This is a genomic window from Pauljensenia sp. UMB1177 (assembly GCF_030217965.1).
In the GTDB taxonomy this organism is placed as follows: Bacteria; Actinomycetota; Actinomycetes; order Actinomycetales; family Actinomycetaceae; genus Pauljensenia; species Pauljensenia turicensis_A.
In genome coordinates this window covers 230,686-271,155 of sequence record NZ_JASOOV010000003.1, presented here as the reverse complement: position 1 = coordinate 271,155, position 40,470 = coordinate 230,686, and the positions used below count along the sequence as shown (strand labels likewise).

Here is a 40,470-nt window from a genome sequence, read left to right as displayed (position 1 = left end):
CCCTCAAGGTGGCCGCCACATGCATATACGAGTGGGGGGAATGAGCTAGCGTCGGGCTACCTGCGCAGTTGCAAGGAATACCGGGTAGTCACGCCCCGACTTCGAAATCGTCATCACCGTGGAGACGAGGATATTCTGGCAGCCACATTCGTGGAGCAACTGCTCAACGAGAGCACGTTCGGTGCCGTGATGAGCCGGAACAATATCTCCGTCAGCATGGTAGGAACCGTCGTCCGCATCCATATCCGCCAGAGCAACCCAGCCACCCGGCCGCGCTCGCTCCACAAGCGCACGGATCACCGAGCGCTGATCCTTCATATGATGCAGAGCCATCAGCGACACAATGACGTCATATTCCTGGGAGGGAACTTCGCTGACCCACTGCTCCGCGTCACAGAACAGGGCATCCATGCGATCATTCAGGCCGGCATCCGCAATGTTGCGGTGAGCAACTTCCAACATTCCCTGAGACGTATCACCCAGACTCACGTGATCGGCATGGGAGGACAGAGCCAGCCCCAGCAGCCCCGTCCCAGAACCGATATCGAGCCAGTGACCTCCCGAAGGGAGTCGTCGCATTATTTCTGAGGCGACGGTGCGTGCGCGTTCCCCGCGTACGGGAGAAGAATCCCACTGCTCCGCGTGGGCATCGAACGGAGAATTGGCCGTAGGAAAAGACGAAAGCATGGGAACAGTGTATAGGAGCCTGTCTAGGGCGTGCTGCCCGCTTGGGGCGTGAGGTGTGGAATGAAGAAGAGAAATGACGGCATCGAAAAGGAAAGGAGCGCGTGGGGAGGAATAGCGCAGGAGGATGTCCGCCTCGTCGGGGAAAGGATCCGCATGGCGGACGTTTCCGCGCACACAGACGCAGCTCAGCACACTGGATGTATGCGCACGATCAAATTGGCCGTGATTCCCGGCGACGGTATCGGTAAAGAGGTTGTTCCCGAAGGCCTGAAGGTTCTGACCAAGGTCCTTGAAGGTTCCGACCTGGAACTTGAAACGACTCAGTTCGATCTGGGCGCTGACCGCTGGCACCGCACCGGTGACACCCTGACCGACGAAGATCTTGAAGCAATCAGGGGAAACGACGTCATCCTTCTGGGTGCTGTTGGTGACCCGTCGGTTCCCTCCGGTGTCCTTGAGCGCGGTCTGTTGCTGAAGCTCCGCTTCGCTCTCGATCACTACGTGAACCTTCGTCCCTCGAAGTACTACGAAGGCGTTGCCTCGCCGCTACGCATTCCCGACAACACAGACTTCGTTGTTGTCCGTGAAGGCACGGAGGGCCTCTACTGTGGCAACGGCGGTGCCGTCCGCGTCGGCACCCCGCACGAGATCGCAACCGAGGTTTCAGTCAACACTGCTTTCGGTGTTGAGCGCGTTGTACGCTACGCGTTTGAAAAGGCCAACGCTCGGCCTCGTAAAAAACTTACTTTGGTGCACAAACACAATGTCCTCGTGAACGCCGGACACCTCTGGCGTCGCACAGTCGAAGCCGTCGGAGCCGAATACCCTGACGTCGCCGTCGACTACTGCCACGTTGACGCGGCCACGATCTACATGGTCACCGACCCGCAACGCTTTGACGTGATCGTCACCGACAACCTGTTCGGCGACATCCTCACCGACGAAGCGGGCGCAGTCACCGGTGGCATCGGCCTGGCCGCATCGGGCAATATCAACCCCGACGGCGCATTCCCGTCGATGTTTGAGCCCGTCCACGGCTCTGCGCCCGACATTGCAGGCCAGGGCAAGGCTGATCCGACTGCAACGATCTCCTCGGTCGCACTGCTGCTTGACCATATTGGCAAGCCGGAACTGGCAGCCAAGGTGGAAGCCGCCATCGAAAAGGACATGGCCGACCGCGCTGCCGCCGATAAGGCAGGCGCTCCGCTGGTTCGCTCCACCTCCGAAATCGGAGACGCGATCTGCGTGGCACTTGCCTGAGCGTATTCTCACCGACTGATGCTCGCCTAGGTTCACATGACGGAACCTTGGCGAGTATCGTCGTATCCACACATATCCTGGACGTAACGCCTACGAAGAGGAGAAATAATGGCGATCCAAGAGCATGTGCCTACTCAGCTGGAATCCTTGGCTGCTCAGCCGATTGGATCCGGTGACGAGCTTGCAGGTCGTTTCCCTCTTACCGTCAACCCGAATCCTGCGTCGCAGGCAGAATACGACGCGGTGATGAATGATCTGACCTTCGGCTGTCAGTTCACCGATCACATGGCCCACATGCGCTGGATCAAGGGTGAAGGTTGGACGGATCGTGGTGTGATTCCTTACGGTCCGCTGGATCTCACGCCGGGTGCTGCGGTTCTGCACTACTCGCAGTCCGTGTTTGAAGGCATCAAGGCGTACCGTCACGATGACGGGTCGATCTGGACCTTCCGCCCGACTTTCAATGCGGCGCGCATCAACCACTCGGCTCGTCGTCTGGCTCTGCCCGAGATGGATCGCGAAGACTTTGTCGCTTCCCTGGTTGACTACGTTCGCGCGGATTCAAAGTGGGTTCCCGAAGGCGATGGCACCAGCCTCTACCTTCGCCCGTTCATGTTCGCCTCCGAGGCATTCGTGGGTGTCCACGCCGCCCAGGTTGTCGACTACTACGTGATCGGCTCGCCGTCCGGCCCGTACTTCAAGTCCGGCCTCACCGGTGTTCCGATCTGGGTCGTGAAGGGCTATCACCGCGCTGGCCCGGGTGGCACGGGTGCCGCGAAGGCGGGTGGCAACTACGCTGCGTCCCTGATGCCGCAGGAAGTCGCTGCTGAAAAGGGCTTCTCGCAGGTCTGCTTCCTGGACACCTACGAGGAAAAGTATCTCGAAGAGCTCGGTGGCATGAACATGTTCGTCGTCATGGCTGACGGCACGATCCGTACGCCCGAACTGTCCGGTGTCATCCTTGAGGGTGGTACGCGTTCTGCAATCTGCCGTATGTTGCGCGAGCAGGGAACCGAGGTTCGTGAAGAAAAGATCGCTCTGGACGAACTGGTTGCGGGCATCCGCTCCGGCGCTGTTTCGGAGATCTTCGCGTGTGGCACGGCCGCCGTCATCACGCCGATTACTCGCCTTGCGAATGATGACTTCGATGTGGAGCTCCCCGTTGGTGAAAAGACGAAGGCTATCCACGCTGAGCTGACCGGTATCCAGATGGGTCACCGTCCGGATCCGTACAACTGGCTCTACCGTCTCGCTTGACTTTCACGTTTTTAACGTAGGGGCCTCGTTGATTTTTATCGACGAGGCCGCCTCCATATACAAGACTGGGCTGTGGGACTGAGTCCCACAGCCCTAAAGCCTTGTGAGGGGCGGAGTTGGATCACTGATCAGCCAGGCGTGCACCTTCAGTCAGTGATTCGAGCTTTGCCCATGCGATCGACGGGTAGACGCGGCCACCCAGGCCGCAGTCGGTCGATGCGACAACGCGTTCCTTGCCGACGATGTCGGTGAACTGGTGGATACGCTGGGCAACCAATTCGGGGTGCTCGACAACGTTTGTGGAGTGAGATACAACGCCCGGGATCAGGTACTTTCCTTCAGGAAGCTCGATGTCCTTCCAGATTGTCCACTCGTGAGCGTGGCGCGCATTCGCTGCCTCGAAGGTCAGGCCATTGGCGTTCACTGCAAGAGCGAGGTCGACGATGTCCTTGAACGGGATGTCCGTGGTGTGCGGGCCGTGCCAGGAACCCCAGCAGACGTGGAAACGGATGAGCTCGGGATCGATACCTGCAAGTGCGTGGTTCAGAGCATCGATACGGACTTGCTGGAAAGCGCGGTACTCCTCGAGTGAAGGGGCAACAGCGAACTGGTCCCAGCCCTCGGCAATATCCGGAGCATCGATCTGAACGGTCAGGCCTGAGTCGGTGATGCGCTTGTATTCCTCGCGAAGAACATCAGCGAGTGCCCACACGACGGCCTCGTCATCTTCATAGAAGGCGTTGGCGACGCGGGCGGCAGAGCCGGGGGAGATAGAGGCGATGAAGCCATCCTTCACGGACTTTCCAACAGCTTCGAGGGCTGCTTTCGTGCCGGCAATATCGGCGTTGACAGCGTCGGTGCCAATGTAGGTGAGTTCCGATGTGATCGTCGGGAAGACAACGGGATTCTTATTCGCAATGTGGATACCGGAATCCGGATCGGAGTAGGCGTCTTGGAAACGTTGCCAGTCTCGGCGCTCTGCGAAGGAAGAGTATGAAATGCGACCTTCGCGGCCTGCCGGAGGACGCACATCGAAACGAGCGGTCTCTTCAGCGGTCAGACCACCGAAACGGGAGAAGGAGTAGGTCCACCATGCGCCGTAGTCGACTGTGTCGAGCATCGCATGACCGTACTCGCCATCGTTAACGACCGAAATGCCGAGCTCAACCTGCTTGGCAATAACCTTGTTTGCTTCTTCCTGAAGAATCAGAGCAAACTCAGCGTCGGAGAGCTCACCCTTTGCGCGCTTCCAGTTCGCGTCGACAAGTTTGGGTGTGCGGGGGAGTGAACCCACATGGGTTGTACGGATAGTCACGTCGGTAATCCTTTCTAGCGACCGCGTCGTGAGTGAAAGATTACGTTTGGGTACGAGGCGTAGGCCGAGGCGTCCATTGGGTAGGCGAATGTGACAAACTGTCTGTTCACTCAATGACCTCGTCGGACGCGCGTCAACCAATCCTCTTAGGCTTAACGCATTACCTAATTACTGGGAGGACGCTCATGAGCAGGCAGCTTCGCTCCGCGACTTCAACGCAGGGCCGCAATATGGCTGGTGCCCGTGCGCTCTGGCGCGCGACGGGTATGAGAGATAGCGACTTCGGGAAGCCGATTATTGCCGTCGTTAACTCGTTCACCGAATTTGTGCCTGGACACGTCCACCTTCGTAACGTTGGCAAGCTTGTCGCTGACGCAATCGTTGAAGCTGGCGGCGTTGCCAAGGAAATGAACACGATTGCCGTCGATGATGGTATTGCGATGGGCCATGGTGGCATGCTCTACTCGCTCCCCAGCCGCGAGGTCATCTCCGACTCCGTTGAATACATGGTGAATGCCCACTGTGCGGACGCCATGGTCTGCATCTCCAACTGTGACAAGATCACGCCCGGCATGTTGATCGCTGCGATGCGCCTCAACATCCCCGTTGTTTTCGTCTCCGGCGGCCCAATGGAAGCTGGCAAGAACATCGATCCGTCCGTGATCATTGGCGACGCGAAGACCGGCCACGGCAACCTCATCACCGTTATGAATGCGACGGCGAACGACGAGGTTTCCGACGATGCGCTGCTCGCCATCGAGAAGCTTGCTTGCCCGACCTGTGGTTCCTGCTCTGGCATGTTCACCGCGAACTCGATGAACTGTCTGACCGAGGCCCTTGGCCTGTCGTTGCCCGGTAACGGTTCAACCCTCGCCACCCAGGTTGCTCGCCGCGACCTGTTCGTGCGCGCAGGCGAAATGATCGTTGACCTCTGCCACCGCTACTACGACGAGGAAGATGATTCCGTCCTGCCTCGCAACATCGCGAACAAGGATGCCTTCCACAACGCGATGACACTGGATATGGCGATGGGAGGATCCTCGAACACCGTCCTGCACCTGCTGGCAGTTGCGCACGAAGGCGGAATTGACTTCGACCTCGAAGACATCGCAGAACTGGGACGCACTGTCCCGTGCCTGTCCAAGGTTGCACCGAACCACAACGACTACCACATGGAAGATGTCCACCGAGCAGGCGGTATTCCGCGCATTCTTGGTGAACTTGACCGTGGTGGGTTCCTCACCCACACCGTCCACACCATCCACTCGCCGTCGCTGGACGAGTGGCTGGGAGCATGGGATCCGAAGTCGCCTACCGTCACCGACGAAGCGATCGAACTTTGGAAGGCTGCGCCTGGAAACGTGCGCACCACCGAACCGTTCTCTACCTCGAATAAGTGGGCTGAACTCGACCTCGATCAGGAAAATGGTTGCGTCCGCGATATCGAGCACGCCTACACCGCAAACGGTGGCCTGACCGTTCTCTTCGGCAACCTTGCCCCCGAAGGCGCCATCATCAAGGCAGCCGGTATTGACCCGTCTCTCTTCCACTTCGAAGGCCGAGCGCGCGTCATGGAATCCCAGGACGAAGCCATCGAAAAGATCCTCGACAAGACCGTCGAAGCTGGCGACGTTGTTGTCATTCGCTACGAGGGGCCCGCAGGGGGGCCGGGCATGCAGGAAATGCTCTACCCGACCTCCTTTATCAAGGGACGAGGCCTCGGTAAAGCCTGCGCCCTCATCACCGACGGTCGTTTCTCCGGCGGCACGTCTGGCATCTCCGTTGGACACATTTCGCCTGAGGCTGCTGACGGTGGTCTGATCGGCCTGATCGAAGACGGTGATCCGATCATCATCGACGTGAACGAGGGTCTTCTGCAGCTCGATGTCCCCGAAGAGGAAATCGAACGCCGTCGCGCCGCTCAGGAAGCACGCGAACACCCGTGGACTCCGCTGAACCGTGACCGCGTTGTCTCACCCGCACTGCAGCTCTACGCCGCAACGGCAATGAGCGCATCGAAGGGCGCAGCGCGCGACGTCTCGCGCGTCCTCCGTTGAACGTTGAATCAGTGGTCGCGGCCTCGTCGATTGTGATGAGGTCCCCCACCCATATCTGAACGGTCAGCCCAACACGACCTGACCAGACCAAAGCGCACACGCGCTGAACTCGAGGGAGCTGGCAATGAGCGAACACGTTGCCCTGTACGACACGACCTTGCGCGACGGAGCCCAACAGGAGGGCATTTCCCTGTCCGTCGCTGACAAGCTCGCAGCACTGCCCATTGTGGACGAGCTGGGCGTCGACTACATCGAAGGCGGATGGCCGGGCGCGATTCCGAAAGATACGCAGTTCTTCCAGCGTGCTCGCGGCATACAGTTGCATCACGCGCGCCTTACAGCCTTTGGTGCCACCACGAAAGCCGGCGTTCGGGCATCCGAGGATCGCCAGGTTGCTGGGCTTGCTGAATCAGGCGCATCGGTCGTCACGCTGGTTGCGAAGTCGGATCCTCGCCATGTGACGCGTGCGCTACGAACAACGCTCGAAGAAAACCTGCGCATGGTGCGTGACACCGTCGAATACCTGACGGGCGAAGGTATCGACGTCATGGTCGATCTGGAGCACTACTTCGACGGGCTCGCATTCGATCCTTCATATGGAATTGAAGTGATGCTCGAGGCCGCGCGCGCTGGAGCCGTCGCAGTTATTCCGTGCGACACGAACGGTGGAAACCTGCCGTCGACTATCGGTGCGCTGACAGCGCGTTCGCGTCAAGCTTTGGATGAGGTCGGGTGCGGTTTAACGGTGCTCGGCATTCACGCTCACAACGACACCGGGTGCGCGGTAGCGAACACCATTGCTGCCGTGGAAGCGGGGGCGCGTCAGGTCCAGGGTACAGTCAACGGCTACGGTGAACGCACCGGTAATGCGAACCTGCTAACGTGTGCGGCGAACCTGCAGATCAAGTGTGGTTTTGATGTGATCCCGGACGATGCGCTCTCGTCGCTGGACTCCGTGTCCCACCGCATTGCGGAGCTCGTGAACATCACGCCGTTCGCGCGCGACCCCTACGTTGGAACCTCGGCATTCGCACACAAGGCTGGCCTGCACGCATCCGCGATCCGCGTCGATCCCGATCTGTACCAGCACATCGATCCCGCCCTGGTAGGGAACGGCATGCGGATGCTGGTATCCGAAATGGCTGGAAAGTCCTCAATCGAGCTGAAGGCTGAGGAACTCGGCATCGACCTGACTGCTCTTCCGAATGCCGCGGGCGTGCTGGCGGCAAAGGTGAAAGAACGCGAAGCTGCCGGCTACACCTACGATGCTGCCGACGCTTCTTTCGAACTGCTGGCGCTGGGCGAACTTGGGCAGATGCCACGCTTCGTCCGCGTCGAGTCCTGGAAGGTGACGACTCAGGAAATCGCTGAAGTCAAGGGCGATCCCTTCGCCGAATCGGAAGCAACCGTCAAGATTCACACGGAACGCCGTCACATTCGAACGGCCGAAGGAAACGGCCCTGTGAATGCTCTCGACCGGGCACTCCGTCACGTGTTGACTCGCGACTATCCGGTGTGCGCGAGCTTCAAGCTCTCTGACTTCAAGGTGCGTATTTTGGACGAGGATCGTGCGGGCACCGACTCCACGATTCGCGTTCTGATTGAAACCACTGACGGACATCGCTCCTGGTCGACCGTTGGTATCGGTACGGATATTATCGAGGCCTCGTGGGAAGCGCTCTTCGACGCCTACATGTGGGGGCTGTTGCATTCGGGCGTGGCGCCACTGTTGCGTGAGTGAACTTCAGCTGAAAACGCTGGCACGATTCGCATTGCGGGGCGTGGCGGAGGACAATTAAGGCATGCATGGAGAGTACAAAGTTCCCGGTGGCAAGCTCGTCGTTGTTGACTGCGACGTGGAAAACGACTCGATAGTGAATGTGCGTCTCTCTGGCGACTTCTTCCTTGACCCCGATGATGCGCTACTGCGTATGACGGGCGCGCTTGAAGGTGCCCCCGCATCACTGTCGGGTGTTGAGATCGCATCGCGCGTTGAAGCTGGCCTGGATCCCGATGACGTTCTCATGGGTGTTACGCCCGCCGCTGTTGGCGTGGCCGTTCGTCGTGCTCTGGGACATGCGCTCTCTTGGGATGACATCGATTTCGAGGTCATTCACGGTCCCGTTGTCGACCCGATGATTAACGTTGCCATGGACGAGACACTGGTCGAAGATGTTGCGGCTGGTCGCCGTAAGCCGTTCATGCGACTCTGGGAATGGAACGGCCCGCAGGTTGTCATCGGTTCCTTCCAGTCCTACCAGAACGAGATCCAGCAGGATGGCGTCGAACGCTACGGCATTACCGTGTCCCGTCGCGTCACCGGCGGCGGCGCTATGTTCATGGAGCCCGGCAACTGCGTCACGTACTCGCTGGTCATTCCGACCGCTCTGGTTGAAGGAATGAGTTTCGAACAGTCATACCCTTTCCTGGACCAGTGGGTCATGGAAGTCCTGGCAAAGCTAGGCGTGAAGGCGAAGTACATTCCGCTGAATGACATTGCGTCCGAAGCGGGCAAGATCGGCGGTGCAGCACAAAAGCGCTGGTCAAACGGCTACATGGTTCACCACGTGACAATGGCCTACGACATCGACGCAGTGAAGATGAACGAGGTTCTGCGCATCGGCATGGAAAAGATCCGCGACAAAGGAACCCGTAGCGCTGTCAAGCGTGTTGACCCGATGCGCTCCCAGATCGGTCTGCCACGCGAGCAGATCCTCGACACCTTCTACGACCATTTCAAGACGAAGTACAACGCTACTGACGGTGAAATCACTGAAGCCGACATCCAGCGTGCGAAGGAACGGTGCGAAACGAAGTTCGCGACCTACGAGTGGGTGCACCGCATTCCGTGATTGGTCAGAGCTGTTCCCCGCGGCTTGTCTCAGTCGCGAGGATGTTGTCAAGAGCCAGTGATTATCGAGAGCTGAGAGACGTACTCAATCCCTCGCAGGAAACTCCGTTCTCCGCCGACTTCTCGAATCAGATCAAGGGTGAGATAGACAGGCGTCATGCTCATGTCCCAGTTTTGCACCTAGCCCAGGTGACGCGCCCCGAAAACGGCGGTGCCGACGCGGACGATTGTTGCGCCTTCAGCGATCGCCCAGTGAAGATCATTCGACATTCCCATCGACAGTTCCAGCTTGCTCATCGCGTACGAGACCTCGATTCGATCTCGGATCTCGCGAAGCAGTGCGTACGCGGAGCGAACATCAGCCTCGACAGGGGAATTCAGCCCAACTGTCATGAAGCCACTGAGCTTCAAGTGTTCTGACCTCACGACTGCCTCAACGACAGAATCAACGCCTGCCGGCTGGCACCCGTGTTTCGTGTCTTCACCGGACACGTTGACCTCGATGAAAACCGGCAGGGAAGTGGAAAGACGCTGGTCGATCTTCGCGGCGAGCGCTACAGAATCGAGGGATTCAATCAGATCGACGCACGCCAACGCTTGATTGATCTTGTTCGATTGCAGTGGTCCGATCAAGTGCACGTGAGAGCCGTCGACGCTACGGATAGCATCGACGGTATCTCGGGCTTCCTGAACGCGATTGTGGCCAAGCAAGATCGGCTGCCCAAGGTCTTTCAACAGCCGTGCCGCTTGCGCGCATTCCTCGGCGGATCGCGTCTTCACGGCAAGCTCGAGCGCAACTTTTTGCGATGCCCCATAGTGGGTGCGCGCAACCTCAATCCGTTCCAACGCGTGCTGAATTCCCGCCTGAATGTTCATAGGTGAATCGTACGGCAGTCCGGCCTCGTACCCCCTGAATAATCCCTGACTTGCTCTGAACAACTGGCTTTCGAAGAGCGCGCCCAACGCGCATGCGAGATAATTGATGCAGCTTCACCAACGACTTCAAGGAGACTTCGTGCGCACGCTGCTCAACATCATTTGGCTACTCTTCGGTGGCATCTGGCTTTGGCTGGGATACCTGCTGGCCGGCATCATCGCGTGCGTTTTCATTGTGACGATCCCGGCTGGCCTGGCGTGCTTCCGTATCGCACAGTACGTGCTCTGGCCGTTCGGACGTAGTGTTGTGCCTCTGCCACATGCGGGCGCGGGGTCGACTCTGATGAACGTCGTCTGGTTCCTGATCGCTGGACTCTGGCTCGCAATGGGGCACGTAGCAACAGCTGCTGCGCAAGCCGTAACGATCGTCGGTATTCCGGTGGCGCTTGCGAATCTGAAGATGATTCCGGTGACGTGCTTCCCGTTCGGAAAGACCGTGGTTTCTGATCCGCGCGCAGTAATCATCTGAGCAGGTGTATCCAAGTGGGGAAAAAGAAAGCGAATTCGAGTTCGCCGTCGGGTCCGACTCGTGCGATTGAAGCATTGAATAAGGCCGGGATTTCCTTCACCTTGCACGAATACGAGCATTCGCCCGAAGCCCGCACGTACGGTGGTGAAACGGTTGAGAAGCTCGGTGTTAATCCGGCGACTGCGTTTAAAACGCTGATGGTTAAACTGAATACCGGCGAGTTCGTTGTCGGGATTATCCCGGTTCTTCGTCATCTGTCGATGAAGCTGATCGCGAAGGCTGCAGGTGCGAAGAACGCTGAGATGGCGGATCCTGCTGTCGCGCAGCGTCGTACGGGATACGTGGTGGGCGGGATTTCTCCGCTGGGACAGACGACTTCGCACCGTTTATTTGTTGATGAGTCCTGTTTGGACCATGACACGATGATCGTGTCAGGTGGCAGGCGCGGCTATTCGGTGGAGTTGAGCCCGCTGGACTTTATCGATGTGTCAGGCGCCGAATGCGTTCCGCTGACTGCGATCGACTAGGTGAATACAGGCCCGGCGTCTGCTGAGCCGTTAGAGATGAAACCCTTGAAGCAGGCTTGCGATAGGAAACTCTCTCTTTTCTGCTGACCGAGCAAGCTTCAGATCATTCGTGCAGAAAGTGATCTGAGTAGTGGGACTTGTCAGGATCGAAGCTGTTGCAAGGTGAATCGTATCGAGGCTCTTGAGCTTGCCGGTGAACTTCTTAGTGCGGGCCTACGGACAGCAGGGTCAGCGCGACTCCGCCTTGGCGATCGGATTCAACAAGGTCGATCAGGGCGACGAGGCGCCAGTCGCCATCGCCATTCGGATCAAGCAGTGTCTGAGTCGCCAACCAATACGTGTGGTCACCGTCCGCCTCGGCGCCAGCAACCTCAAGATCTGCGGGGGAAGGGTGCTCATTCAATTCGCACAATGAGGCCGACCGGGCTTCCTGATCGATCCCGATCCAGTCATACTCCGCCCAGTAGCGCTCCAACACGTGATCCCAACGTTCTTCATCCCACCCGGAATCGGCGTCCTCGCGCGCCAGAGCTTCAACCGCGTCGCGGCTCATCAGTTCTACACGATGGAACATCGCCTTACGTACTGCCGTACGGAATGCATGCTTGTTCGTCGTAAACGCGATCGTTCCGTCCTCGTCAGCGCCGAACGCAACCTCGTTTCCAACCGTCTGTGTAGCAGAATTCGAGGCCTTGCCTTCAGCCAATGCCTCCCACTCGTCCAACAAGGAGGAGTCAACCGCACGAATCAGGCAAGCCAGCCAATCGATGATCGCCTCAACCTCGTCCGTCATCGCATCATCGGGAATAATCTGCTTCATGCCACGATATGCATCCGTCAAATAACGCAACAGCACGCCCTCGGAACGTCCCACGTCGTAACGAGAAATAAGCTCCGTGAATGTCATCGCGTTCTCAACCATCTCACGGACAACTGACTTCGGAGAAATCTCAAGATTCCCGATCCAAGGATTCGCCTTCACATAGGTTGCGAACGCCGACTCCAACAGATGAGCCAACGGCATCGGCCACGTTACCGATTCCAATGCTTCCATACGTTCGTCATACTCCATGCCCTCGGCCTTCATTGCGGCGACGGCCTCACCCTTGGCTACAGAACGCTGGGCAAAGAGCAGTGGACGAGGATCATCGAGAACCGATTCCACAACGGACAGAACATCAAGCGCATATGACGGCGAGTCAGGATCCAAGAGTTCAATCGCAGCAAGTGCAAACGGCGACAGTGGCTGATTCAATGCAAAATCATCGGGCAAATCAGTTGCCGCACGGAGCCTGGGACGATGTTCCTTCAACGCTTGAGCGGTAGAGACGTGCTCGACTACGCCCGCCTGCAACAACGAGGAGTAGATGTCGCCCAAGCGGCGAAGATGTGGGTTCGAGTCCTGGGGACGGTCATCGTTGCCCACGGCCAGCTCCACCAAATGGGCTCCAGGATCACGCCCTGCAACTTCCGCTCCGGCAAGAACATTCAAGACCATCGAGTGGGTCATTGAGAACTGTGAACGCAACTGTTCGGGCTGCTCTTGCGTCAAACGCGTGAACGTCGCCTTTGTCCACGAGATCGTTCCGTCGCCAGGACCCTTACTCTTCTTCGCATGCTTCTTCTGGGCGCGCTTCAACTCACGCACGTCGCGAGCCGCTTCCTGGGCCGCACTGAGCTTCGCGCGCTCGCGGGCAGCCTCAATCTCATGCTCAGGAGCAAGAACACGCACATAGCCGACGGTGTCGAAGCCAGCGCGACCTGCACGACCAGCAATTTGATGGAATTCACGTGCTGATAGGTGACGCATCTTGTTGCCATCGAACTTCACCAATGACGTCAACAACACCGTGCGAATGGGCACGTTGATACCAACACCAAGAGTGTCAGTTCCGCACACGATGGGGAGCAAGCCCTGCTGTGTGAGGCGCTCAACCAGTCGGCGATAGCGGGGGAGCATACCGGCATGGTGAATACCAATTCCCTGGGTGAGTAGAGACCGCAGAGTCTGACCGAATCCCTTCGCAAAGCTCACGGTTGCAAGCTCGGCGTTGATCTTCTTCTTTTGGTCATCGCTGATCAACGTGCGCTTATTAAATGATTGCGCAGTTGAAACGGCATCTTTCTGAGAAAAATGCACGATGTAGACCGGCCAGCGGCCCTCGTTGAACAGGCGCTCGACTGTGTCATCCAAACGATCGACAACATATTCAAATTCAAGAGGAACCGGGCGCTTCGCATTATCAATCAACGCGACCTCGCGTCCGGTGCGTTCCTGCCACGTACGACGGAAGAACGCGGTGTCACCAAGTGTCGCAGACATCGCGACAAACTGAGGTTTCGTGAGCTCCAGCAGGGGAATCTGCCATGCTGATCCTCGCTGCGGATCCCCGTAATAGTGGAACTCATCCATCACGATCATGTCCGCATCCAAGGATGGGCCTTCACGCAGAGACTGATTCGCCAAGATTTCAGCCGTGCAACAGATAATCGGCGCCAGAGGATTGAGGGACACGTCGCCCGTCACCATGCCAACGTTCTGCGCACCAAAAAGTGCGACCAGATCGAAGAACTTCTCTGAAACAAGAGCCTTCAGAGGCGCTGTGTAATACGAGCGCCCACCATTCGCCATCGACACGAAGTGCGCGGCCAACGCGATCATCGACTTGCCCGACCCCGTTGGGGTTGCAGCAATAATGTGCTTCCCGTCGAGGAGCTCAAGGAACGACTCTTCCTGATGCGGATACAATGGCCTGCCCGTTGAGGCCGCCCACGAAGTAAACGCTTCGTAGAGCGCATCAGGATCCTTCAACAGGCCATCGTCTTCCAACTGGTCCAGAAGTTCATTCAAGCTCGCTGTCATGGTCCCATTCTCCCAGAAAGACGACTGCCCCCAAACGCTCGTTATTAAATGTTTGGATAGAAGGGACAGGCGATGTGAGCCTGTGAATAACTGCCTGTTTAAGGAAACGCGTTCAACGATGAGCCTCGTACCCCGACAGCCAACTGGAAGTGCACCCAAGTGGTCACGTTGTGGATCGAAAAACGGGGAAAGCAGATCGTGTGCCATGCTTAGCGCGTCCCGTTAGCCGTAACCCACCACAGTGGTGGACAAGAAAGGAGTGCGACGTGGAAGACCTTGCAAATCAGATTCTGGCGGTCGCAGACTGGCTCACGTTACACGTGACAGTCTGGGTTCTCGTTGGCACCGGCCTTTTCCTGACCATCGTTTCTCGTGGTGTGCAACTGAGGCATTTCCCGTCGATGATTCGCGCTGTCACCGGCTCGCGTCAAGGCGCGAAGGGCGGCATCTCGTCCTTCCAGGCGTTCACGATTTCGCTCGCCGCCCGCGTCGGCGTCGGCAACGTGTTCGGCGTGGCAGCAGCTTTGCTGATGGGTGGTCCGGGCGCAATTTTCTGGATGTGGATCGTCGCCCTCGTCGGGATGGCGACCGCATTCTTCGAGGCAACGCTCGCGCAGGTCTTCAAAGTCCGCGTTGCTGACGGCACATTCCGTGGCGGTCCCGCGTACTACATTTCGCTCGGTATGAAGAACAAGGTACTTGCCTCAGTCTTCGCCGTTATCACCGTTGTCACCTGCGCATTCGTCATCACCTCCGTCCAGTCGAACGCCATCGCTGGAACCCTGCTCTCTGCACTTGGTGACGCCGGCTCTGAGCCCGTCATCGCTTCACTCACCCAGGCGCAGATCATCATCGGTGCCCTGCTGTTCGTCTTCTCCTCCATGGTCATCTTCGGCGGTATCCGCACAGTCGCCCGCGTGACCGAATGGATGGCCCCGATCATGGCCACGATCTACGTCATCATGGTCGCGGTCATCGTCATCGTGAACATCGGCCAGTTCGGAGCCGTCCTCGGCCAGATCTTCTCCTCCGCATTCGCGCCCCAGCCACTCGTTGGTGGCCTCGGTGGTGGCATTCTCGCCGCCCTGATCAACGGCACGAAGCGAGGCCTCTTCTCGAACGAAGCCGGCCAGGGCACTGCCCCGAACGCCGCTGCAACCGCGACTGTTGCGCACCCCGTGTCCCAGGGGCTCATTCAGTCCCTCGGCGTTTTCATCGATACGGTCATCGTGTGTACCGCCACCGCGTTCGTCATCCTGATCGCAGGCCCGGATGTCTGGGGAGCCGAGGGGATCAGTCCCGCAAACCTGACCTCCGTGGCCGTCGCGAACGAGCTCGGTCAATGGACCATCATGCCGATGGCCGTCCTCATCTTCGTCCTCGCGTACTCGTCGATCATCGCCGCCTACGTCTACTCCGAAACGAACATGACGTTCGTGACCGGCAAGAAGTGGGCAACCTGGACCGTTCGCGTTATCTCCGTCGGGTCCGTTGTCCTCGGTGCGCTGGTCTCGCTGGACCTGGTCTGGAACGCCGTCGATATTGCGATGGCCATCATGACCGTCACCAACCTGATCGCCCTGCTCTGGCTCTCGAAGTGGGGCCTGGGTGCACTGCGCGACTACGAAGCTCAGCGCAAGGCCGGCGTCGAGATCCCCGTTTTCGTCGGCACGGACAATCCGCTACTTCCCGGCGACCTGCCGACCGACACTTGGGCCGAGGAAAAAGTCTCCTGATGCCACGCGATTGGACTTCCCATCCGCCTTCGAAGTTGCTTGCTGAAACGGCTTCGTATTGACGAAGCCCATCAGAAAGCCATCCTGGCTCAACGCCGGTGCTCCGGGCTCATGCCCGAGGCACCGGCGTTTTACCACACTGTTCACCTTCAGATCGACGAGATCGCCACCGCTTTGTAGGCAATCCCCTCAAGTTCAGACAATTGCGTGTTGTGTGGATTCCACCGACTACGTCGGCGGGTCCAACGCGCCACGCAAAACTTGCCCTCGGGGACAACCTGCCTCCGCGGCGGCATATCCTGCTGGCCGCACGGTGCCCTGAACATTGCCAGCGTGTGTGCCCTGTTCCGACAAAAAGGCGCTCGCGGTTTAGGCTTTGACTATGAAGATCGTGCGTTTTTCTGACGGTGACTCACCACGTTATGGAGCCCTTGAAGATGGCTCAACCCGAATCGTTGTCCTGAAGGGCGACCCGCTGTTCAATCCGGTTGAGCCCGATGGGCGAATCGTTGAGCTTGATGAAGTCCGCTTGCTTTCTCCGGTCATTCCGCGTTCCAAGGTCGTTGCGATCGGTAAGAACTACGCCGATCATGCGCGCGAAATGGGAGGCGAAGCCCCGGATATGCCGGTCGTCTTCTTGAAGCCGAACACCTCTGTCATCGGCCCCGATGATCCGATCGTTCGCCCGTCCTGGTGCGATGAACTGCATCATGAAGGCGAGCTCGCAGTCATTATTAAGTCCCTGGCAAAGGATGTTCCGGTTGAGGACGTCGACAAGGTCATCCTTGGATACACCATTGCAAACGATGTGACCGCTCGTGATATTCAGCGAGCCGACTCGCAGTGGACTCGCGCAAAGGGCTTCGACACGTCCTGCCCGCTGGGGCCCTGGATCACCGTTGACCCGAACTTGGATATCAACAACCTGCGGATCACGACCACGGTCGATGGCGAAGTTCGCCAAGACGATACGACCGCCAACATGATCCACAATGTTGCGGAACTTCTCTCCTACGTGTCGTCGATCTTCACGCTATTGCCCGGCGATGTCATCATCACCGGAACCCCCAAGGGGGTCAGCGAAATGAAACCCGGTCAAACCGTTGAGGTCACCATCGAAGGCATCGGCACCCTTCGCAACACGGTTCGAGACCCCGAATAGTATCGCCCCTTTTACCTGTTAAACCTGTGGGGAGCAGTTCATTGAACTGCTCCCCACAGGTCTGTTTTTAGGTGCTTGGCCCTGTCAATCGCCAGAAAGCCAGCCGGTTAAAAAATCAGCCCAGACGTGCACCCGCGACCAAAGCGAGAACGCGGTCGATCATCTCCGCAATTGTTTCGTGCGAGCATGCCAGGTTGAAGCGCGCCCAATCGGCGTAGTCGGCGCCCAGAGTCTTACCGTCATTGACTGCGATTCCGGCTTGCTCGCGCAGAGCGATCGCAGGTGAAGGATTCAGGCCTAAGCCCGCGAATCCCAACCACGACAAGTACGTGCCCTGCGGGCGAACGAAATCAATGGGGGAGTGTGCGATCGCAGCCTCGAGTGCATCGACGTTCAAGCGAATATAGTCGCGGACTTCGTCGAGCCACTCGACACCATTCTCGTAGGCTTCGATCGTGCCAACAGTACCGATCGTCGAAGCGTGGACATGCAGTTTTTGACCCTGCTCATCCCAGCGCTCACGAAGCGCCTCGTCGGGAAGAATCACTTGAGCGGACGGAAGCCCCGCGATATTCCACCCCTTCGACGCGGCGGTCGCCGTCACCGTGTGCGCGGCAAAACGCGGATCAAGACGAGCGTAGGAGAGGAAAGGAACCTCGTCGAGGACCAGGGGAGAATGGATCTCGTCGCTGAACACGAGAGCGTCATACTGGCTGACCAGCTCGCCGAGCGCACGAAGTTCAGCTTCGTCAAAAACACGGCCGGTCGGATTCCACGGGTTGCAGAGAATCACGAGGCCCGCGCCAGCCTCAAGACCTGTTTTGATGCCCTCCAGATCGAGCGCCCAACCCTTGCCACCGGCAGTATCGCCGTGAAGGGAGGGAACCTCGATAACGGGGTGGCCAGCCTCGGTGGGCATTGAAAGGAAAGGCATATAAGCCGGCGTCGGAACGATCACCGGCGTACCCGGGCGCATCAACTTGGTCATCGTCAGTTCCAATGCGGGGAGAACGGACGTCACGAGACGAACCTGGTCTGGGCGCAGATCCCAGCCGAAACGACGCTTTTGGAAAGAGGCGGTTGCTTCAGCAAGCTTCGGTGCCAACCACGACGGCTGGTAGCCCAATAGTCCATCATTGATGCAATCCGTCATCGCCTTCGCGACGCTGGGAGCAGTACCGAAATCCATCTCGGCAACCCACGCGCCGATCGTGGGGGAGCCATCCTTGCGGGTCATCCCCGTCCATTTCAACGAGCCCACGCGATGAAGCTCAGCATCAGTAAAGGTACGAATTGGCACGATTGCTCCTTTATCGGGTCGCCGAAGCAGGCATCGATACCCTCTGATGCCTGCCGAGAAAATGACGTATTGGGAACAAGCCTAGCCCCGACGAAAAATACTGCCCGCCGGGGCGAGTAAGATAAAAGCATCATGAGTGAAACGACTGCTTCCGGCGCCGACGTGCGCGTTCGATTCTGCCCCTCACCGACCGGTACACCCCACGTGGGAATGGTCCGAACCTGCCTGTTCAACTGGGCATACGCGCGCCACACCGGCGGTACCTTCGTCTTCCGTATCGAAGACACCGACGCTGCTCGCGATTCCCAGGAATCGTTCGACCAGATCCTCGACTCCCTGGCATGGCTTGGCCTTGACTGGGACGAAGGCGTCAACAAGGGTGGCCCTCACGGCCCGTACCGCCAGTCCGAGCGCATGGACATCTACGCTGATGTCGCAGCAAAGCTCCTCGAAAATGGTTTCGCCTACGAGTCCTACTCCACCCCCGAAGAAATCGAAGAACGCCACCGCGCAAAGGGTGAAGACCCGAAGCTTGGCTACGACGGCTTCGACCGTGACCTCACCGAAGAACAGGTCGCTGCATTCAAGGCTGAAGGCCGCAAGCCGGTTCTGCGCATGCGCATGCCCGACGAAGACATCACGTTCAACGACCTTATCCGCGGTGAAATCACCTTCAAAGCAGGCTCGGTTCCGGACTACGTCATCGTTCGTGCCAATGGCCACCCGCTCTACACGCTGGTGAACCCGGTCGACGATGCACTGATGGAGATCACGCACGTTCTGCGTGGCGAAGACCTGCTGTCCTCCACCCCGCGCCAGATTGTTCTCTATCGCGCACTCGAAGAACTCGGCATCGCCAAGTTCATGCCTCGCTTCGGTCACCTGCCTTACGTCATGGGTGAGGGCAACAAGAAGCTCTCCAAGCGCGACCCCGAATCGAACCTGCTACTCCACAAGGAAGCCGGCATGATTCCCGAGGGCCTGAACAACTACCTCGCCCTCCTCGGCTGGTCGATCGCACCCGACCGTGACATCTTCACGATGGACGAAATGGTTGAAGCGTTCGATATTGCTCAGGTGAATCCGAACCCGGCGCGCTTCGATCAGAAGAAGGCCGTCGCCACCAACGCCGAGCACATTCGTCGCCTCGACACCTGTGATTTCACCCGTCGCCTAGTGCCGTTCCTGGCACGCGAAGGCTACATGAGCGCCGTAATCTACTCCGAGCTCACCGATACCGAGAAGGCAACCCTCGACGCTGCTGCTCCGCTGGCGCAGACCCGCATTCAGACGCTCGGCGAGGCTGGTCCACTGATGCGCTTCCTGTTCGTCGGCGCAAGCGCCCTCGAGTACAACGAAAAGGCTGTTTCCAAGCTCAAAGATTCCGCTCCGGGCGTGCTCGCCGCCGCACGTGAGGTTCTTGCAGGACTCGATGACTTCAGTGCTCAGGCAATCAAGCCCGCGCTCGATGCCAAGCTGGTCGAAGAGATGGGTGTGAAGCCACGCTTCGCATTCGGCCCGCTCTTCGTGGCGATGACCGGCTCGAACGTGTCGCTGCCCGTTGTTGACTCGATGGCAATCCTGGGCAAGGAAGAAACCCTTGCTCGCCTTGATCGCTTCATCGCGACGCTCGCCTGATTTCCTCAACGCTTTCGTGCCAATCGGTTGCTACCGGCTGGCACGAAAGCGTTTGGGGGAGGCCAAGTGTGGCTTTCGGCATCTTCCGCTCTGATTCTCCGCTTTGTTTTCATCGTGAATGTGCGAGGTTCATCGCGGATCGCTGAACGTGAAAGACGTTGTTTCGATGCGCCATCTCCCTGATGAACGGGGAGGGGCAGGAGAATGTGAGTCGAAACATGCCCGCTCGATTTGGCATTAGTGCCACACTCGACTAATCTTTCTTTTCGTCGCAAGAAACCTCAGCGGTGACTGCGATTGCCAATGGGGTATGGTGTAATTGGCAACACAGCTGATTCTGGTTCAGCCATTCTAGGTTCGAGTCCTGGTACCCCAGCCATCGGAACGTATGTTTTCCGATAGGCCCCCATCGTCTAGCGGCCTAGGACGACGCCCTCTCACGGCGTTAACGCCGGTTCAAATCCGGCTGGGGGTACCATTTGCACTCATGCTTTGTGGCGTGGGTGTTTTTGTTTATCTGCCACCGGGCACTGACAGGATCGCGACTAGATGGTGATCCCGGCCTCGTACCCTGGGCGAGCGTGGAGCGCACTGAGGTAAATGTGAGCGGAAAATACTAACTTTCGACGCTCATAATTCGAGTGTGCGCCTATCTTTACGTAGACTGGTTCGGTGCGCACGCACAATCGGACGACGGTCCGAAATGAACGTCAGGAGTATCTGTGTCCCTCATTGACAAGATTCTGCGAGCCGGCGAAGGCCGTACACTCAAGAAGTTTGATCAGCTTGCCACCCAGGTTGATGCGTTGCAAGAAGACTTCGAAGCGCTCACGGACGAAGAACTCCAGGCAAAAACCGCCGAATTCAAGGCTCGTCTTGAAGAGGGCGAAACCCTCGACGACCTCCTCGTTGAAGCTTTCGCAACAGTCCGCGAAGCATCCTGGCGCATCCTGCGTATGCGTCCCTTCCACGTCCAGGTCATGGGGGGCATCGCACTGCACAAGGGCAACATTGCCGAAATGAAGACCGGTGAAGGCAAGACCCTCGTCGCCACGATGCCCGCATACTTGCGTGCACTAACAGGCAAGGGCGTCCACGTCGTTACGGTCAACGACTACCTGGCAAAATACCAGTCGGACATCATGGCTCGAGTCTACAACTTCCTCGGCCTGACTACCGGCTGTGTACTGGTCGGACAGAAGCCTGCAGAACGCCGTAAGCAGTACGAAGCTGACATCACCTACGGAACCAACAACGAGTTTGGCTTCGATTACCTGCGCGACAACATGGCATCCACCCTCGATGACATGGTTCAACGTGGCCACAACTACGTCATCGTCGACGAAGTTGACTCGATCCTCATTGATGAGGCCCGTACGCCACTCATCATTTCGGGTCCGGCCTCGGGCGACGTCAACCACTGGTACATGGAATTCGCTCGCATTGCACGCATGCTTGAGCGCGACGTCGACTACGAAGTTGATGAAAAGAAGAAGACCATCGGTGTTCTCGAAGCAGGTATTGACCACGTCGAAGACCAGCTCGGCGTCGAAAACCTGTACGAGGCAGCAAATACTCCACTGATCGGCTTCCTGAACAACTCGATCCGCGCCAAGGAACTCTTCCACAAAGACAAGGACTACATTGTCACCGACGGTGAAGTTCTGATCGTCGACGAGCACACCGGCCGTGTCCTTCCGGGGCGTCGCTACAACGACGGTATGCACCAGGCAATCGAGGCCAAGGAAGGCGTCGAAATCCAGGCTGAAAACCAGACCCTGGCAACGATCACCTTGCAGAACTACTTCCGCCTCTACCCGGAGGGCTCCCGCGCTGGTATGACCGGTACGGCAGAAACCGAAGCAGCGGAATTCGCCTCCACCTATAAGATCGGCGTTATCCCGATCCCGACAAACAAGCCGATGATCCGCAAGGATCAGCCGGACTTCGTTTTCCCATCTGAAGCCGGCAAGCTCAAGGCAATCATTGAAGATATCGCTGAGCGCCACGAAAAGGGGCAGCCGGTCTTGGTGGGTACCGCTTCGGTTGAAAAGTCCGAACTGCTGTCCCAGTTGCTCAAGCAACGACACATTCCGCACCAGGTCCTGAACGCAAAGCAGCACGCGCGCGAAGCTGCCGTTGTCGCAATGGCCGGTCGCAAGGGTGCAGTCACGGTGGCAACCAACATGGCTGGTCGAGGCACCGACATTATGCTCGGTGGTAACTCCGAGTTCATCGCTCAGGCAAACCTCGCGGCCAAGGGACTTGACCCGAAGGAAAATGCTGACGAATACCGTGCGGCGTGGCCGATCGCCCTTGAAGAAGCAGATGCGGCCGTCCAGGCAGAACGCGAAGAGGTCCGTGAGCTTGGTGGCCTGTACGTTTTGGGTTCAGAACGCCACGAATCACGTCGCATCGACAATCAGCTGCGCGGTCGTTCCGGACGTCAGGGTGACCCCGGCGAATCGCGCTTCTACCTGTCCATGGAAGACGACCTGATGCGCCTGTTCAACTCGGGTATGGCGCAACGCATCATGGCCTCGGGCGCATACCCCGAAGACCTGCCGCTGGAAAACAAGCTTGTTTCACGTTCGATCGCATCGGCGCAGCACCAGGTTGAAGCGCGCAACTTCGAAATTCGAAAGAACGTTCTGAAGTACGACGACGTGATGACCAATCAGCGTGAACTGATCTACGATGAGCGCCGTCGTGTCCTCGAAGGCGAAGACCTCGAGCCCCAGATGAAGAACTTCATGCGTTCACTGGTCACTGGAATTATCGATGAAAAGACCGGTGGTATCAGCCCCGCCGAATGGGACCTTGACGTTCTCTGGGATACGTTGCGTGGCTACTACCCACCGTCAGTGACCTATCAGGAAGTCGAAGAAGAACACGGTGGGGCAGGTTCGCTGGTTCGTGAAGACTTGGTCGAAGAAATCTACGGTGACATTACCGCTGTCTACGAGGATGCGGAAGAAGCTCTGAAGGCCAATCCGCTTGCTCGCGGTCAGCTTGGTGAAGAACCGATGCGTGACCTTGAACGTCGTGTTGTTGTCGCGACCGTTGACCGTCTCTGGCGTGAGCACCTCTACGAAATGGACTACCTCAAGGAAGGTATTGGCCTGCGTGCCATGGGTCAGCGCGACCCGCTCGTCGAATACAAAGACGAGGGCGCTCAGATGTTCCAATCCATGATGGAGCGCATCAAGGAAGAATCGGTCCAGCAGGTCTTCTCTGTTTCCCACCAGTTCGAGCGTGCTTTTGAACAGGCAAAGGAACAAGGCCTCTTTAAAGATGATGAATCTGCGAAGGAATCGGCAGAAGAACCGGCCGCCCAGGCCGAGTCTGCTGATGCGCCTGCTCCGGCCAGCCCCGTTGCCGCTGCTAAGGCGCAGGTTGTCATCGGCGAAGCTCAGCGCCTCAACCTGGCGAAGCTCAGCTACTCATCGTCCGATGGGACGGCAACGCAGGGCAGGGCAACCTCGTCTGGCGCGTCGTCGAATCGTGCTCAGCGTCGCGCGTCGGCAAAGAAAGCGCGTCATCGAAAATAAGCGCTGGCTCTCGCCTTGGTGATTATCTAAGAAGGCGACGATAAAAAACGAAAACTGCTCCCCAGAAGAACATCGTCATTGATGTTTTCTGGGGAGAAGTTCGTTTACTTCAATCGCTGTGAACTTCTAAGCGATTTCAAGAGCGGTCGTCATCCAGCGACCTTTGAACTCTTGTAGGCGCAGTGCCACCGCATAGCATCGTGCAGCACCGCGAATAACGACGGACGCTTCAACTTTTCCGGGGCTGGGCTCGCTTGCTCGCCACGTGACGGGGATACACCCTGTTCGGGTTTCTTCGTCGCCTTCTTCCCGGAAACTCAGGTGTTTGAAAGCGTTGAAAAGTTGCGGAAGCATCCAGCGCTCCAGCTGACGTTTGTCCCTGAGATCAAGGACTGCCTCGATGGCTGCGCGGGCAAAACCTGCAGCCCACGGTCCCACGTCAGGAAGTGTGTCTGGATAGTGCCCGTAGGGAGTAGCCCGCGATTCGAGCCATGTCCGAGTGTCAGCTTGTTGCTTCGGAGGAACGTCGATTGTGAGGTCCCAGCGAAACATGCGACGTTCGGGCATGTACGGGAAGGAGGCTGGCATCGTTGCCATTGGTATAGCTCCTCTTATCTTGAGATTCTCGGTGTGTTTGACTGTGTTCATCGTCCGTCATGTAGACATGAAGGGCTGATTGTGTACCGCTGTATTTGCTACTCCCTTCCTTGCGCTGGGGATGTGGTGCGCGCGTTAAAAAGTGCCATCGAATGAGGTGCGATATTGCGACGCGCCGATATAGGTTTTTGTGTAAAGGTTGTTTATGAGTTATGAGTGTGCGGTCTGTGGGTGGATGCTGTCAATAGATTTCAAGTCCTGTGGATAACTTTTTACCCCTGAATGCTTTTCAACTGTTCTTCGTAACGACAAAAGCCCTAGAAGAGCTAAAAAATGGTGTTTTTTCAAAGAAAAATGATGAGTTTGAAGCGGCGCATCATCGCCTCATCAGGGTTATAGTGCTCGCATGTGTTGCGAAGAGAGGAAGCTATTTGCTTCAACGCGCTCAATGACAAGCAAGACACAAGGGTAAGTGTGGAACACTGAAGCTATGCGCGTATATTTCCCCGCTCTATCGTCTGATCTTGGCGAAGAACAGATTTCTTTGCGACAGGCCTTCGTAGCCGTTCCTTCCCCAGACATGGGGCGTGAGGACGTTGAAGTGCTTGAAGATGATGCGCAGGTCGAGGCTGCGTTGGCTTCGCTGATTCTTCTGCGCGATGCCCCAACGCATGCATATGCGCGTATTGTGCTTGCAACTGACATTCAAACGGACGCAGTGCCTTCTGGAACCGGAGTGCTTGAAGTCAACAATGTTCGGTGTGATTGGAACGATGTCGTTGCGATTCTTGCCGATGATGGTGAAACATCGGAGCAGGTTCGGCGCGTGATAGAAGCCGATAATCAAGACCAGGCAGACCACGCGATTAGTGATCTCTGGGAGTTTCCTCTGCAGTGGTTTGATGTGTCGGAACGAGATGCGCTGCGCGAGATTCTGAAGTAGGAATCTGTATTTACTGATCCCTGATGCATCGTGTGTGGGGCTAGCGTGATCAACGCTAGCCCCACACACGATGAAGCAAGGCCTTTCCCTTCCTCCCTGACAAACCGTCTATTGAAACGGAAGGGGATAATGTGTCGCCTGGAATCAGAAGTCGATCGACAAGCTTGAACCCCCGTTTGCTTTGGGGCGAACATGGATCTGATCGCTGATCTGCTTTGACATCTCTTCGACGTGGCTGATGACACCAACGGTTCGACCACTCTGGCGCAACGCATGCAGGTGGTGCATGACGACATCACGCGTATCGGAGTCCAATGAGCCGAATCCTTCATCGATGAACATCGATTTGATTTCCGTGCCCCCCGATTCAGCAGTGACAATGTCAACCAATCCCAACGCCAGTGCGAGAGAGGTATAGAACGTTTCGCCACCGGACAACGTTTGGGTCTTGCGAATGCGGTCTGTTTCCAGATCGTGAATTGCCAACCCCAACCCAGACTTCTTTGAACGAGTGCCATCTTCTGGTCTGCAGATCAGTTGGTAGCGACCACCGGAGAATGCGCTGAGACGAGGATTCGTCGCATCCAAAACCTCATTGAGACGCGACACTAGCACCCATGATGATAGGGGAGTCGAACTGAGATTGAGAGATCCACCGTTGACGATATTCACAAGACGCTGGTACGGAGCAACTTCTGCTCGGACATGGTCGAGCTCTGCCACGGCGGTCTTAAAGTGCGTGTGAGCATCGTCAATCTGTCCCACAAGAGCACTGAGCTGACCACAGCGGTGTTGCATGGCATCGCGCGCAGCCGTCGCATTGGTATCCGCTTCTTCCAAGGCCGCCGTAGACTGCACACTTCGATCAGCAACATTGGCAAGACGTTTGTCCAGGAGTTGGTTTCGCGTTATCTGAAGATCACTCTGATGGGAGTCAATCTGGTCCTTTAATGCACGGAGCTCTTCGCCAGCGATGAAATGTGAATCAACGAAAGCGAGGGCTTCCTCGATGGAAGCGCACGGCGAATCAGTGAGAGCCTGCGTCAGCGCATTCGTTGTAGTTTCAAGGCGCGCATAGCTTTGATTCCACTCTTGGAGGTGCTTGTGATGCGTGCGAGCTTCAGTCAAAGAATCGCTGACATTCGCCAGATGCGCTTCGATTGATTCAAAGGTTCCACGGCCTTCTTCACACCGAGCCTGCTTCGTATCGATTGATTGGGCAAGCGAAGAGTGTTGTGACTGCGCCTTGCCAATTTCAACCTTGGTTTCAGCGAGCTCGTCTTTCACACGGCTAATGTTCTGCTCAAGTTCGGCCAGAGCCTGATCAAGTTCCTTGATCGTTTGAGACAACGCTGAATGCTTGTCGATTCTTTCTTGAGCATTCTTGATTTCGAGTTCCAACGAAGCTTTATCCGCACGTGCAATTGTGTTTCCGCTCGCTATGGCTTGGTTGGTCTGAGCGTGAAGCATATGTGCTTCGTTCAATTCCTGCTCTGCTTTCGAACGCGCCTGATCGACAGCATCAAGGTCTTCGAGGGTGACAGCGTCCGTCTGGTCGATACGTGCCGGAGCTGGATGCTCCACCGAACCACAAACAGGGCAGGGCTTGCCGTCTTCAAGCTGGGTGGCAAGACTGCCACTGGCGTGATCCATCCACCGCATATGTGCTTGGAGGGAAGCGATGTTAGCTTCTTGCGCCCGGCGACGAGCACTTTGAATGTTCTTAGCCCTGATCTTGAGGATTTCGATATGCTCAGCGACTTCACATGCAGCCTGGTAACGCGGTTGTAAGAGCGCCATGTCGCGTTCGCCTGTTGCGAAGAGCTCCAAGTCTTTCAACATGTTTTCGCGTCCCTGAAGGGCGCTTTCACGCATTTTGGGAAGCTGGGAAAGCTGGTCTTCAAGCTGGGTGCGTTTCTGGGTGAGTACAGCAAGTGAGGCTGTTAATGCCTCTTGTTCTTCGCGTTCATTACTGAGTTCTTGCTCGAGTGACGTGAGGTTCTCAAGAGTTGCTTTCTTGGCACTGAGAGCTTCCACAATGGTGCTGAGTTCTTCTAAAAGCTCGTCAACCATGTGAGAGGAAAGAGAATCTTCCTCAATATGCGAAAGGGTCGTGAACCGTGAGCGAAGCTGACGATGCGCAGTGAGAAGCTCGGTATTTTTGACTGACATATAGTCGCGAGCGTCGGTGAATTGACGAACCGGCCCAGAGAGCGAGGAAGCAATAAGAGCATCGGAATGACGCTTCTTGTACTGATCAATGATCAAAGCGTGCTCCATCAGCATCTCCAAGTGAGATTGGAGTTCCATGCGTTCTTCAACCAAGGAGTTCAAGGCGCGGGTAGCTTCGAGCTCGCGGTGACATGCTTCGGCTATATCGATCAACCCGGGGAGCTTGGCTTCTTCTTCATCGCATACGCGATGAGCACTCTGGGCGAGAGTGATCGCCAGCGTCGATGCCTGCTGTGAATCGGGGTCAAGAGGATCGACATCCGCAAATGATGAGGGGGAATCCTGTGAAGCTAAGAAAGGAGAATCGTGGGAAGAATCAGCATCTGCGGGGCGAATGAAGTCCTGAAGGTGTCCGTACAGGCTCTCTAGATCGCTGAAACGACGGGTGACCTCGCGTTCTGCCTCTACTACGTCATCTGAATGTTGTTTTGATACTTCAGCAAGCTTCTTTTGGAAGGTCGTAAAAAGATGAGTGTTGAAAATATCTTTCAGAAGCGCTTCACGTTGCTCTGACTTTGCCATCAAGAAATCAGCGAACTTTCCTTGAGGAAGAACGACGGTTTGAACGAACTGGTCTTTTGTCAGACCAACCGCTTGCGTGATCCACTGATTCATCTCGGCGGCGTTACGGCCGATGGGATCCCCATCAACGTAGGTAAAATGACCATCGGCTGATTCGACGGGGTGTACCTGAATCAACGTCAACTGCCCGTTACGCGCAGTCTTATTGCCCTCGGGGATATATGTGGGTTCTCGGTAGACCTTGAAGAAACCTTCGGAGACTTCAAAGACTAGTTCGACATAGGACTTCGCTTTGGCCGGAACATGGTCAGAACGCAAGCGATCCTTCGTTGAGTCGCTTCCGCGCGCAACAATTCCGTACAATGCAAATGTAATCGCATCAAGAATTGTTGATTTTCCAGCCCCGGTGGGTCCTTCAAGCAGGAACAAACCGGAGTCGTCGAATCGGGTGAAATCGATCGTTTCCTTTCCAGAGAAAGGGCCGATTCCTGCGAACTCGATACGAATCAGCTTCATATCAGGCCTGCTTCCTTACTTGTTCCCACGTGTCTTGAATGATGCCTCTCTCGGTGTCGGTGAGTTTTGCTCCGCCTAAGAGCTCAAAAAACTCGAGAGAGATTTCAGTATCGCTACGAGACGAAACCGCAGATACTCCCGTGTGAGACGGCGGAGTAAGCGATGACTCGTGCTGGATGATCAACGCGTACGGATAGATCGTTTTCAACCGTGGGATCATACGATCGGGTCGAAGATCATCGGTCACCGTGATGGAGCAATAGGATGCTTGATCATTCGGGTCAGGGTCAGTGATCAGCTGGTCCATCGTTCCGCGTAGAACAGCAATCGAACGATGAACAGGAATAGCAATCGGTTGCGGGTGAAGGTATCCCGCTTCGTCCACTGCATCGGTGTCCAGCAAGTACACGCGCTTGGTTACCCGATATTCCGAGAAAGAATATGCGACTGGTGAACCCGAATAGAACACGGGAACAACGGTTCCTGAAATCTGTTGAGGACGGTGCAGGTGCCCAGCTGCGACGTATGCAAGGTGTGCCACCGGCGCGTTTTTCCCGCCAAGCGTGTCAAAGATTCCCGCCGGCACATGGGCAACGCCACCGACTTCGATATTGCGCTCTGAATCCGATGCGCTACCGCCGGTGATAAACGCATGAGGCATCGCAATCGCCGGACGCACATCACCCTGAGCGCGGCGTTTACGCAGGTCGTTATGGATTCGACGCAACGCTGCCCCCATTACGGCTTCGTGTGAGCGCGCCAGGGGAACAGGCAGTGAGGTTTCTTCATCGATCTCTTGATCGGACAGGATCTGACGAACAAGGTCAGGTTCAAGATAAGGCACGGGATAGATCAACGCACCGTCGTCGAAAGTGCCGCACTCAATCGCAGTGCCGATTCGTTCCGGTTCAGTCTCTATGACAAGTGAATCACTGAGAAGAGCAGAGAACATTCCCAAACGAATGGGGCCATCGTGATTCCCGGACGTCAGAATAATGCGCGTATGACCAGCCAAATCGGTCAAGTAGCGGGACAACTGGCGTACTGCATGAACCGGTGGAACGCTACGGTCAAAAACATCGCCACTAATCAGAACAACATCGACTTTGCGCTGGATAACCAGTTCCTTTAACCAGCTAAAGAAGGCATCAATGGAGTCAGATAGGGACTCGCCGTGAAGCGTGCGCCCAACGTGCCAATCCGATGTGTGAAGAATCTGCATGCTTCTAGTGTGAGGCATACCGTGTACAAACCGAATTGCACTCTCGACGGATTAGTCCTTTGGCCAGTGGAAATGATCAAGAATCTGGTCGTGAAGCAAGCCGTTTGATGCGAGTGCATTCGCTCCCCAGGGGCCTGCTACTCCGGACAAAGACGTAAAGCGCCCACCTGCTTCAGTCACAATTGGCACCAGCGCGGCCATGTCATAAAGCTCAAGCTCAGGTTCACAAGCGACGTCAACAGCGCCGGTGGCGACCAACATGTAGCTGAAGAAATCACCGTAGGCGCGCGTGCGCCAAACGCGAGCCTGCAAATCAATGAACTCGTCGATCCGCCCAACTTGCTGCCAACCCGTCAGCGACGAATACGATAGCGACGCCTCCGACAGGGCATTGATTGTGGAAACGTGCAGAGTATGAGGGGCATTCGAGCCAAACTGTTCCCATGCTCCGCCACCTTGGGATGCCCACCAGCGTCGTCCCAACGCAGGCGCCGACACAACACCGACAACAACATCGGAACCATCAACCAGTGCAATCAATGTCGCCCACACGGGGACATTGCGCACAAAGTTCTTCGTGCCATCGATCGGGTCAATGATCCAACGTCGCGTCCCCGCCCCAGACGAACCGCGTTCTTCTCCGTAGATCGCATCATCTGGGCGGCGAGTCGCTAACGCAGTGCGGATCATGTCTTCGACACCACGATCCGCGTCTGACACGGGCGTGAGATCAGGCTTTGACTCAACAACAAGATCAGATGCTTGAAAGCGCGCCATTGTGATTTCATCAGCGTGATCAGCAAGATCTAATGCTATTTTCAGATCATCAGCGTAACGAGAGTCAGGCATGTCTTCACTCTAGCGCGCATCGCGTGACGCTTGCTTTGCCACGTTAACGGCATCAAGCAGGCGACGCGCTGACAGTGCCATAGCGTTGCGACGCGCAGAGTCTTCATGACAGACAGCCTCAAACGGGGCCTCGCCACGCACCCAAGCGTCGATTGCGCAACTCGGTTCGCCCTCCGCATGGGAACAGAGGGGGAGGCACCACGAGGTTGCTTCTGCAACTTCCGGGAATACTCCCAGAACGTCTTCTTCGTCTACGTGCCCCAGGCCGAAAGAACGGACGCCGGGCGTGTCCATAATCCATCCGCCCTCGGGCAGTTCGAATGCTTCGGAGGAAGTGGACGTATGGCGTCCCCGTCCCGTCACTTCATTGACGTGCCCGACACTGCGGTGAGCATCAGGAACCAGCGCATTGATCAGCGTTGACTTTCCGACACCCGAATGCCCGACAAGCACGGAGAAATGACCCGCAAGCTCGCCCTTTAATGCCCCGAGTCCCTCAGTGGGAGTGGCCTTACCACCCTCAAGCGCCTGCGTAACAATAATGCGGAAGCCAAATGGAGTATAGGTCGCAAGAAGCTCGCTTGGGACGCCAAGATCGGACTTCGTGAGGCAGAGGATGGGGGTCATTCCGGCTTCATATGCGGCCACCAAACATCGGTCAATCATGCCGGTTCGAGGTGGCGGATCGGCCAGCGCGACGACGATACACATAGTGTCCGCGTTCGCGACAATCGCCTTTTCTCCGCGTTGGTCGGGTGCATCTTCCAATGATCGACGAAGGATGGAAGTACGTTCTTCGACGGCGACAATTCGAGCCAGCGTATCGACGCGTCCCGAAACGTCCCCGGTTACGCGCACGCGGTCACCCATGATCACCGACCCGCGCTTCAGCTCTTTGGCGCGAACAGCATTCAGAGTTGTCGCGTCCTCCATCCTGACGCGGTATCGCCCACGATCAATAGCAATGACGTGCCCGAGCGGTGAAGTAGACCAATCTGGGCGAATTTTTGTTCGTGGACGCTTTGACTTTCCTGCGCGAACTTTGACGCGCGGATCGTCGGTTCCAGTGTCACGCCTCAATGGAAGCCTCCTTGCTTGAAGTGACAAGCGATGCCCACATGAAAGGGAAATCGGGCAATGTCTTTGATGTGCACGCAATATCGTCCAGCGTTGTGCCCGGAATTCCCAATCCTAGGATTGCCGCGAAGGTGGCCATTCGGTGGTCGGCATAGGCGTGGTGGAGCGCGGGCGTTGGAGTGGTGGGGGGAGTGATCGCCAGATAATCTGTCCCCTCATCGACCTGGCAACCACATGCCCGCAGTTCTGTTGCCAAAGCGGCTAGACGGTCAGTTTCGTGACCTCGCAGATGACCGATACCTCGTAGAAACGAAGGTGAATCAGCGAAAACGGTGAGCGCAGCAATCGTCGGCGTGAGTTCCCCGACGTCTGCCAGATCCACGTCGATTCCGCGAATATGGCCGGCCTTCGCGCTCACAGTCAGTGCGCCATCGTGTAGAGTAACGTCGGCTCCCAGCCGTGGAAGAATGTCGCGCCATGCGTCACCGGCCTGCGTCGTTTCGGCGGGCCAATGCGGGATCGTCACCTTTCCGCCACACACCAGTGCGGCTGCGAGGAAAGGGCCAGCATTCGACAGGTCGGGTTCGATCGAATTGACGAGGCCGTGCGGCCGTTCGTTGATGACATGCCAGGAATGGAACGCGGGGGCGCCTTCGTCTATTTCCTCAACATCGCATCCGCGCGCACGCATGGTCTGACACGTCATTTCAATGTGGGGGAGCGAAACGACTTTACCGAGTGCACTGATCGTTACAGGATGGCTGAGCATAGGCGCAACCAACAGCAGGGATGACACGAATTGTGATGATGCGCAAGCATCGACCGTGATTGTTGCTCCCGCCGGAAGGCGGAGTGGTCCTTGAATAGTGAAAGGCAGGAATCCTTCTTCGCCGTGGTAGGTGATCGTGGCACCACACTGCGCAAGAGCGTCCAGGAGTGGCTTGAGGGGGCGTAGACGAGCGCCCTCATCACCATCGAAATGAGTGATCCGACTGTTGAGCGCAGCCAAGGGCGGAATAAAACGCATCACCGTGCCAGAAAGCCCACAATCGATGGAGATCTCATCGGTGTGCTCTGGCGCTTGAGGATCAAGAGGGACAACGTGCGCCGAGGTGCCGGAAAACTCAATGTCAGCGCCCAACAGTCGAAGGGCGTCTATAAACAATCGAGTATCCCGCGAATCAAGAACCCCGGTCAGTGAAGAAGGAGAATCAGCGGTCGCTGCAAGATAAAGCTCACGAGCCGACAGCGACTTCGACCCGGGGATCTCAATAGTTGCATCTAACGTGCCCGATGCTACGGGCGCCTGCCATAGGCGGGAAGTCAAGCGGAAACCTTTGTCGCCAGAGCTTTCTCACGTTCTAGGGCACGGCGTGCCTGCCACTGATTGACTCGCCATGACACTGACGGGGCACCCACGCGATCCGTGCTGGCCAGCGCATATGCTCCAGCAAGTGCGAAACGGGATGCCATTCCAGAGGTCATTTCACGGCGCTCAGCGCGACTACGAGCAGTCCACAGCGGATGATTCACAAGAGCCATCGGAATCGAAATAGTCGCAAGAACCGTAGCGCTTGTCCGAGGAGCCTTACCAAGAGCAAAACATGTGGCTGCACCCAGCATCACGCCACCTAAAACCCGCGTCGCAACAGTCAGCTGCTCATCGGTGGGAGCGGCCTCGCCCGCCACCGTATCCATCAGCGGACGGACAACGTGAGCGCGCTCGACGTGCACTTCAGGCTCACGCAGAGCTGAAATGCTATCGAGGAGGGCGGGAAGCGCCAAAGCTGGCCTTGCACATGCACGAAGAAGATTCATGCTTCTATTGTCCGATGAAAAGCGGTTTTCGTGAGCCACAACGCGCTTGATTATGGAATACAAACCTCGTCCGCACGCGTTTACAGACGTATGAACCACACGATTTGGGTCTCCAACGCTTACCCTTAAGAGCGATGACTACTTTCGACAACGCTTCTCGTCCCTTTGTAGAAGTGGAACTAGATCAGACATTCGTCCGCGATGCCATCCCGTACGAAAAAATGCTCTTCCGCGCAGCACTGCGACTGACAGGTAACAGAACAGACGCTGAAGACCTCGTACAAGAGACCTATCTTCGCGCATATGCGAAGTTCCATCAATACGCCCAAGGCACCAATCTGAAAGCCTGGCTCTACCGGATACTGACGAACACCTTCATCTCCGAATATCGCAAAGCGCAACGTCGACCCAAACACTCGCCTAACGAAGACGTTGAAGACTGGCAGCTCATGCAAGCAGCTTCTCACGACTCAGTTGCTTTGAAATCGGCGGAAACCGAGGCTCTCGCTCGGATTCCGTCAACACAAATTCAAGAAGCATTACACAGCCTGAGCGACGAACAGCGAGCAGTTGTTGTACTCGCCGATGTTGAATCGCTCAGCTACAAAGAGATTGCCGACATACTCGACATTCCGATTGGAACCGTCATGTCGCGTCTCTCTAGAGGCCGAGCAAGCCTGCGCCGAACACTCGCAGACCTTGCCAAAGAATATGGAATTACAGGAGATAACAATGAGTGAAGCCATCGGATGCGACGCGTTCCGAGAAGCGCTCTTCGCCCTGGTGGATTGTGAAGAATGCGAAGAACGTCGCTCGCTCATTGATACCGGAACAGTCGAAGGCCCCTGCGAACGCGAACGCCTTGCCTTGATCGCGCATGCTTCTGGATGCGAGCACTGCGCCCAAGAATTAGACCATGAACGCCATGTGCGAACCGCGTTGCGACACTTCTTCGATGACGAGCCTCTTCCCGAAGGATTCGAAGCCCGTCTGCTTGCTCGCCTCTCATCGGTTCAGGTTGAAACAACATCTGTATATGTCGAAACGTCAGGGCAGTGACGTGTGTCGCTAGGACGGTCAGCCTGTTGGCTTAACCGCTGTTTTTATGGGAAACTGTCAGGGTTGAATTCAAAACTTGAGGAGATCAACATGTCGAAGAGGGGCCGCAAGCGTCGCGATCGTAAGAAGCACGGTGCGAACCACGGCAAGCGTCCAAACGCATGAGCCGTCTTTAACGCAATGCCCGGAGGCTAAAGCCTCCGGGCATTTTGTTTTATCAGTTTCCTTCGCATTACTCGCGAGGCGTCGCACCCGTCCATTCGTACCACCCTGAATGCAGTACGAGCCACGCCATCAAGGCGTATCCGGACTGGCCGGGAAGCGTCAGCCCTGAATCCGTTCGCGCCCTCGAGGCTGCCATGTCTTCAAACCACTGATCGTGCGCAACAAGGGGAGTGTACGTATCAACGTAAGGAAGGCCACGGCGCTGGCATACTTCACTCATCGAACGGGAAAGCTGAGCAACCGACGAAGAATCACTCCCGGCAAGAGGTGGAGGTCCCACCACGAAGCAAGGAATCCCCAGCGAGGCAGCACGATCGGTGATATTCGCCAGATTCAAGCGCGAACGAGCCGAGCTTAAACCCGCTGAAATATCAGCGGTACCAACACCGACAATCAAACCGCGAGGTCCTTCGGCACCCAAGCGGAGCCCGACTTCCGATTCCCAACGCGCTGCCAGGCTATTCGTGGATTCCCCGGGAACGCCCAATGTCATCACCGTTGGAGCCGTTGCAAACTCTGATCGAGCAAGCACGCGACCAATCCAGCCGAGCGCTCGCGGGTCACCAGTTCCAGTGACCAGTTCGTCTCCGATAACGCAAAGTCTCATTGGGCTCCCTCGAGTCAGCGAGCAAATGCTGCTGCCATGAGTTCGGCGTTCTGCCGCTTGTGATCCGATCCTCGACCGGCTGCGGTTGTTGCCGATTCGGGGCGAGAGACAAGGCGAACAGGACGTTCAAACTCCATGAACATATTGAGTGCCAGGAACGGCCAGGGACCTTGGTTCTTCGGCTCATCCTGAACCCACATAATTTCTGCGTGCGGGTAGCGGGCAAGCTCTAAAGCAAGCTCCTGGGCGGGAAGCGGGTAGAACTGTTCAAGACGAATGATTGCCGTTGAACGATCGTCACGCGCTTTGCGTTCCTTAACAAGGTCATAGTAAATGCGTCCGGAACAGATCAAGACCCTGGTGACCTGCGTTGCATCAATCGACGGATCAACTTCACCGATGATTGGTCTAAAGGTCCCAGATGTGAAGTCTTCAATCTTAGAAGTTGCGGCGGCAAGACGGAGCAGTTGCTTGGGCGTGAAGGCAATCAGAGGCTTACGCGGGCGTCGATAGGCTTGCTGACGCAACATATGGAAGTGGTTAGCCGGAGTAGACGGCTGAACGATCCACATATTGTCCTGGGCAGCCAACTGCAGGTAACGCTCGATACGCGCCGACGAGTGGTCGGGACCTTGACCTTCGAAACCGTGGGGAAGCATCATCACCAAGGAAGAACGCTGGCCCCACTTCTGCTCGGCGGAGCACACGAACTCATCGATGACGGGCTGCGCGCCGTTCGCGAAGTCACCGAACTGTGCTTCCCAGACGGTCAGAGCATCGGGACGTTCCACCGAATAACCGTAGTCGTATGCGAGCACCGCATACTCCGACAGGGGAGAGTCGAAGATATCGAACTTCGCCTGCGTTGGGGTCAGGAACTGAAGCGGTGTGAATTCACGGCCGTTCGTGTTGTCGTGAAGAACAGCGTGGCGCTGGACGAAGGTCGCGCGACGTGCGTCTTCACCCGAGAAACGAACGGGCGTTCCCTCCATCAGCAGTGTGCCAAGAGCCAAGAGTTCGCCGAATCCCCAGTCAATGGGACGCTTCCCGTAGGCCATTTCTTGGCGTCGCTCGCAGAGCTGAGCCATCTTCGGATGCGGGGTAAAGCCGGGCGGGAAGGAAACGTGAGCGTCACCGATGCGGCGGATTTCTTCCGTCGTTGTTGCTGACTGCCAGCCAATCATCATGCCGGAACCGGGCAACTGAGAGTCGGGCATCAACCAGCCGGCGCTTTCCTTCTCAGCATCATCTTGCGGTGCCCACCCGTTTTCGCGAGTTTCGGACAGGATGCGCGAGAGCTCGTTCTCGTACGCGGTCGCCGAAGCGAGGGCCTCGTCTTCTGTCAGTTGGTGACGACCAACGAGGTTCCGCGTGTAAACGGTGCGTGTCGACGGGATCTTATTAATCAATCCGTACATGACGGGCTGGGTCATCGACGGGTCATCGCCTTCGTTGTGACCGCGACGGCGATAGCAGACCATGTCGATGATGACGTCCTTATGGAACGTATTGCGGTACTCGAAGGCGAGTGCTGCCATGCGGACAACAGCTTCCGGATCGTCGCCGTTCACATGGAGGATCGGTACCTGGAGGCCCTTGGCAAGGTCGGTGGGGTAGCGGGTCGAACGGCCAGACGTTGGTCCGGTTGTGAAGCCAATCTGGTTGTTCACGATCACGTGGATCGTGCCACCGGTCTTGTAACCGGTCAGCTGGCTCATGTTGAGGGTTTCCTGGACAACACCTTGGCCAATGAACGCGGCGTCGCCGTGAACCAGAACAGGGATAATTGGCAGGCTTTCATCGCCAAGCACTTCCTGCTTGCCGCGGACAATGCCTTCGAGGACGGCGTCGGCGGCCTCGAGGTGCGATGGGTTAGCGCCCATGTACACCTTCGTTGCCACACCGTCTTCCAAGGTGTAGACGCCCCAGGTTCCTAGGTGATACTTCACGTCACCGGAGCCCTGAACCGACGAAGTATCTTGGTTTCCTTCAAACTCGGAGAAGATCTGCGCGTAGGACTTGCCAGCAATATTCGCCAGAACATTCAGTCGGCCACGGTGCGCCATTCCGATCGCAACTTCGTGGATACCTTCTCGTGCCGATCGTGCAAGGAGCTCATCAAGAAGCGGGATCAGTGACTCGCCACCTTCAAGGGAGAAACGCTTCTGTCCCATGAACTTGGTCTGAAGGAACTCTTCGAACGCTTCGGCGCGGATCAGCGTTGACAGAATTCGACGCTGTTCAACTGGAGTGGGAACTTCGTAGGGGAGTTCGATGCGGTGCTGGACCCACTGTCGTTGCTCGGGATCCTGAATATGCATGTATTCGATGCCGACGCTACGCGTGTACGTGTCGGACAGGCGAGTCAGGATATCGCGTAGCAACATTTGCTGTTGGCCACCGAATCCGCCGGTCGGGAAGGGACGATCGAGGTCCCATACGGACAGGCCGTACTGGGTGATATCCAGGTCGGGGTGGCGGCGCACGCGGTATGCCAACGGGTCCGTGTCTGCGGCAAGGTGACCGCGTGAGCGGAATGCGTGGATCAGCTCTACGATGCGCGCGGGCTTCCCCTTCTCACGCTCGACGTCGTACTCGTGGTCCGCTTCCCAGGCGTAGGGGTACTGGGGGATGTGAAGTGAAGAGAAAACGCGTTCGTAGAATCCATCCAGACCCGACAGCTTTTTATCGATGAGCGCGAGGAACTGGCCGGAGGCCGCACCTTGAATAATGCGGTGGTCGTAGGTCGACGACATGAACATGGTTTTGCCGATGCCCATTGCTGCCAGCTTGCGCGGGGAAACTCCGCGGTATTCGGCGGGGTAGTCGGTTGCGCCAACACCGATAATGAGGCCCTGCCCCTTCATCAGGCGAGGAACAGATGTTGTTGTACCGATTGTTCCAGGGTTTGTCAGAGTAACGGTTGCCCCTTGGAAGTCACCGGTACCAAGATCGCCTGTGCGCGCACGCTTGACCAGATCCTGATATGCGTCAACGAATTCCATGAAGGTCATGGTGTCTGCCTTGTGGACGACCGGGACCATCAGAGAACGCCCGCCGGAGGCGTTGGTGACGTCAATTGCTAAGCCGAATCCGACGTGGGCTAGACGGTGGATCGCGGCCTTGGTGCCTTCCATCTGATAGCGGACGTTCATATCCGGCATTTCGCACAGAGCCTCGACCAAGGCGTAGCCAATCAGGTGGGTGAAGGAAACCTTGCCACCAACGGTGCGCGCCAAGTGAGCGTTGATCAGAGCGCGGTTTTCAATCAGGAGCTTCGCAGGTATCTGACGCTGTGACGTTGCAGTGGGAACAGAGAGGGATTCATCCATGTTCTTCGCGGTTGCGCGTGCCACGCCCTTGAGGATGTGGAGCTCGTCTTCCTCGGCAAGATCAGTGTTGAGTGATGCGGCGGTGTGGCCGTGCATCTGACGAGTATAGGGAGACGTTGCTTCCATGATGCGCGCCGGAGGAGCCGGGGGCAGGTCAGAACGCGTCACGGACTCCACGTTCGTTTCCGGTGCGTCCGCTTCGGGTTCCTCGAACACAGATTCAGCTAAGATACGTGCTTTCGGCTGTGCGAAGTGTGTCGTGGGGTGATCGTGGATCGACGAGGCCGCCGGCGGGAAAACCGCGGCCTGAACGGGGGCGGGGTGCGATGCGGCCGGAGCGGCCTCGGCAGTTGGCTGAGGAACACGCAACTGAGGAGGAGCGGACTCGGTCGCAAAAAATGCGCGCCACGAGGGATCAACCGAAGTTGGATCCGCCTGATACGCGCGACGCATGGTGTCGACGTACCAATTATTTGCCTGCGGCTGTGCTCCGTTGTCAGTTGCCACGAGAATCTCCGTTCTGTTCAGCCGTGAACCCTACGGCAAAGCATACGGACAGTCTGGGTCTTTAGGCCCGATTTTATAGAGATTGGATATAGCCTGAACGCGTCTTTGGGGAAAAGAAGAAGAATTTTTGGTGAAACTGGCAACAGAGTGGATTCTTGTGCTACACAGAGCACGAATCGGTAAACTGAACGGGTTATGGATTCTGATTTACCATCCAACAGTAAGGTCACGCAGTGATCGCAACTATTGCGATGCTCGTGCTTGGCATCGTTCTGATAATCGGCACATTTATTTTCGTGTCTGCGGAGTTTTCGCTGGTCGCGCTCGATCAAGCGGTCGTTGAAAAGCGATTCCAAGCCGGCGACAAATCCGCCGGAGAAGTCCTGAAGGCAACGAAAACACTGTCGACCCAGCTCTCTGGAGCCCAAGTTGGTATTACGCTGACCACGATTCTTCTCGGCTACACCACGCAGGTAACAATCGCTGACCTTCTTGAAACGGCACTCGGAAGTGCTGGTTTAGCGGCTGGGCTTGCCACGGGTATCGCCGCGATTGTGGCGGCAGTTTTCATTAACGCCGTATCAATGCTCTTTGGTGAGCTGGTTCCAAAGAACCTTGCGCTCGCTCACCCCTTAAAAACCGCGGGTCTTGTCGTTCCCTTTCATATGTTCTTCACTGCGCTGATGAAGCCGATTATTTTCGTTTTGAACGGGTCGGCGAACGCGGTGCTCAAACTGGTGAACATCGAGCCTCAGGAAGAGATCTCATCTGCTCGGTCAGCGTCTGAACTCGAAGCAATGGTTCGACACTCAGCCGAAGAAGGCACGATCGACACGTCGACCGCCTCGTTGTTGACGAACTCAATCCGCCTGTCCGAGTTCACCGCTGCCGACGTCATGACAGACCGCGGGCTGCTTCACTTCCTGCCGGACACCGCCGTCGCATCTGATGTTGTCGCCCTCTCACGAGAAACCGGGCACTCACGTTTTCCGATCGTCGGTGAGGATTTAGATGACATCATCGGCTTGGTTTCGTTGCGCCGTGCCATCGGAGTTCCTTTCGAGCGTCGCGACGAGGTCCCCGTTGTGTCTGCATCCCTGATGGCAGAGGTTCCATCGGTTCCCGAAACAGTCCCCATTGGTCCTCTGATGGTGCAATTGCGTGACGAAGGCCTGCAAATGGCAATCGTCGTCGATGAATACGGTGGGGTGGCAGGTGTTGTCACTTTGGAGGACGTCATCGAAGAAATCGTTGGTGAAGTGTCCGACGAGCATGATGGGCGTCGCCTCGGAATCCGTACCCGTGCCGACGGCGCTCTGCTGATCCCCGGAACCCTGCGCCCCGATGAGCTCTTC

Annotated in this window: 31 protein-coding genes and 2 tRNA genes (1 of these 33 only partly in view); 19 read left to right on the top strand and 14 right to left on the bottom strand. The window is 56.9% G+C overall.

Annotated features, from left to right (window positions below):
* Window positions 1–45: 45 nt before the first annotated feature.
* On the bottom strand, window positions 46–687 hold the full coding sequence (locus QP442_RS05885) for a class I SAM-dependent DNA methyltransferase (protein ID WP_103633504.1): 642 nt from the start codon (window positions 685–687) through the stop codon (window positions 46–48).
* A 201-nt stretch (window positions 688–888) separates the two neighbouring features.
* Here QP442_RS05885 and QP442_RS05880 point away from each other — a divergent pair, with 201 nt between their 5' ends.
* On the top strand, window positions 889–1,947 hold the full coding sequence (locus QP442_RS05880; RefSeq protein WP_103633624.1) for a 3-isopropylmalate dehydrogenase: 1,059 nt from the start codon (window positions 889–891) through the stop codon (window positions 1,945–1,947).
* Window positions 1,948–2,055: 108 nt separating this feature from the next.
* Window positions 2,056–3,204: a branched-chain amino acid aminotransferase gene (locus tag QP442_RS05875; RefSeq protein ID WP_103633505.1), complete on the top strand. Its 1,149-nt coding sequence runs from the start codon at window positions 2,056–2,058 to the stop codon at window positions 3,202–3,204.
* Between the two features lie 121 nt (window positions 3,205–3,325).
* On the opposite strand, the gene QP442_RS05870 is transcribed toward QP442_RS05875, so the two are convergent.
* Window positions 3,326–4,519, bottom strand: a complete 1,194-nt coding sequence (locus tag QP442_RS05870; protein WP_103633506.1) for a cobalamin-independent methionine synthase II family protein — start codon at window positions 4,517–4,519, stop codon at window positions 3,326–3,328.
* 185 nt (window positions 4,520–4,704) lie between these two features.
* Here QP442_RS05870 and ilvD point away from each other — a divergent pair, with 185 nt between their 5' ends.
* The 3 genes from ilvD to QP442_RS05855 all read left to right on the top strand — a co-directional run bounded on the left by ilvD (window position 4,705) and on the right by QP442_RS05855 (window position 9,428).
* Entirely contained in the window at window positions 4,705–6,576 is a 1,872-nt protein-coding gene (gene ilvD / locus QP442_RS05865) for a dihydroxy-acid dehydratase (protein WP_103633507.1), read from the top strand.
* A 124-nt stretch (window positions 6,577–6,700) separates the two neighbouring features.
* The gene (gene cimA, locus QP442_RS05860) at window positions 6,701–8,317 is read left to right on the top strand and encodes a citramalate synthase (protein WP_006681790.1); all 1,617 of its coding nucleotides are present in this window, start codon (window positions 6,701–6,703) and stop codon (window positions 8,315–8,317) included.
* Window positions 8,318–8,378: 61 nt separating this feature from the next.
* Window positions 8,379–9,428, top strand: a complete 1,050-nt coding sequence (locus tag QP442_RS05855; RefSeq protein WP_103633508.1) for a lipoate--protein ligase family protein — start codon at window positions 8,379–8,381, stop codon at window positions 9,426–9,428.
* A 179-nt stretch (window positions 9,429–9,607) separates the two neighbouring features.
* Here the strand turns inward: QP442_RS05855 and QP442_RS05850 are convergent, their stop codons facing one another.
* Window positions 9,608–10,303 carry a YggS family pyridoxal phosphate-dependent enzyme gene (locus QP442_RS05850; protein ID WP_103633509.1) on the bottom strand — a complete coding sequence of 232 codons (696 nt, stop codon included), beginning with the start codon at window positions 10,301–10,303 and terminating at the stop codon, window positions 9,608–9,610.
* 139 nt (window positions 10,304–10,442) lie between these two features.
* Between QP442_RS05850 and QP442_RS05845 the strand changes: the two genes are divergently transcribed.
* On the top strand, window positions 10,443–10,832 hold the full coding sequence (locus tag QP442_RS05845; protein WP_103633510.1) for a YccF domain-containing protein: 390 nt from the start codon (window positions 10,443–10,445) through the stop codon (window positions 10,830–10,832).
* Between the two features lie 14 nt (window positions 10,833–10,846).
* Complete coding sequence (ybaK, locus tag QP442_RS05840; RefSeq protein ID WP_103633511.1) at window positions 10,847–11,359, top strand: Cys-tRNA(Pro) deacylase; 513 nt, start codon at window positions 10,847–10,849, stop codon at window positions 11,357–11,359.
* A 202-nt stretch (window positions 11,360–11,561) separates the two neighbouring features.
* Here ybaK and QP442_RS05835 read toward each other — a convergent pair whose 3' ends face one another.
* The gene (locus QP442_RS05835) at window positions 11,562–14,222 is read right to left on the bottom strand and encodes a DEAD/DEAH box helicase (RefSeq protein WP_103633512.1); all 2,661 of its coding nucleotides are present in this window, start codon (window positions 14,220–14,222) and stop codon (window positions 11,562–11,564) included.
* 266 nt (window positions 14,223–14,488) lie between these two features.
* On the opposite strand from QP442_RS05835, the gene QP442_RS05830 reads away from it, so the two are divergent.
* Both QP442_RS05830 and QP442_RS05825 read left to right on the top strand, forming a co-directional pair.
* Complete coding sequence (locus tag QP442_RS05830) at window positions 14,489–15,958, top strand: alanine/glycine:cation symporter family protein (RefSeq protein ID WP_103633513.1); 1,470 nt, start codon at window positions 14,489–14,491, stop codon at window positions 15,956–15,958.
* A gap of 382 nt (window positions 15,959–16,340) precedes the next feature.
* A complete protein-coding gene (locus QP442_RS05825) occupies window positions 16,341–17,120 on the top strand; it encodes a fumarylacetoacetate hydrolase family protein (protein WP_103633514.1) in 780 nt (259 codons plus the stop codon).
* Between the two features lie 115 nt (window positions 17,121–17,235).
* On the opposite strand, the gene QP442_RS05820 is transcribed toward QP442_RS05825, so the two are convergent.
* Entirely contained in the window at window positions 17,236–18,420 is a 1,185-nt protein-coding gene (locus tag QP442_RS05820) for a MalY/PatB family protein (RefSeq protein WP_103633515.1), read from the bottom strand.
* A gap of 132 nt (window positions 18,421–18,552) precedes the next feature.
* On the opposite strand from QP442_RS05820, the gene gltX reads away from it, so the two are divergent.
* From gltX to secA, 4 genes are all read left to right on the top strand, one after another.
* Window positions 18,553–20,058: a glutamate--tRNA ligase gene (gene gltX, locus QP442_RS05815; protein ID WP_006681781.1), complete on the top strand. Its 1,506-nt coding sequence runs from the start codon at window positions 18,553–18,555 to the stop codon at window positions 20,056–20,058.
* 304 nt (window positions 20,059–20,362) lie between these two features.
* Window positions 20,363–20,437, top strand: a tRNA-Gln gene (locus QP442_RS05810).
* Between the two features lie 23 nt (window positions 20,438–20,460).
* A tRNA-Glu gene (locus tag QP442_RS05805) sits at window positions 20,461–20,536 on the top strand.
* A gap of 244 nt (window positions 20,537–20,780) precedes the next feature.
* Window positions 20,781–23,609 (top strand): preprotein translocase subunit SecA, encoded by a 2,829-nt coding sequence (secA, locus tag QP442_RS05800; protein ID WP_103633516.1) that lies wholly within the window; start codon window positions 20,781–20,783, stop codon window positions 23,607–23,609.
* Window positions 23,610–23,735: 126 nt separating this feature from the next.
* On the opposite strand, the gene QP442_RS05795 is transcribed toward secA, so the two are convergent.
* Window positions 23,736–24,206, bottom strand: coding sequence for an Rv3235 family protein (locus tag QP442_RS05795; protein ID WP_006681779.1), 471 nt, complete (start codon window positions 24,204–24,206; stop codon window positions 23,736–23,738).
* A 260-nt stretch (window positions 24,207–24,466) separates the two neighbouring features.
* On the opposite strand from QP442_RS05795, the gene QP442_RS05790 reads away from it, so the two are divergent.
* Window positions 24,467–24,658, top strand: a complete 192-nt coding sequence (locus QP442_RS05790; protein ID WP_103633517.1) for a hypothetical protein — start codon at window positions 24,467–24,469, stop codon at window positions 24,656–24,658.
* 20 nt (window positions 24,659–24,678) lie between these two features.
* Window positions 24,679–25,149: a DUF6912 family protein gene (locus QP442_RS05785; RefSeq protein WP_103633518.1), complete on the top strand. Its 471-nt coding sequence runs from the start codon at window positions 24,679–24,681 to the stop codon at window positions 25,147–25,149.
* A gap of 144 nt (window positions 25,150–25,293) precedes the next feature.
* On the opposite strand, the gene QP442_RS05780 is transcribed toward QP442_RS05785, so the two are convergent.
* Genes QP442_RS05780 through QP442_RS05755 form a run of 6 tightly spaced genes read right to left on the bottom strand, consistent with a single transcriptional unit; the run spans window position 25,294 to window position 33,385 of the window.
* A complete protein-coding gene (locus QP442_RS05780; RefSeq protein WP_103633519.1) occupies window positions 25,294–28,419 on the bottom strand; it encodes an AAA family ATPase in 3,126 nt (1,041 codons plus the stop codon).
* Window position 28,420: 1 nt separating this feature from the next.
* Window positions 28,421–29,641: a metallophosphoesterase family protein gene (locus tag QP442_RS05775; protein ID WP_103633520.1), complete on the bottom strand. Its 1,221-nt coding sequence runs from the start codon at window positions 29,639–29,641 to the stop codon at window positions 28,421–28,423.
* A gap of 51 nt (window positions 29,642–29,692) precedes the next feature.
* Window positions 29,693–30,490 carry a histidinol-phosphatase gene (gene hisN / locus QP442_RS05770; RefSeq protein ID WP_103633521.1) on the bottom strand — a complete coding sequence of 266 codons (798 nt, stop codon included), beginning with the start codon at window positions 30,488–30,490 and terminating at the stop codon, window positions 29,693–29,695.
* A 9-nt stretch (window positions 30,491–30,499) separates the two neighbouring features.
* Window positions 30,500–31,570 carry a ribosome small subunit-dependent GTPase A gene (gene rsgA / locus QP442_RS05765; RefSeq protein ID WP_103633522.1) on the bottom strand — a complete coding sequence of 357 codons (1,071 nt, stop codon included), beginning with the start codon at window positions 31,568–31,570 and terminating at the stop codon, window positions 30,500–30,502.
* Window positions 31,560–32,894 (bottom strand): 3-phosphoshikimate 1-carboxyvinyltransferase, encoded by a 1,335-nt coding sequence (aroA, locus tag QP442_RS05760; RefSeq protein WP_103633523.1) that lies wholly within the window; start codon window positions 32,892–32,894, stop codon window positions 31,560–31,562. Before aroA ends, rsgA begins: the two co-directional genes overlap by 11 nt.
* Complete coding sequence (locus QP442_RS05755; RefSeq protein ID WP_103633626.1) at window positions 32,891–33,385, bottom strand: hypothetical protein; 495 nt, start codon at window positions 33,383–33,385, stop codon at window positions 32,891–32,893. The genes aroA and QP442_RS05755 overlap by 4 nt, the downstream gene beginning before the upstream one ends.
* A 134-nt stretch (window positions 33,386–33,519) precedes the next feature.
* On the opposite strand from QP442_RS05755, the gene QP442_RS05750 reads away from it, so the two are divergent.
* The 3 genes from QP442_RS05750 to QP442_RS08700 all read left to right on the top strand — a co-directional run bounded on the left by QP442_RS05750 (window position 33,520) and on the right by QP442_RS08700 (window position 34,609).
* The gene (locus QP442_RS05750; protein WP_006681771.1) at window positions 33,520–34,125 is read left to right on the top strand and encodes a sigma-70 family RNA polymerase sigma factor; all 606 of its coding nucleotides are present in this window, start codon (window positions 33,520–33,522) and stop codon (window positions 34,123–34,125) included.
* Entirely contained in the window at window positions 34,118–34,444 is a 327-nt protein-coding gene (locus tag QP442_RS05745; RefSeq protein ID WP_006681770.1) for an anti-sigma factor family protein, read from the top strand. Before QP442_RS05750 ends, QP442_RS05745 begins: the two co-directional genes overlap by 8 nt.
* A gap of 90 nt (window positions 34,445–34,534) precedes the next feature.
* Complete coding sequence (locus QP442_RS08700) at window positions 34,535–34,609, top strand: 50S ribosomal protein bL37 (RefSeq protein ID WP_373273797.1); 75 nt, start codon at window positions 34,535–34,537, stop codon at window positions 34,607–34,609.
* Between the two features lie 67 nt (window positions 34,610–34,676).
* Here the strand turns inward: QP442_RS08700 and QP442_RS05740 are convergent, their stop codons facing one another.
* Window positions 34,677–35,276 (bottom strand): GDSL-type esterase/lipase family protein, encoded by a 600-nt coding sequence (locus tag QP442_RS05740; protein ID WP_006681769.1) that lies wholly within the window; start codon window positions 35,274–35,276, stop codon window positions 34,677–34,679.
* 14 nt (window positions 35,277–35,290) lie between these two features.
* Window positions 35,291–39,115: a multifunctional oxoglutarate decarboxylase/oxoglutarate dehydrogenase thiamine pyrophosphate-binding subunit/dihydrolipoyllysine-residue succinyltransferase subunit gene (locus QP442_RS05735; protein ID WP_103633524.1), complete on the bottom strand. Its 3,825-nt coding sequence runs from the start codon at window positions 39,113–39,115 to the stop codon at window positions 35,291–35,293.
* Between the two features lie 236 nt (window positions 39,116–39,351).
* Here QP442_RS05735 and QP442_RS05730 point away from each other — a divergent pair, with 236 nt between their 5' ends.
* Window positions 39,352–40,470, top strand: the 5' portion of a protein-coding gene (locus tag QP442_RS05730; RefSeq protein ID WP_103633627.1) for a hemolysin family protein. The gene runs 213 nt beyond the window's last position; only the first 1,119 of its 1,332 coding nucleotides appear in the window; the start codon lies at window positions 39,352–39,354; its stop codon lies off the right edge, out of view.

Coding starts and splice junctions, on each gene's coding strand:
- QP442_RS05885 (WP_103633504.1), bottom strand. CDS start 687: ATGCTTTCGTCTTTTCCTACGGCCAATTCTCCGTTCGATGCCCACGCG.
- QP442_RS05880 (WP_103633624.1), top strand. CDS start 889: ATGCGCACGATCAAATTGGCCGTGATTCCCGGCGACGGTATCGGTAAA.
- QP442_RS05875 (WP_103633505.1), top strand. CDS start 2,056: ATGGCGATCCAAGAGCATGTGCCTACTCAGCTGGAATCCTTGGCTGCT.
- ilvD (WP_103633507.1), top strand. CDS start 4,705: ATGAGCAGGCAGCTTCGCTCCGCGACTTCAACGCAGGGCCGCAATATG.
- cimA (WP_006681790.1), top strand. CDS start 6,701: ATGAGCGAACACGTTGCCCTGTACGACACGACCTTGCGCGACGGAGCC.
- QP442_RS05855 (WP_103633508.1), top strand. CDS start 8,379: ATGCATGGAGAGTACAAAGTTCCCGGTGGCAAGCTCGTCGTTGTTGAC.
- QP442_RS05850 (WP_103633509.1), bottom strand. CDS start 10,303: ATGAACATTCAGGCGGGAATTCAGCACGCGTTGGAACGGATTGAGGTT.
- QP442_RS05835 (WP_103633512.1), bottom strand. CDS start 14,222: ATGACAGCGAGCTTGAATGAACTTCTGGACCAGTTGGAAGACGATGGC.
- QP442_RS05825 (WP_103633514.1), top strand. CDS start 16,341: ATGAAGATCGTGCGTTTTTCTGACGGTGACTCACCACGTTATGGAGCC.
- gltX (WP_006681781.1), top strand. CDS start 18,553: ATGAGTGAAACGACTGCTTCCGGCGCCGACGTGCGCGTTCGATTCTGC.
- QP442_RS05795 (WP_006681779.1), bottom strand. CDS start 24,206: ATGGCAACGATGCCAGCCTCCTTCCCGTACATGCCCGAACGTCGCATG.
- QP442_RS05780 (WP_103633519.1), bottom strand. CDS start 28,419: ATGAAGCTGATTCGTATCGAGTTCGCAGGAATCGGCCCTTTCTCTGGA.
- QP442_RS05775 (WP_103633520.1), bottom strand. CDS start 29,641: ATGCAGATTCTTCACACATCGGATTGGCACGTTGGGCGCACGCTTCAC.
- hisN (WP_103633521.1), bottom strand. CDS start 30,490: ATGCCTGACTCTCGTTACGCTGATGATCTGAAAATAGCATTAGATCTT.
- QP442_RS05755 (WP_103633626.1), bottom strand. CDS start 33,385: ATGAATCTTCTTCGTGCATGTGCAAGGCCAGCTTTGGCGCTTCCCGCC.
- QP442_RS05750 (WP_006681771.1), top strand. CDS start 33,520: ATGACTACTTTCGACAACGCTTCTCGTCCCTTTGTAGAAGTGGAACTA.
- QP442_RS05745 (WP_006681770.1), top strand. CDS start 34,118: ATGAGTGAAGCCATCGGATGCGACGCGTTCCGAGAAGCGCTCTTCGCC.
- QP442_RS05740 (WP_006681769.1), bottom strand. CDS start 35,276: ATGAGACTTTGCGTTATCGGAGACGAACTGGTCACTGGAACTGGTGAC.